This window comes from Fundidesulfovibrio soli, from assembly GCF_022808695.1.
In the GTDB taxonomy this organism is placed as follows: domain Bacteria; phylum Desulfobacterota; class Desulfovibrionia; order Desulfovibrionales; family Desulfovibrionaceae; genus Fundidesulfovibrio; species Fundidesulfovibrio soli.
The window spans coordinates 338,720-396,251 of sequence record NZ_JAKZKW010000001.1 but is presented as its reverse complement, the minus strand read 5'-3'; the positions used below and the strand labels follow the sequence as shown (position 1 = coordinate 396,251).

The following is a 57,532-nucleotide window of genomic DNA, read 5'->3' as shown; positions in this document are numbered from 1 at the left end:
CTTCAAAGCATAAAGGACCAGGCACTGCCCATGAATCAGGCCCCATTCGTCACCGGCGACGGCCAGTTGGTGGAAGCCAGCGTCATCCACTTCAACCAGGAGCTTTCCGCCCCCCAGTTGTTCGGCGTCATGCGCCTCAGCCACGTCAGCGACTCCCTGCGCGGCCTGGTGCGCGACATCGCCGAGCGGGCCAAGGCCCAGTCCCGCCCGCTGCAGGACTTCCTGGACCTGAGCGGGCGCAGCGGCCACTCCCGCATCGGCATCGACATCCACCTGGCCGAAGGCGACCCCCACATCTCGGACACGGGCAAGTACATCGAGATGCCCGTGGTGGTCACGGCCCTGAACGCCCACCTGGCCGAGTCCCTCTCCGACCTCAAGATACTCACCCAGCGCTCCCCGGTGGACATCGGCAGGCTCTTCGTGCCCATGGGGCCGCACCTCAGCCGCGACCAGGTGCTCGCAGCCCTGGATCAGGAGGAGCTGCTGCTGCCCGAGGTCCACGACATCGGCCCGGACGGGTTGATCGAGATACCGCTGGACAATGTGCGCTACATCCTCTCCCAGCGGCTGATCTCCATTCCGCACAACTTCGCGGAGATGATCATCAGGGGCAAGCACGGCCTGGCCATGTTCCAGCAGCCCGCGCCCTCGGGCCTGCCGGAGGCCATCGGCCCCAAGGAGTTCTTGGTCAGCGCCCTGCGCATCTCGCTCGGGCCGTACATGGCCTTCATCTCGCGCGAGCTCTCCAACCCGGCGGTGTTCCACCTGGCCTCGCGCCTGCTGGACGGCGTGCGCACCACGGGCATCGCCACCATGCGCCAGGCGGAGATCTTCAACCGGGGGGAGGAGCCCGTGCCCTGCCGGGACCTGCGGCTGCGCATCAAGCTCTACCCGGCGGAGGAGCGCGTCGCGGCCATCTCCAAGCGGGTGCTCAAGCCGGGCAAGGCCACGGCCATCCTGGCCCGGGGCGTGGATTTCGCCGAGATCACCGACATGTTCAACCCATCGGCCTGCGAGGCGCTCTTCGATGAGATCTCCGCCGCGCCGGGCCGGGGAGGGCTCTACGGGCGCATCATGATGCCCGGGCGCATCGTGAACATCGCCTGGGAGCAGGAGGACGGCCGCTGGATACCCGAGTTCCAGTGGCGCCTTGTCTACGAGTGCGCCCGGGGCAACGTGCCCGAGGCCGTGCTGGCCGAGGACGAGATACCCAAGCGCTTCCGCACCTTCCTGCAGGACCTCAAGTACGTTGGCGGGGAGCAGAGCCTCTCCAAGGTGTTCGTGGCCGACGCCCTGCCGCCGGTGGACACCCTGCGCGTGCTCAAGCGCAGCGGCGTGGGAGTGGTGCTCATCAAGAGCATCACCATGCGCGCGGGACGCAACGGGGCCAGGCCCGAATACTATCTGGACCAGTCCTCCTACGAGGAGATCGCCCGCCTCTGGCGCGAGGGCATGCGCTTCTACATGATCTTCGAGTGTTCGGACGGTTGCCACGTGCGCGAGTTCAAGAACGGCTTCTGGGTCAGCGCCGAAGGCAAGGACCGCATGGACCGCATCCACACCACCTTCGCTTTCTTCGGCTCCGTGGTGGACGAGCTCAAGCCGGTGCTGATGCCTCAGTTGGAGGACTTTTTCACCGCCCTGGCAGCGGACCAGCGCCTGGGCGACGGCTTGGCCGTGGCCCACGGCAGCGGCCCGGGCGTGATGAAGGCGGTGGACGACGCGGCGGCCCGCCACGGCATCTACCGCATCGGGGTGGGCATCGACGGCGAGAGGATCGGGCAGGAGACCAACTTCTCCCCCGAGGCGGTGGTCCAGTTCGTGAACATCGCCCTGAACACCCGGCAGGACATCCTGGACCGGCGCTCCATCTTCAAGGTGTTCAACATCGGCGGCTACGGCACCTGCTACGAGATCAACATGGCGCTCACGTTCATGAAGATCGGGCACTGCCTGCCCGCGCCCTACGTGTTCGTGGACCCCATCGGCCTGGACGGGCAGGGCGGACACCTGTGGCAACGAGCCATCGAGCAGTTCCAGGTGCTCTCCAGCGCGCACACCGTGGGCGGGCTGGACATCCCACCCCTGGGGCCCATGTGGGTGGTGAACTGCTGCCACCTGGTGCGCTCCTACCCGGAGGCGCTGCAGGTCATCACGGGCTTCCTGGACGACCCGGCGGCCTACTGGCGCAAGGCGGGCATCGACATCGCCAAGGCCGCTGCAGCGCGCGACAACCTGGCCAGGGCCGGGGTGGTCATTCCGCCCTACATCGAGGGGGCCTTGAGCGACTATCTGATGCAGAAATAGACGGGCGGCGCGTGTTGCGCCGCAAGAGGAAAGGGCGCGGCCTGTGGCTGCGCCCTTTTCTGTTTGGGGGTATGACTGTTTCGGGCTCAGTTGCCGAGCAGGAGCATGGCCTCGGGCGCGACCGTGGGAGAATTCACCCCCAGCGGGGCCCCGATGCCCACGGTCCAGTAGTTGACGCTATTCTGGCCCAACTGCACCGTGTTGACCAGGGGGCCGCTGCCGAACCTGTCGCTGTAGGGGACGCCGTACACCGTATTGTTGGATTCCTCGTATACGACGTTGGCGTAGGTGTTGTAGTAAGTGTTGCCAGGCTGGATGGTGGAGAAGCCCACCATGGGCACGATGGACCACCAGCTGTTGCTGGTCATGTTCTTCAACGGAGTCCCGTTGACCATGTAGTTGCTGTTGTAGAAGCCGCCTAGGATGCCGGTGGTGATTTCCCCGATGATCATGGCGACCGTAACATTGTAGGCGCCGAGGTCGTACAATGAAGGGTTGTCTGTCACGTTGTGAGGCAGATCCGAGTTTTTCAGCGTGTTTTTTGTATAATTCTCGAATGACGTCCAGGCCGATCCGGTCAGGCTTACAGCGCTGGTTTGCACTTGGCCGTAAATGGCGTTGTTGTAATCGTCCACGTTGGCGACGGAGAATGTCACGGTCGCGCCGGACCAGGAATGCAGGGTTGAACTGCCGGGTGTCGAGTAGGTGAGATCGCCTGTGACCGTGAGGTTGCCGTCCTTGTCGGCGGTGGCCTGCATGTCGGCTCCGAACATGTACGCGCCTTGCTGCGGGAAACCAAAGCCGTTGGACCTCTTTATGTGGGTGCTCTGGCCCGCCGCGTAGATCGATTTCAGGTACGGGACGAACGAGGGCCAGGGGTTCGCGCCGTTGTAGTTGCTGGGCCCGATATAGCGAACAACCCTGCCCGCCGCGTTCTTGATCACGGCCGAGGGGTTGCTGTTGGTCAGGGCCGCCATGCGCGCCCCGATCTTCCTGGCAGTGGCGGTGCCCCAGCCCGTCTGTTGCAGCACGGGGGCCGAGGGAGTGGTCTTGGGGTTCACGCTGTAGCTGCGGATGGAGAGCGGGGCGGTGAAGTAGTTGATGGCGGTCAGGTTGCCCTGGTCCCCGCTGTTGCCCGTCATGGTGACTTCAAAGGGCTGGAAGCGCTGGGTGGAGACCAGGTGGGCCGGGGCGGCAGTGCGCGAGTTGTTCGTGGGGTCGTCGTAAAAGATGAAAAACACCGCGCTGTTGGAGTAGGTGACGGTGAGCCCCCCCGGTCCGATGTCGGTGAGTTTGACGGGTGCGGACATCAGGTTTTTGCCCCCGTTGCCGTCATCGAAGCTGATGGAGGTGCCGGAGCCGTAGCTGGCTACGAAGTTGGTGCTCGTTGAAGCGTAATTCGGGTCCTGTATCTGGAGCCAGACCGGACCACTGTAACCGCTTTGCGTGAAGTAGATGGTAAAGGCCTGGGCGGTATCGGGGAGCCAGGCACTGCTCATAAGAATGATGCTGACGAGCAGCATCTTCAAGAAGGGCAGGGAAAGCCTCATGGAACTGTGCGGAATGTCTGTGGCAGGGGGCAGACGCATGACATCAACCTCGTGGTGTTTGCGTTGCTGACGGAGACTGAACGCAGCCGGTTCGGTTCTGGCGCAGTTGGGCTGAACCGGGCAATCACAGGAAATGAATGGGGCCCCGGCCATGCGCAACGCCATGCTGCGGCGATCCTGAGCAAGCATCAGCACAGGGGAGGGGGGATGTCCAGGGCAATCTTGGCGCGTCCGCCAGCGCACGGACGCTCGCTGGCGAAAGCCCGCAAACTGGGCGCATGCGGGCTTCCGCACAGGGATTCACATACCGGCCCTCGCCGAGGCGGAGCGGCCCAAGGATGATCTAGGGCAGCGTTCCGTCCGGTCTCCAGCCCCGCAGGCGGTAATAGTCGCCCAGCAGGCGTTCCATCTCGGCCTCGGTCAGGGTCCGGCCGTCCGGCAGGGCCTCGCGGTGCAGGCGGCCGGGCAGCCGGTCGTCCTTGATGGTCAGGCCTTCGCGCAGGTTGAACTCCCGGGTGAGGTTCAGCACGCGGGCCGCCTTGCGCCTGAGTTCCCCCTTGGAGGCATCCAGCCCCGTGACCAGGCCCACAGCCTTCTCCAACTCCTCCCAGGTGTACATGTCACGGTAGAAGCGGCAGAGGACAAGCGTGTCGAAGATGGTGAGGCGGTCCTCGTAGTCGGTGAGCATCTCGGCCTTGCCCTCGATGGCGTCCGGAGGGATGAAGCCGGCCAGCTCGGGCTTGTAGAACGTGGTGCGCAGGTGGCAGGCCCCCCTGGGGGAGGTGCCGTAGGCCAGGCCCATGCCCTTGAGCACCCGTGGGTCGTAGCCGGGGGGCTCCATGCCCTTGACGTGGATAGCCAGGTCTGAGAGGCCCCATTCCTCGGCCGTGGGCACGATGCCCTCGGCCATGAGTTCGCCTACTCCCCTGCGTTCCGCGATCTCGTGGATGAGCCTGCCCACTCCCTCGAAGTCGCCGTAGTCCAGGCCCAGGTTCAACTTCCCCCTTCGGCAGGCCTCGATGGCCAGGGCGCAGAGGTTCCCGGCGCTGATGGTGTCCATGCCGAGGCGGTCGCACAGGTCGTTGAGCCAGACGATCTCGTCCATCTCCTCGATCATGCACAGGCCGCCGAAGGCGTAGATGGTCTCGTATTCGGGGCCCTCCAGCACCAGCCCCTGGTGGCGGCCCTTGACCAGCTTGGCCATGCGCCCGCAGGCCATGAAACACTTGAGGCAGGCGTGGGGCGTGACCTCGTGCTCCTTGTGGAAGGTCTCCCCGCTGATCCTTGGCCAGTGGTCGCAGGTGCCCTGGCTCCAGTATTTGGCCGGGAAGGCCCCGGCGGTGTTCATCAGCGCCACCATCATGGTGGTCCCGTAGGCCTTGTAGGCCTTGACGCCCTTGTTCTCCTTGCCGGCCTTGGCGAACGCGGCGGCGTAGGCGCGCGCTCCCTTGGGGTCGGCCAGCTCCCGCTTGCGGTCGCCCTGGAAGACAACCGCCTTGAGCCGCTTGGAGCCCATGACCGCCCCCACCCCGGCCCTGCCCGCGCAGCGCCAGAAGTCGTTGGCGATGATGGCGTAGCGCACCAGGCGCTCCCCGGCCGGGCCGATGACCACGGCCCCGGGCGCGCCGAAACCGGGCTTGCCCACGCCCAGGGCGGAGCGGGCGGCGCGTTCGGCGTCGTAGGTCTCCAGGCCCCACATGTGGTCCGCCTCGTGGAAGGCGCACCCTTCAGGGTGGATGGACAGGGCCACGGGCCGTTCCGAGGCGCCCTCGATGACGATGGCGTCGAAACCCGTCTGGTCGATGGCTTCGGGGACTTTGCCGCCCGAATAGGATTCGGCGTAGAACCCGGTCAGGGGCGACTTGGTGAACACGCCGTAGCGGCTTCCGCCCCAGATTGGGCCGCCGCAGAAAGGCCCTGTGGCGAAGATCAGGCGGTTGTCCGGACCCAGGGGGTCCGCGCCGGCGGGGTTGCGCGAGGCGAGCAGGGCCGTGCCCAGCCCCTTGCCCCCAAGCAGGGACTCCAGCAGCCCCTGTTCGGGCGCGTCGATGGAGTAGGTCCTGCTGCCGAGATCCACCGTGAGTATCCTGCCGTAGAATCCGAACATGGGCTTTCCTTCTGGACGCCGGATTGGGCCGGTTGGGGGAGTGGCGCGCCCTTTGCCTCGCGGCAAGAATGCGCCGGGTCAAGCCGTCAAAACGCCAATGGGTCAGTGCTCAGAGTACGCAGCGGTAGATGCTTTCGGCGTCCTCCACGCGCAGCAGGCGCGGGTTGTTGGCCAGCAGGCGGGTGACCTTCATCACGCCCTTGGCCAGGCCGGGGATGTCCGCGTCCTTGACCCCGAAGGAGGAGAGTTTGGCGGGCACCTGCAAATCCTTTGAGAGCTGGCGCAGGCACTCCACCGCCTTGAGCGCGGCCTCCCTGGCGGAAAGGCCCGACACGTTCTCGCCCAGCACCTCGGCCAGGTGCGCGAACTTGGGGATGTTGCCCAGCAGGTTGAACTCCATGACGGGCACGAGCATGATGCTGTTGGCCACGCCGTGGGGGATGTGGTACTCGGCCCCGATGGGGTAGGCGAAGGCGTGCACCGCCGTGACCCCCGCGTTGGCGAAGGCCATGCCCGCCAGCATGCTGCCCTCCATCATCTTGGCGCGGGCCTCGATGTCGCCGCCGTTTGCGAAGGCGGTCCTGATGCTGCCGTGGACCAGTGTGATGGCCTGCAGCGCCAGCATGTCGGTCATGGGTGTGGCGTTCTTGGAAGTGTAGGCCTCCACGGCGTGGATCAGGGCGTCCATGCCCGTGGCCACGGTGATGTGCGGCGGCAGGCCCAGGGTCAGCTCCGGGTCGAGCAGGGCCACGCTGGGGAACAGGTGCGGGCTCACGATGCCCTTCTTGAGCTTCTCGTGGTGGTCGGAGAGGATGGCTATGGGCGTGACCTCGCTGCCCGTGCCCGCCGTGGTCGGGATCAGGATGAGCTTGAGCCCGGGCTTGGGGACGAGGTCGATGCCGAACATGGAGGAGACGTCCCCGGGGTTGGTGGCCAGGATGGAGGCGACCTTGGCCACGTCCTGCGCGGAGCCGCCGCCCAGGCCCAGGATGACGTTGGCCTTGAACTCCTTGACCTTTTCGCTGGCCCGCACCGCCGTCTCGTAGGAGGGGTCGGCCTCCACGTCGGAGAAGCGCGCGAAGGCGATCCGCTCCTGCTTCAGCAGGTTCTCCACCTTGTCCACCAGGCCGGTCCCGGCCAGGCCCGGGTCCGTCACCACCATCACCCGCTTGCCGCCCAGCCTGCGGACTTCCTCACCCAGCTTGGCTATCGATCCGGCGCCCATGACGATGCGCCGCGTGGTCTGAAACGTCGTAACGGTTCCCATGGCAGTACCCCTGCTTGGTTCGGCTCCGCCAGCGCGGGCCATTGTGCGGTGCGTGCCGTCTTCGGCTCAGGCCTGGCCGTCCGTTCAGAAACGCGGCTTCGCGCCGCGCCCCGCGGGCGGCCTCCGCTCAGACCGCGAGGTAGCGGCTTTGTATCTCGCCGTCGTTCCTGAACGAATCCACCGAGCCCGTGTAGACGGCCCGGCCCTTGTCCATGACGGCCACGCTGTCGGAGACGGCCAGGGCGAAGCGGATGTTCTGCTCCGAAAGCAGGATGGTCGTGCCTTCGCGCTTGAGCCGCAGCACAAGCTCCTTGAGCTCGCCCACGATCACCGGGGAGAGGCCCTCGGTGGGCTCGTCCAGGATGAGCACCTCGGGGTTGCCCATGAGGGCGCGTCCGATGGTGAGCATCTGCTGCTCGCCGCCGGAGAGCGAGCCGCCCATGCGGTCGAGCATCCGGCGCAGGGTGGGGAAGCACTCCAGAACGGTCTCCAGGTTCCAGCGCCCGGTGCGACCGGAGATGACGCCCATCTCCAGGTTCTCGCGCACGCTGAAGGGCCCGAGGATGCGCCTGTCCTCCGGGACGAAGCCCAGGCCCAGCCTGGCCATCTTGTAGGGGGGCAGGCCCGCGCACTCGCGCCCCATGAACTGCACCCGCCCCGACTTCGGCGGGGAGAGGTTCATGAGCGAGCGGAACGTGGTGGTCTTGCCCGCGCCGTTGCGGCCCACGAGGCAGACGGTCTCCCCCTTGCGGACCTCGAGGCCCATGTCGAAGAGGATGTGGCTGCGCCCGTAGAAGGTGTTGAGCCCGCCGGCCGAGAGAATGGGGTTCATGCGACCTCCTCGCCCAGGTAGGCGGTGATGACGTCCTGGTTTTTGCGGATGTCCTCGGGCGGGCCTTCGGCGAGCAGCCTCCCGCTCTGGAGGACGCGCACGTTCTGGGCCAGGCCGAAGACCGTGTCCATGTCGTGCTCGATGAAGATCAGGGTGAGGTTGAAGTCCTTCCAGAGCTTGCGCACCAGCTCGCGGGTGAGCTGGCGCTCCTCGGGGGACATGCCGGAGGTGGGCTCGTCGAGCAGCAGCAGCACCGGCTCCAGGGCCAGGGCGATGCCGATGTCCAGGAGCTTCTGGTCGCCGTGGGCCAGTTCGTGAGCCTGCCGGGCGGCGTAACGGGCCAGGCCCAGGCTGTCGAGGATCTCCATGGCCCGCTTGGTGGCGCGCTTGAACTCAGAGACGGGGCGCAGGGGCCTGCGCGTCTGGTCCAGCTTGGAGAGGCAGGCCACGCGGATGTTGTCCAGCACGGTCTCGCCCAGGAACAGCGAGGCCACCTGGAAGGCCCGGCCGACCCCTAGGGCCACGATCTGCTGGGTGGTCCTGCCCACCAAGTCCCGCCCCTGGAAGAGGATGCGGCCGCTGTCCGGGCGGAGATGCCCGGTGATCTGGTTGAACAGGGTGGTCTTGCCTGCGCCGTTGGGGCCGATGACCACGGATATCTCGCCCGGCATGACCTTGAAGCTCACGTCGTCGGTGACCTTGAGGCCGCCGAAGGCCTTTGAGAGGCCCACCAGTTCGAGGATCGGGGCTGTGGCTTCCATCTCAGTTGCCCTCCTCCCGGGTTGTCAGGGTGGGCTGCCTGCCGGGCAGGCGCGTCCAGAGCTGGCTGATCTCGCCCATCAGGCCGCGCGGTAGCCCGAGCACCATGACCAGCATGACCGTGCCGATGATCAGCGACCAGTACTCCGTGAAGGCGCCCACCACGTCCTCGATGGTCACGATGACCGCCGCGCCCACCAGGGGGCCGAAGAACTGGCCGATGCCGCCCAGGATGGACATGAGGATCACGTGGCCGGAGGTGGTCCAGTAGAACATGTCCGTGTGGATGGAGTAGTCCACGCCGCTCATGAGCCCGCCGGCCAGGGCCGTGAACAGGGAGGAGATCATGTAGATGCGCTGCTGGTTGCGGCGCACGCGCCTGCCCAGGAAGCGCACGCGCTCCGGGTTCTGGCGCACGCAGCGCAGGATGAGCCCCATGGGCGAGGCCGAGAGCCTGCCCAGGAACCAGATGGAAGCGCCCACCAGGGCCAGCACCAGGTAGTAGTAGACCACCTTGTTGGAGAATATGCCGGGCGGGATGATGTTCTGTACGCCGTCGTCGCCCCCGGTGAAGGAGTACCACTTGAACACCACCTGCCAGCCCAGTTGGCCGAAGGCCAGGGTCAGCATGGTGAAGAACACGCCGCTGACCCTGATGATCAGGTGTCCGAGCAGCCAGGCGGTCACGGCGGCCAGGACGATGCCGATGGCCATGCCCGGGAAGAACCAGGCCTGGCCGAGGTACTTCACGCTCAGTCCCGCGCCGTAGGCTCCCATGCCGTAGTAGAGGGCCTGCCCGAAGGAGAGCATGCCCGTCACCCCGAAGAGCATGTTGAAGGACACCGCGAACAGGCCCCACACGAGCACGTGCGCGGCAAGGAGCATCTGGTAGTTGGTGGTCTTGAGCACCGGGACCAAGCTGAACACCACAAGGAAGATCAGCAGGTACCAGGTGTTGGCGGTTTGCGGCTTGCTTGGCATCCTAGACCCTCCTGACCCTGCGCGGCGCGAACAGGCCTTCCGGCTTGAAGATCAGCGTCAGCGCCATGACCAGATAGCTGAACAGCGTGGCCCACTTGGGCACCAGGACGATGGCGAAGGAGTTGACCTCACCGATGAGCAGCGCGGCCAGCCACGCCCCCCAGAAGTTGCCCAGGCCGCCCAGCACCACCACGATGAGCGAATCGATGATGACCTCGATGCCTGCGCCCGGCGTCACGGAGCGCAGGGGCGCGGCCAGCACGCCGGTCATGCCGGAGAGGGCCGTGGCTATGCCGAACACCAGGGTCATGGTCATGGGCACGTTCACGCCCAGCACGGAGAGCATCTCCCGGTCCAGGGCGGAGGCGCGCGCGATGCGTCCGCCCCTGGTGTTGTTGAGCAGCCACCAGGCAGCCACAACCACGACCAGGCCGATGGCGATGACCGCCACGTTGTAGGTGGGCACCACGATGCCGCCCATGTTGATGGCCCCGGAGAGGGCGGGCGGTTTGGCCAGGGACTTGTATTCCGTGCCCCAGACCAGCTTCACCAGGTCGTCGAGGATGAGGATGAAGGAATACGTCAGCAGGATCTGGAACCCGCCCTCGTCGGCGCGGCCGTAGATCCTGCGAAGGAAGAAGTATTCCGCCACCATGCCCAGCAGCCCCGCGAAGAGGCCCCCGCAGACCAGGCTGAGCCAGAAGCTCTGGCCCCAGACAGACGAGAACTGGTAGCCAACGTAGGCCCCGATCATGAAGAACGAGCCGTGGGCGAAGTTGAAGACCTTGCCCACGCCGAAGATGAGCGTCAGGCCGCTGGCGATGAGGAAGAGAAACGTCGCCATGGTCAGGCCGCTGATGAGCTGTACGACGATGAATGAAAAGTCCATGAGCCGCTCCTGGTTGTCAGGTGCATTCCGGGCGCGGGAGGGCTCCCCGCGCCCGGATCAAAGGCCGCGAGGCGTTACTTCTTGTTCTTTTCGATCCACTCCTTGGGCGGGAGCAGCTCATCTGCCTTGTAGACCTTCCACTGCCCGAGCATGCGGGTGGCGGGCGGGAAGGCGGTGTTGGGCACGGTCACGCCGATGGCCTGCACCTGCACGATCTGATGCGAGGCGGGGTCGATGTAGGAGGTGAAGCCCTCGGGGTCCTCGGGCTGCTGGAACTTCAGGCCTTCCAGCGCCTTGACCAGGGCATCGGTGTCATTGGGGTTGCCGACCTTCTTCACCGCCTCGGCGATGGCGTACACGCCCACGTAGGCGCCTTCGGCGGCGTAGGTGGGGTAGCGGCCGGTCTTCTTGTGGAACTTGGACACGTAGTCCTTGTTCATGGCGGTGTCGGGCCAGTTGTTGTGGTGCCTGGCGGAGAGCACGAGGCCCAGGGGCAGGCTGTCGCCCATGGCGCTCAGCAGCTCGTAGTTGCCGCCCGCGTCGGGGTGGAAATAGAGGCTCTTCTCGAACAGGCCGTAGGGCGCGGCCTGCTTGATGAAGGCCACGGTGTCGCCGCCCCAGAAGCCGCTGACCAGGATGTCCGGCTTGGCCTGCATGATGGAGGTGATGTAGGAGGTGTAGTCGGATTCGAACAGTTTGGGCCAGTACTCGCCGACCATCTGGTACTTCACGCCGAAGCGGTCCAGGTTGAACTTCAGCTCCTCGATCTGGGCGTGGCCGTAGGCGTAGTCGGGGCCGATGTAGGCGATGGTCTTCCAGGGCTTGGTCTGGGCCAGCTCCTTGAGGTAGAGCGCCCCGGCGGCCATGGACTGGAAGGTGTTGTTGGAGACGCGGAAGTAGTAGGGCTGGAGGTTCTGCACCGTCAGCTCGGTGGCCGCGTGGTCGGTGCCGATGAAGATCTTCTTCTCCTGCTTGGAGACCTCGGTGAGGGCCAGGCCCACGGCGGAACTGACCACGCCGAAAAGGAAGTTGACCTTGTCGTCGGAGATGTAGCGCTTGGCCACGGTCACGGAGTAGTCGGGTTTGGCCTTGCTGTCCGTGTTGATGAACTGGATCTTGTACCCGGCCACGCCGCCCTTGGAGTTGATCTCCTCGGCGGCCATCTCGGCGGCGGCCACGGAGTCCATGCCGTAGATGCCGGACCTGCCCGTCATCGGGTACAGCGCCCCGATCTTGATGACTTTGTCCTGTGCCAATGCGGACGTGAGCATACTCGTCAATAACAGCGACAAACAAAGAGAAGCGATGCGTCTGATGGATGCCATCCGTCATTCCTCCTGTTGGGTGTTTGACTCGACTCGATGTCCGATTCGGCACGGAACCGGATGTGTCTTGCTGGCTTGGTCCTCCTGTGTCGCGCCGGACGGCGGTCCGGTGATGCGGCTCTGTAAGTGCTTTGCGTCGGCTGTACGGGGAATGATCCCGAAGCAGCGGATAGTGGCATGATCCGTCCGATGCGGAACTGCATCAGAAGTGGCGGGCGGATTCGGTGCGGATTGTACGGCGTGCGCCCGCGTCACACCGCAAATTAAAGACATGATCCAATGGAACGGTGCGCGGCAGTGTATAGCCAGAAGCGTGCCGGACACGCAAAAATGAGGATTGGTGCGGGTTGAGGGGGATGCAGTTTGGGGAGGCTTGGTGCGGAATTGCGAAATTAAACTTGGCTAATCAAACTAACAGCTCTCAATATTTATAATTCGCACAAATGCGACAAAATCAATTCTGCGACAAGCCCGTATGGCCGAACAGGCCGCGATCCTTGAGCAGGCCGTATTTGGCCGCCTTGCGGTAGGCGGTGGCCTTGTCGATGCCCAGTTCCAGCGCCGCCTTCTGCCAGTTGCCGTGTTTGTTGAAGGCCTTCTCCAGCAGGTAGGTCTCCACTTCGGCCACGGCCTCGCTCATCCTGGAGCCGCGCTTCGGAATGTAGACCGAACGGCGGATATGGCTGGGCAGGTGCTCCACGGTGATCTCGTTGTCGGCCGTGGTCACCATCAACCGCTCTATCATGCTCTCCAGTTCGCGCACGTTGCCGGGCCAGGGGTAGAGTTCGAGCACGTCCACCGCCCCCGGGCTGATGGTCTTGCGGTAGCCGAAGCGGCGGTTGAACTTGTCCATGAAGTGCATCGCCAGCAGGGGGATGTCCTCCTGGCGCTCGCGCAACAGCGGCAGGTGGATGGGCACCACCATGAGCCGGTAGTAAAGGTCCCGCCGGAACTCGCGCATCTCGACCATCTTCTGGATGTCGCGGTGGGTGGCGCCGATGATGCGCACGTTGACGTTGATGGGCTTGGTGCTGCCCAGGCGCATGATCTGCTTGTCGTTGATGGCCCGCAGCAGCTTGGCCTGCAGCAGCACGGGCATGTCCCCCACCTCGTCCAGGAAGAGGGTGCCGTTGTTGGCCAGCTCGAACAGGCCGGGTTTTCCCTCCCTGCGCGCCCCGGTGAAGGCCCCGCCCTCGTAGCCGAACAGCTCGGATTCCAGCAGCTGCTCCGGAAGGGCGGCGCAGTTGATGGCGATGAAGGGCTGCGTGGCCCCTTTGCCTTTCTTGTGGATCAGCTTGGCGATCAGTTCCTTGCCGGTGCCGGAATCACCGGTGATGAGCACGGTGGAGTCCACGTAGGCCACCTTGGTCGCCGTGACCAGAGCCTGGGCCATGGCCCTGCTGCGGAACACGATGTCGCTGGCTTCTATCTGCAGGGAGCGCAGGTAGGATATCTCGGATTCGTACTGCTTGGTTTTTTCCCTGGTCTTGTTCAGCTGGTCGCGCAGGCTGAACAGGTCGGTGATGTCGCGCACGTTGGTGACCACACGCACGAGCTTGCCCGAGTCGTCGAACACGGGACTGCCCGTGACCAGCAGCCTGCGCTTGCCCTTGATGGTCTGGTTGATGGTGGCGGCCCTGCCGGTCTCCATGACCAGCAGCGTGACGGACTGGTCGTAGTATTTCTCCTCCACCAACTGCTGCATGTTCTTGCCGAGCACCTCCTCGGCCTCGATGCCGGTCATGCGCTGGTAGGCTTCGTTGAGCAGCAGCACGTTGCCCGCGCCGTCCGTGATGAACATGCCGTCGTAGGAGGAGTTGATGATGGCGCTGAGTTCCTTGATGTGGTCCTTGACGTAGTGGAGCTCGCAGGAGGCGTTTTCCAGGATGGTGGTGTCCTGGAAGACGCTGATGACTCCCGAAAGCTGCCCGGAGTCGTAGAGCGGCGCGTGGTTGGCCATGAGCACCGCGTTGTCGAGCGCGAGCATCTGCCCGTAGACGGGCTTGCCCGTGGCCAGGACCTGTGTCGCCAGGGAGCTGGGCAGGACAAGGGAGAGGTTCTTGCCGGCCAGCCCTCCCTTGGGGGTTTCGAGGAATGCCTCGACCGGTTCGTTGGCGAAACGGATCAGCCCGAGTGCGTCCACGACCATGAGCCCGATGGGTGCGGCATCGAGGATCGTCTGGAACGACGCAGGATCGCAGACATGCGGATCGGACACGCTCTCGCCCTCTCTGTTTCGTCGCCTGAAAGGAATACTCCACGCAAGGGAAGCCGGTACGGATGGATAAGTTTCACCCTACGCAGTGCCGCTCCATGAGTAAAGCTCGCGGGAGGCGGGCCGCCCGATGCAACAAGGCTACAACCCGGCCGGGGAGCCGAATGGGGCCGGGCGCGACGGGAGGAGGGCGCCTGTGTCCACGGCGTTTTCCATTGGGCCACGGGGATACTGCTGTTCGGCGAGAGCGTGGGCGCGGTCAGGCTGACCAGAAACGAGGCGAGTGAGGGGGGCTGCGCCGGGCATTTGCATGGCCGGGCATGCGGGCCGGAAGGCAGCAAAGCAGCGAGTGATTCAATTGGAGGGGTCGTCGTCTGCGATGCAGCGGTTGATGGCCTCGATGACCTCGTCGCTCACATCACGGGAAAATATGAGGTGCCGCTTGTTCCCCGGGGGGATGTCGTCCAGGCACTTCAGAACGTAGTCGGCGGAGTTGAGCCTGCGTGTGATGACGAGGTTGTCGAATTCTTCGGGGGGCAGGAGGATGTAGTCGAACCTGCCGGCATCGAGCATCGCTATGATGTTCATCTGTTCGGCGTTCACACGGAAGACGTTTGTCGGGTTCATCCTGATGATGTCGTCGACAATCTTGCCTTCGGAGTGGCCTGCGACGACTCCAAGGACCAGCTTCGACTTCACGATCAGCTCAGACAGGCTTGTGAACGGTGCAAAGGCTTGTGCATTTTCTTTCTTGAATATCGCAGCCTGTGGCTTGTTTTGATAGATTGGAATGGAAAATTTGGCGAATGATTCCCGCTCCTGCGTTTTGAACCAGCCGATGGACATCGCGTTGTGTCCGAGCTTGACCCCGTCCAACGCACGGTTCGACGGCAGCTCGGTCAGCGTGAAGTCGATCTTGGCACAATTGATCGCCCTGATCGCCCTTTCCAGCAGGATGCCCTTCGGCTCCCCCTGGGCGCTGTAATAGTACGGCGGGTAGTCAATATAGAAAACATCCATCTGTTCCTTCGCATACCCGCATAACGGATGGAATGCGAAGAGGATGAGGACTTGAAGACAGAAAATGATTCTCATAGACTTGGTCTTGTTATGATTGACAACTTACTGTTCAATTTAAACAAAAAAATGGAGTCATGGCAACCATGGGCGTGGTTTCTATCGGTTAAGTTGCTTTTGACAACATCTCCCCATGCTGCAACCTGGCTTAATCGGATCGCAAGAATATTCACCGGGCACGTTTTTGAGCAGGTCCGTCGCACAACATCGTCCCGCCGAACATACCGCAACCCGCAGGGCATGACGGCAGGGGAAGGGCGGGTGGGAAGTCGTCCCGCTGTTAGCGATTCGGTCCACAATTGCCCACGCTCGCATCATGTTGGAGGAGTCCGTGTGGTCCGGGCTCCCGCATCAGGAGCGTCGCGAGACGCCTGGAAAACCTTAACGGGTGCTCAAGCGCGCCTCAGGCACGGCCCGCTTGAATCACGCTCCAAAGTTGTAGGCACCGTGTGTCTGCTCACAGTCGCTGGAGGTGCCTGTCAGACCCCGATTTGCCAGACATGCGCCCTGACACCTTGGCGGGCCTCGGCCACGGCGGGGCCTGCGCGGGTTCCAGGCAAAGCGTGGGCAATACACAGGCCGGAAGGTTTACATCGTGACGAATAAGGTGCATGTGGTTTACGAATAAAGACATTTCCTGCGACATGCCCGGTGGGGCATGACGCGGGACAAAGTCCTCCGCAATTCCGGTGCCTCCTTCTTCGCAGAGGGTTACCTCGTGATGGGAGAAAGCTTCACTCTCTTGGTGACCGGTGGCGAGTCCCTTGCCTCTGCCATCGCCTCAGCCTGTGAAGAAACATTGGAATGCGCTCCGCCATTTGTTGCGCAAAAATCGATGGATCCGCCGGCATGGCGTGTGATCGTGAGGGTTCGCCCGACCCTGTCAATTCCCGAGACGGACTGGATGGACGTGGCCAACGCCCTGGTTTCAGCATTTTCAAGCTACGACATGACCATTGAGCATCCTCAAGAACGTGAACTTCGCGAACGCCTCGATAGACTTTGGGACAGGGTCTGGGCTCTTTTGAAGGCTGTCCCCGGAGCGTCTGTTCACCTGGTCTTGCCAGACAGGAAACCGGTGCCCCTGAAGAAGGTGAAAAGCGCCGACCTCGCCTGGCGTTTGCTGGGTTAGGCCGGGCAAAGCACACCGGATATGATCGGAGAGGGTAACATCCGGATCAAACAGCCAGACTCTTGCCTCACTCCGCCTGGGGACACATACGTCCGGCAAGCGGAATGGCCACAGGAGACACCCCGCTGTTTCTCAACGGTTCTTTGATTTGCAGGGAACGCCCTGCGCCACCATGAAAGGAGGTTGCACGATGAATGTTCTTGTTGCTCACGACGGTTCTGTCCAAGCTGCCAAGGCCCTGGATGTCGCTATCCGGATTGCCGGTGGATTAGGCGGCAAAGTGGATATCGTCACCGTGGTGCCGGACTTGTGCCTAGCGACGGAAGAACTCTCCAACGAGGACTGCGACCTGGTCGCCAGCAGCCTGAACACTGAGGCCAGGGGCCTGATGAAGAAGGTTTCCGATGCGTTGGCCTCCAAAGGCATCAAGGCGGAGATCGTCATCAAGAACGGCCGCCCTGCCGAGGCCATCGTGGAAGCCGCCCGGGAGTTGAAGTCGGAGCTTATCGTGGTGGGCAGCCACGGCAAGCACGGCGCGGCGAAGATGTTTCTTGGCTCGGTATCTTCGCGGGTGGCGGGTTTGGCGGACGTGAACACTCTGATCGTGAAGTAGTTTGTGGAACGCAGGAAAGCAAAGGAGTGAAGAGCAATGGAAAATAAAGGTGCAGCCGGCGGTCTCTTGGGCATCGTGCCGGGCCTTGCCCTGATGGTAGGCACGTTCCTGTTTGCCAACTGGGCCGAGGAGGCGCTGAAGCCGGTCGACTTCTTAGGCTACAAGCAATTCTTCTCGCGCGTTCTCAACCTGAACTACATCATCATTTCCATCGTCATGGGCGTGTTGTACCGCAACGTCATTTTCAGGGGCACGATTCCCGCGTTCCTGGCCGATGGTTTCCGCACCACGCGCCTGTTCATCAAGACCGGCGTCATCATGCTGGGCTCCATCTACACCCTGGGCGGCCTGGCCAAACTGGGATTCCAGGCGGCGTTCCTGATCTCGGTGTTCGTGTTCGGCTCGGTGGTGCTGGTCATGTGGCTGGGCAAGCGCCTGAACATGGACCGCTCCCTCATCGGCGTCATGTGCGCTGCCTGCGGCGTGTGCGGCGTTTCGGCCGCGGTGGCCACCAGTCCCGGCGTCAAGGCCAAGCCGGCCGAGGTGGCTCTGGCCATCGCCACCATCCTTGGCTTCGGCGTGCTGACCATGTTCATCTCCCCCTACCTGGGCAACCTGTTCCACTTCTCCGACTACCAGTACGGCGTGTGGGTCGGCACGGGCATCCTGAACTCCGGCCAGGTGCTGGCCGCCTGTCTGGCCTTCAACCCGCTGGTGGCTCCCGGCACGGCCGTGGCTTACGGCGAGTTGTGGAACGTGATGCGCGTCATCATCATCCCCTTCGTGGTCTTCGTGATCACCGTCTGGTACTGGAGCGGCAACAAGGACGACGTAGAGGCCCAGAACGTGAGCTTGTGGCAGATTCTCAAATCCAAGTTCCCCATCTTCGTGCTGGGTTTCGTGGGCATGACCGTGCTGTCCTCCCTGGGTCTTCTGGGCCAGGAAGGCTCCGAGACCTCCCATCTGCTGCGCACCCTGATGCAGTGGATCTTCGGCATCGGAATGGTGGGCCTGGGCGCCTACATCGACTTCGGCGAGATCAAGGCCGCCGGAGGCAAGCCCCTGATCGTCGGCCTCACCGCCGGAACGATCAAGTACGTGCTGGCGCTCATCATGGTCCTGACCATCATCCCCAAGTCCGCCCCGTTCTAGCCTGTAGGAGGAACGTATGTCTCAAGCTGCTGCGAAGAGCGGAAAGCTCACCGTTTTCAAGACTGACCGTCACGAGGACTTCGGGGCCATCTGCTTCGCCGTCCTGGTGGCCGCCTCGGTGATGATCTACATGGCCTTTTTCCTGGACAAAGTGACCATCAAAGCCCCCGCGGACGGCAAGCTCGTCGAGATGAAGGTGGCCATGGGCGACACCATCAAGGAAGGACAGCCCCTGTACACCTATGAAACCGTGAAGAAGAAATTCGTCGAGGGCAAGCTGGAGGAGAGCAAGGCCACCGAGACTTTCAAGTCCAAGACTCCAGGCAAGGTTCTGGAACTCAAGAAGAAACCTGGCGACGCCTTCAAGAAGGGCAACGGCCTGCTGGTGGTGGAGCATGTAAAGGGGACGCTTCCCTAATGAGCATTCTGTTGGCTCTGGATGAATCCACCCAGGCCATGGACGAAGCCGTGAGGCTCTCCCGCGAACGGGGGGAGCCTCTCATGGCCTTGTTCGTGCTCGACGGCAACTGGAGCGACTACACCGGCCACGACTGGCTCTCCGGATCCACAGTACGCGGCAGCTACATCGAGTACGCCGGGCAGGAGGACGTGAAGGACTCCGAGAGGCTCACGGCTGAGTTGCGCTCCAGGGCCGAGGGCATCGAACTGGAGGTGAAGGTCGTCCAGGGCGTGGTGCGCGAGGAACTCCTCAAGGAGGCCCGGACAGGAGGCTACGGCCTGATGGTGATGGCCCACCCCTTCTGGCGCGGTACGGCGACAGTGCGCGACACCGCCAAAGACCTCCTGGGCAAGCTCCCATGTTCGCTGTTCCTGGTGAATACGCCCGTTCGCCAGATTTAAGCTTGTTTGGGGGCAGCTGGCCCAAGAGCGCCATGCAATCTGAAGCGGATAGGGCACTCGCCAGCCCGGCGGCCAGCAGGCTCTGCCAGGGCTGGCTTGCCTGAGTCACACCGGCTGCCCGGACATTCTCGTGTGGCGACGGACTCGATAACCTCGGTTGCTCTCTCCTGATATCTCCACGTAGATTTTGCCCCTCAATCCGAGACAGAAACACGATTGAATAAGAACCCCGGCTCGAGAGATCGCTCTCGGCCGGGGTCTGTGGGCTTTGGCGTTTCATGCCGGAGCCGCGTTGGGATGTCCTTGGGCCTCGCTAGTTGGTCAGTAGCAAACTGAGCGGCAGGGCGACCGGGCCCGTGGCCGCGTAGGAGTTCACCTCCACCGGCTGGCTGGGGGCGCCCTCGCCGGTGGCGTTCACCGCGGACACCGCATACAGGCGCACGCTGCGGCGCGGCATGGCATCCTTGTATGAGGTCCCCGTGACCGCTCCGGTGGGATTGAGCACCCGCCACCCGGTTTCCGGCGTCCATTTGTGGATGCGATACCCGGTGAGCCCCAGGTAGGCGGACGGATTCCAGCGGATGAGCGCCGAATTGCCGCTGAGGACCGCACTGACGGCCTCCGGGGCCGGCGGCGCGCTGGCCGCCAAGGTGAACGGCCCCTGGACGCTGGGTGTTCCGGAGTTTCCGTCACGGTCCACGGGAGTGAACTGGTAATAATAGGGCACGCCGGCCAGGGCCGCCTCATCAACGAAGGCGGCGCGGCCAAGCGTCCGGTCCTGGGGCAGGCAGGAGCTGAATGGCCCTTGCGCCGACGTGCCCCGACCCAGCCGGAACCCGATGGTCGTAGGGCCGGGTCGGGCAAAGCGCAGTTCCAGCCGCCCGTTGGTGTTCGTCGCGGAGACGCTGCCCACTTGGGACGGCGCCGGGGTGGAGCCCGCGAGCTTGGCGGCGCAGGCGGGAACGGACCATGCGCCGGTGGTGGAGCCGTTCTTCGCGGCCACCCGGTAGCAGCTCGTGCCGCCGGGAGCCTCCCCGTCCACCCATATGGGCTCGGGACTTTGCCCGATCTCGGTCCATGGGCCGGCTTCGCTGGACGCCCTGGCCACTTTGTATGCGTTCAGGTCATTCTCGGTGTTCGGCGTCCAGCGCAGGCTGATGGCGGCCTTACCCGGCAGAATCTCCAGGCCTTTGGGCATGGCTGGCCCACCCGTGGCCGTGAACGTCGATTTGGCTGTGAGCACCCGCCCGGCAAGCGTGACGACCCGGACTTCCAGCGTGTTGAGCCCCTCGTTCAGCTGGGCTTCAGGCCAGACCTTGTAGGTGTGCCCGCTCCAGCTCCCCTGGAGCGACGCGCTTACATCCCTGCCGTTCACCCACATCTGGCAGCCACTGGGGTCCACCATGTCGTTTCCGGAAATGGGATGGCTGACCCCTAGGGTGGGGCAGCGCGTGGTCAGCAGCGCCCCGTCGGCTGGCGAGAGGGTCAGGCCGGCGTTGAGCGTCCCTGAAGGCGCGGGAAGCGCCACCGCGGCCCCGGCTGTGGTGGAGCCGATCAGGTCAAGTGTGCGGCTTGTGCCGCCTGGAATCAGCTGCGAGTTGCCCGATGTGTCCGTCAGGGCGAGTGTTTGCCCCCTGTTTTCCACGCGAAGTTTGCCGTTGGCCAACAGTTCGATGGTGTGGCGGGAGCCCTGGCTCGCACTGGGCGGAGGGGCGGCGGCCACAGGAGCCAGGCCCTGGGGCGAATCCCGCTGGACGGAATTCGGGGGCAGGGGGCGCTGGTCCCAGTAGTCCCGCAGGGTGTGGACGCCGTATTTGGCGAGCTGCCCGACCGTTGTGCTTATCACGAAGCCGTATCCGCCGGTCAGCCCCTTGGCTATGGCCCCGGCCGCCGTGTCCACGACCGCGCCCACCAGCCGTCGGGGCTCGTAGAAGGCGTTGTAGTGCAGTTGGTTGAGCCAGATGTCCATTGTGCTCGGCTTTTTGCCGAGGATCGAGGCGCTGCCGTTGCCGATCTCCACCAGGACCTGGCCGCCGTTGTCGTCACAGAGGTCAAAATCCGTTGTGCCCATGCCGTTGCCGAAGGAGAGCGAGACGCTCGGGTAGACCGTGTTGTACGGGCTCACCTGGCGCTCCCCATAGATGTGCGCACCCGGGACGAGAGGCATGCCCGGCGACACCAACTGGGGTTCGGGGGTCAGGGGCTGGGTCATCCAGACGGTCCCGACGACGCTCTCGACCCAGCCGAAGGAGCGTTTGGCCGTGGTGGTCACGGTGTCCTTGCTGTCCACCTCCACAGTGAGGCCGATGGAGACCGTACCGTCGGAGATGTCGGCCGGTCTCGAGGACGATTTTGACGCGGCGGCGGAGGGCGCGGCGAACGCGCTCGGATCCACGAACAGTTCGAACACGGCGAGGCCCGAGGAGTTGGTGGTCTGTTGATCGGGGTTCACGCGTGCCGATCCCGGCAGGTTCTTCACGCTGACGCTGAGCCCTTCGGCCGGAACGGCCGTACCCGTGATGATGTTGCCGGTATCTTCCGTCACCACGTTGTCGACGGTCACCCAGACGGTGTCCGCTGCGGAGACGGTTATGCGCCGGTTTTTGAGTACGAATATGTAAGCGGTCGATTCTCCTGTTTTCTGGACCAGTCCCGAAGTAGTCTCCTCGCCAACGGTCTTGGTCCAATTGAACTGGAGCAGGACGTTGACGGAAAATTCGTAGCTGTTCTGGAGGCCATCACCCAGTTGCGGGCACAGGAATTCGGTGTGGACGTTGTCGAATGCCTGTGTCCACCCCGTGGAGCTATCCCTGAAAGACTTGAATGTCTGCAAGGATCCAGGAACAATGGAAGCCCCGTCCGGGACATGGCGGTTGATCTCGGACTCAGGCACGTCGATGGAAAGATCCAGCGCAATGGCTCCACTACCCTGATAAAACAGTACAATCGAGCCGGTATGGTCGGTAGTCTTCAGCAGCTTCGCTGGTGAACATTCGAAAGATATGGTCGGTTTGAGCTCGCCGGCAATGGAATCCGGCGCGATCGTCGCAGCCGAGGCGACGCAATGGACTGACAGCACCAACACCAGAAGGATTGCCGTGTATGCCTGGCGGAGCATAGTGCCACCTCGGACTGGTTTTACATCAAGTACTCCAACATAATTAGAGGCAAGGCAATCAGTCAACATCATATTTGTGGCCAAATCCGCAGAACTGTCTTTATTTTAAAGAGTTAGAATGTATGGGGGTTGCTGGAGAAATGGCGAAGAGCAAGCTGATGTAGGGCGTTGTTATGTGTTCACATCTTGAATTCAGCGATTGTTTTGTAGACAATATTATTATTTGATCAAGTATCCATATGCGGAGACGATATGCAGGCTTGTTTTGTTGCGCTATTGACTTGGCTTGTTCTGCCTGTTCCGAATGTTTCCATGGCGCAGTTGAATGTTTATGATGCAAACAACAAATTTCTTGGTGTGTTGACGATCGGTTTGGCGCCGTTATCATTCTATAATCAAGCAGTCGGAAAGTTTTTTGTCATTCACAATTTGACGGACGATATTGCAGAATGGAAATTTGTATATACGTCACCAGACTGCGCTGGACGGGAGTAAGTTAGTTTAAAATTGGTTGGCGCTGTGATTGCGAGCGGTGGCGTCCTTTACGAATCCCTTGCAATTTCAGAAAGTGTATATGAAAAGTTACAGCATGAATGGGACATGTAAGAATTGTACAAGTTCATATGCGCAAACGGCAACCAGGGTGGGTATATTTCATGGAGATGTTCCCTTAACGCGTCCTAAACAGCAGCCAGTGAGTTTCAAGGTGGACCAGACCGTTAGGACTGCTGTCGTGCCGATGCCTCAATGGCGTAGACTGGCGACCCTTCAAGCTGCTTGCTCATAACTTGCTCTTCAACGAAAAAGGGGTTTAGGTGTGTCACCTAAACCCCTTAAATTCTTGGTGGGCAGTACAGGATTCGAACCTGTGGCCTTTGGCTCCGGAGGCCAACGCTCTATCCATCTGAGCTAACTGCCCGAAGAGCAGATTCAACTATGCCCAGCCTGAGTGAAAGTCAACCTTGACGGACGAGTCCGACCACCTTTTTCTGGTCCTGCACGTTGGAGACGCAGACCATATTGCGACCGTTGGACTTGGCGAGGTAGAGCGCCTCGTCCGCCCTGCGGATCAGCTCGTCCTTGCGGGAGAGCGCGCCCGGCGTGAGCGTGGCCACGCCGATGGAGCAGGTCACCTGGAACTGCTTGTCGGCGTACAGGAAGCTCTTGTGCTCGATCTTGCGGCGCAGGCGCTCTGCCAGCACCCAGGCCTGGTCCTCGTTGGTCTGCGGCATGATGACCACGAACTCCTCGCCGCCGTAGCGGGCCGCGAAGTCGGTCTCCCGGCAGGATTCCTCCAGGATGGCTCCAATGTCCTTGAGCACCATGTCGCCCGCCTGGTGGCCCAGGGTGTCGTTGATGGACTTGAAGTGATCCAGGTCGACCAGCAGCAGGCTCAGGCTCTGCCGGTAGCGCTGGTGACGCTTGAGTTCTTCGGCGATCTTGTCGTCAAAGGATTGACGATTATGGATGAGGGTGAGCCCGTCGTGGTCCGCCTTGGTCTTGACCTCGCGGAAGAGCATGGCGTTGCGCAGGGCCAGGGCCAGATGGTTGGCGGCCGCGCTGAGCGAGGTGACATGGTCCTTGCCGAGGCGCAGGTCCTTGTCCTTGCTGATGGCCAGGCAGCCGAAGGCGCTCCCCGCCACCTTGAGGGGCAAAAGCACCGTGGTCTGCGGGGAGGGCAGGGTGAGGCAGTCCTCCGGAAGGGCCTGGTTCAGGTTTTCCACCGTGAAGCCGTCCACCGGGCCTCCGGCCAGCTTGGTGGAGCTGGCCAGAAGGTAGTCGATCCAGGTCTGTCTGCTCTGCTGGTCATGGCAGGGGGCCAGGAACAGCTCAGCCACAAGCCTGCCGTCGTCGCCGGGCTGCCAGAAAGCGCCCTGCAGGCCGTGCACGGGGAAGAGCAGGCTCAGGTCCTCCCGGGCGTTGGCCAGGATGACGCTCGGTTCCAGGGACTGGGAGGCCCTGGTGAGCACGGTGTTCAGAAAGATGATCTGGTCCGTCTTGCGTGCCAGAAGCTCGCGCTCGAGCATGATCTCGCGGGTCATGCTGAAGATGTCGTCGTAGAGGCCGCGAACTTCCTTGGCCCTGAACACCGCGTCGCGGATCTTGTTGGCCGAGACGGGCGGCGTGAGCGCGGTGAGGAAGCCCAGCTCCAGGATCTCTTCCACGTCTGGGCCTTCGTGGGGGCCGTCGAGGATCAGCACTCGCTGGGTGAGCTCCCAGTCGCGCAGGTGCCTGCGGGAGGAGGGCGGCAGGGCGTTCCACACGGACAAGGGAATCCAGACCGTCAAGGGGCTGGTCTTGTCCATGTCGCGCTTGGAGGGCAGCGCGTTCAGGGGCCAGTTGCGCATCTGGTAACCGGAGCCGAGCGCCTGCTCCAGTTCCTTCATGAATTCTTCGCTCAGGCCAAGGCCCCAGATGAGCTCGGTACGGTTGCCGCGTCGCATGTCTTTCCTCCGGTTGGTGCGTGGCTCCATTTCGCCAAACAACATGCAACTCACGGGCCAGCGCTGAAAAATTCACCCTTTCCGGACGAAGCATGGCATATCGGCACGCCTTGTGCTTCATTGGCGGCATGGGAACAAAGCGCATATGGGCCAGCCTGGACCCCTTCTTCGAACAGGGGCCGGTCATGGGCAGGACGCAGGCCAACGCCGCCTTTCTCGACGGCTTGCTGCGCCTGGACCCCTATGACGCCTACCGCTTCTATCTGCCCTCCCGGGCGGCCTGCGAGGCTCTGAGGGCGGAGCTGATGCGGCGGCACCCCTCGCTTGTCGAGGGGGGCCGCGTCGAGGTTGCCACCCGCCGGAGCCTGCCTGCCGCACTTGCCGCCGACGATCACCACGTGTTCCACCTCTCTGACTGCATCATGACGCCGGGTTTTCTGGCCGCGCTGCGCAACGCCCGCTCCGGGCAAATTTTTCCCATCACCTCGGTCACGCATTCCCTGAGCTACGCCCGCTACGGCCAGGATTTCCTCAAGCACTTGAGCCCATGCACCAGCCCCCGCGACGCGGTGGTGGCCACCTCCAGGGCCGGGGCCGAGGTGGTGCGCGGCTACTACCGCAGCCTGCGCGACGGCTACGGGCTGGACCCGGATCGCTTCCCCGAGCCGCGGGTGGAACACATACCTCTCGGCGTTGACCTGGGCGGCTATTCCCCGCCGGACGACGCGGCCCGCCAGGCCGCCCGTGTCGGGGCGGGCTACGGCGGGGAGACGGTGTTTCTGGTGCTTGCCAGGCTCTGTCACAGCTCCAAGATGGATTTCCTGCCCATTCTACGGGCCTTCCAGCGCGTGCTCAGGGACGGCGCGCCCCGGGAGGGCGTGCGCCTGGTGCTGGCCGGGTGGACCGATGAGGAGGACTGGGGGCGGCGCGCCCTGGAGGACATGGCCCGCAACATCGGCCTGCCCTTCACCGTGGAGGAGCGGCCCAGCCATGAGCGGAAGTTGCTGCTTTACGCGGCCGCCGACGTCTTCCTGTCGCCCTCGGACAATCTGCAGGAGACCTTCGGGCTGACGCTCTTGGAGGCCCAGGCCATGGGCCTGCCGGTGATCGCCTCCGATTTCGACGGCTACCGCGACCTGGTGCGCCATGAGGCTACCGGCCTTCTGGTGCCCACAACGGGTCTGGGCGTCACCAGCGAGGTGGACCTGCTGGCCCCGCTCAGCTTCGACAACCACACGCACCTGCTGCTGGCCCAGCGTCTGGCGGTGGACGTTCCCACCCTGGCCGAGGCCATCGCCCGCCTGGCCGGCGACGCCGGTCTCAGGCGGGAAATGGGCCTGCGGGCCAGAGCCGGAATGGCTGGATACTCCTGGGAGTCCATCGCCGCGCGCCATGTGGAGCTCTGGGAAAGGCTTCGGGAGCAGCCCGCGCCCAGGCGGGGTGCTCCCGCGCACCCCGTGGCCGTGCCGTATGCAGCGGTGTTCGGGAGCTATCCCTCGCACAGCCTGGAGACTTCGCCGCCGCTGGTGCTCAGCCGTTTGGGCAACGCCGTGTACAGGGGGCAGGATTTCCCTGTGGTGTACGAAGGGCTTGAGGGCGTGCTGCCCATGGAGTCCCTGCGTCCTCTTCTGGTGCTGGCCCGCAAGCCTCAGCCCGCGCTCGCGCTCTGCGAACGGCTGTGCGCGGCGGACCCGCTGGTCCGTGAGGAGCAGGCCCGGGCCCTGGTGCTCTGGTGCCTCAAGCACGATCTTCTGGAGCGCAGCCGTGGCTGACAATCCTGCCGTACACCACCACATGCTTCTGGAGCGGCGCGGAGGCGCGGCCGCCGTGGCCCGCTCTCTGGCGAAGGCCCAGCGCGACTCCTCCTGGGAGGTTAGCCTGAGTTGCGAAGCCCAGGAGCCGGCCTGCGAGGGGATCGCTCCCCGGGACAGCCTGCCCGCTGCGGTCGTGACCGAGCCAGGCAGGGTGGGCTTCGATGTTCCGGCGGGGGCATTGGTGCATGTGCATGCCACCACTGACTGGGCGGCCTTGCTGGAAGGGTTCCTGGCCGCAGGCAGAAGGCCCCTGCTCACCGTGCATGACTGTTCGCTGTTCACGGGCGGATGCGTCTATCCGTTGGATTGCCCCCTGCTGGAACAGGGCTGCCCCGACCCCTGCCCCAGGGGCTTCGCCGATTCCGGCATGACGCGGGCGGTGAAACTGGAGCTGGTGCGCAGGCTCAACCCGGTGCTGGTCTCCCCATCCGCCTGGCTTGCGCGGCAGCTGCGGCAGGTGTGGCCGGATTGCCGGGTCAAGGTGGTGCCCAACGGCGTGCGCGTGCCCCTGGAATTGGAGGATAGACGCGCCGCGCGGGCGGCCTTCGGCATCGCGCCCCAGGCCAGGACGGCGCTCTTCCTGGCTCACGGCGGCTTTCGCGCGGCCTACAAGGGCGGGGGGCGCATCGAGACCATTATTTCAATGGTCAGGGAACTGGCTCCCGGCACCCTGGGCATCGTCGCCGGCGGAGACGAGAGCCGCATGGCCGAGGGACTTGCGGTAATCCCTTATCTTGAGGGTGACAGGCTGCGCTCGCTCATGCGCGCCGCGGACGTGCTGGTGTACCCCACGCTGGCGGACAACCACCCGCTGGTGGTTCTTGAGGCCATGGCCCATGGCGTGCCCGTGGCCGCATATGGAGTGGGGGGCTTGCCCGAGCAGCTGGCGGACGGCGTGGAGGGATTCGTGATCCGGCCGGGTGACGAGCCCGCTCTGGCCGGTGTGTGCGCGCGGCTGCTCAGCGACCCGAACCTTGCCCGGGGCATGGGCCGGGAGGCCCGCGCCAAGGCGTTGCGCCACTTCACGACTGAGCGCATGGCCTTGGATTACTGGCGCATAGCAGAAAAAATGGCGGCGGAAGCCCCCTGAACAGGGCATCCGCCGCACCATGCCGGGTGAACCCAGCCCGGAATCAGCTTCAAGGGCGGCAAACCGCCGCGAGGTCAGGGCTGGGCGGCCCAGGCGATCTCGACCTTCAGAGAGCCTTTGCAGCCGCCTTCCTTGGTCTTGAGCTTGCCCTTGCACTCCACCTTGACTTCGTTGCCCACAGCCACGCAGCCGCCCTCGGCGGGGAACCCGCCCTGAGCCAGGGCGTCGGCCATCTGGCGCATCAGCACGGCGGCGTCGTAGCGCAGCATTGTATCCTCGATGTTCAAGAAAACGGTCTTTTCAGACATGATGTCCTCCTGTGCGACGTAATGTTCTCAGAGCTAGCCCATCCTGCCACAGCTTGCATGACATTTGGAAGAAGTTTGCGCCGGAAGCGTCATGAAGATTCGATCTCCAGGCTGCAAACCCAGCGAACCACGGGGAAGGACCCCAAAGTGCCGAAGTTCTGACGATCCTGGAGCGAAAGGCCATTCGCAGTTCTGAGGAACCGTATAGGGTGGATATTTTTGCCCGCATGACGCTCGTCCGGGCTCGTGGCTGTCCGAGCGGAGTTGGCAAACCCCATTTCCCCGAGAGTTAAGGAAAATAGTTTTCAACCCACATCAATCGAAGTCTCTTTGGCAAATACTAACGATTCCTGATTGCTACCGAATCCAGCTGGGCCGAGGTGCGAAACGCAAGCGCCGGTCGAAGCTGTCTTGACCTGATTATCCACTGGGCATTGCACGGCATTTGCAAGATGTCGGCAAACGCTCCCCGGCGGGACCGTTCCCCTTCACCATACCGTCGCAGTCGCCTGCGGACCTATCAGCTCCGCAAGCCAGCCCAATCCATCGCCGCCTCATCCCGCCGGAACGGAGGGAGTCCAGCCGCGTTGCTGTCGCGTCCGTCCGCATGGAAAAATCACGATGAGGGGGAGTTATGATTCCCAAGTGCACGTTGCTGCTGGTAGCTGCCGCCCTGGCCGTCGCCGGGCCGGGCTGCGTCCGTGACACCGCCATGAACGGCCGGGTCGCCGCCCCGAAGGCCGGAATCTCGTCCGGGTCTGAGATCGCCCCAAGCCACAGGCCGGTGCAGGCGAAGAGCGCGCAACAGCTTGGCAGAAACTTCGCCGAAGTCGATGACGACCTCCAGACCGGCGTTCTCGCCGGCATCCTCCGTTATGTGCGGAGGGCGGGCGGAGCCAGGCGGAGCGTGCAAGCCCAGGGAGGAGCGGCACGCGCCGAGCTCGCCGGTTCCGCCGTCATGCTGGAATCTGCCGCCCTCTCTGATGCTGGGTCCACGGTGCGCTTCGCACCTGCCGACAGCGGGCGCCCAGCGCTGGACGTCCACATCAAGCGGGCTGACCGAGCGGGCGCCGTCCTGGCCCCGGGGCGGGGCGGGCGAAATTATACCCCATTGGATCCATTGGACAGAAACTCTTGAAGCGTGCAAAATAATGGCATCGTCCTCAACAAATAAGCCTCTGCAAGGGAGAATTATGCGCAAGATTGCTTCAGTTCTCGTCGCAGTGTTCCTGTTGGCCGGATTCGCCGCCGCCAACGCCTCCGCCCAGGGCTCGGCCCCGGCGGACACCCGCAAGCACACCACCCTCGGCAAGTACTGCAACGCCATGGAAGCCTACATCATGTACAGGGGCAAGCCCAAAGAGGTAGCCATCCTGGACGTGCGCACCCCCGAGGAGTATGATTTCGTGGGCCACGCCGAGATGGCCGTGAACATCCCCGTGAAGCTCTGCACCACCAAGTTCGACGCCGAAAAGAAGCACTACACCCTGGCCGACAACCCTGAATTCGTTGCCCAGGTCTCCAAGCGCTACGGCAAGAACGACACCATCCTGGTGTTGTGCCGCAGCGGGCAGCGCGCGGCCGTGGCCGTCAACCTGCTGGCCCAGGCCGGTTTCACCAACGTGTACAACGTGGTGGACGGCTTCGAAGGCGACGCAGTGAACGACCCCGAGAGCGTCTTCAACGGCAAGCGCATGCGCAACGGCTGGAAGAACTACGGCCTGCCCTGGACCAACGCGCTCAATCCCGAGCTGGTCTGGTCGAAGTAGTCCCGTCAGTCATACCCGCAAGGCAAGGGCCGCCGCTCCCTCGGGAGCGGCGGCCCTTTTCGCTGCAGTCCAATCTCGATCCGGTCAGGGCTTGCGGGCGATCACCTCGATCTCAACAAGCACGTCCCTGGGCAGCCTGGCCACCTCCACGCCGGAGCGGGCGGGGTAGGGCGGTTTGAAATAACTGGCGTAGACTTCGTTCACGGCCTGGAAGTCCTCCATGTTCTTGAAGAACACCGTGGCCTTGACCACCGAGTCAAGGCCCAGCCCCGCGGCTTCCAGCACGGCGCAGATGTTGTCGAGCACCTGTCGGGCCTGGTCGGCCGCGCTGCCGACCACGATCTGGCCGGTGGCCGGGTCTATGGGTATCTGGCCGGAACAGAACAGCAGATCGCCCGCCCAGACGGCCTGGGAATAAGGGCCGATGGCGGCGGGGGCCTTGTCCGTGCAGACGGCTCGCTTCTCGCTCATGGCTTTGAACCTCCGTTTTCTTCCCATGATAGCCCATAGCGAGGTCAAGGCCAAGCTCCCTGGCCGCCGCGTCGACCGGCGCATTTACGCCACGCCCGATTTATGAAAAAAGAGCGCCTCGGACGCACAAGGAATCCCTCATGAAAGACATCCTCCTGGTACATATATTCGGCGCGGACAAAACAGGCATCCTCTCCAGCTTCTCAAGCCTCCTGGCGGAATACGGGGTGGACATCCTCGACGTGGGCCAGGCCGTCATCCACGACGACCTGTCCCTGGGCATGCTCATCCGCATCCCGGAGGACGCCCAGTCCGCCGCCGTGGTCAAGGATCTGCTCTACGCCGCCCACGAGATGGGCATCAGCTGCAAGTTCACCCCGGTAAGCGCCGAGGATTACAGCAACTGGGTGGACTCGGCGGGCAAGCCGCGCTGGATCGTCTCCCTGCTGGGGCGCACCATCAGCGCGGAGCAGGTGGCGGCCGTGACCAGCGTGATCTCCCTGAACGGTTTGAACATCCAGTCCATCAACCGGCTCACCGGGCGTCCCACCCTTACGGAGACGGACCCCCAGCGCCCGGCCTGCATCGAGTTCTCCGTTCGCGGCGAACCAGTGGATGTGCCCGCCATGCGCAAGGCCTTCCTGGCCATCGCGGCCCGGCTTGGGGTGGACATCGCCCTGCAGGAGGACAACGCCTTCCGCCGCAACAGACGGCTGGTGGCCTTCGATATGGATTCCACGCTCATCCGCGTGGAGGTCATCGACGAGCTGGCCAAGGCCTGGGGAGTGGGCGAGCAGGTGGCGGCCATCACCGAATCGGCCATGCGCGGCGAGCTGGACTTCAAGCAGAGCCTGCGCAGACGGCTCAGCCTGCTCAAGGGCATGCCCGCCTCCATGCTGGAGTCCGTGGCCGCGGGCATCCCCCTCAACGACGGGGCCGAGAAACTGGTGAAGAACCTCAAGCGCTTCGGCTACAAAACCGCGATCATTTCCGGCGGCTTCACCTATTTCGGAGAACTGCTGCAGTCGCGCCTTGGCATCGACTACGTCCACGCCAACAAGCTGGAGATCATCGACGGCCTGCTCACTGGCAACGTGGAGGGCGAGATCGTGGACGCCCAGCGCAAGGCGTCCTGCCTGCGCGAGATCGTCGCCAAGGAGAACATCTCCCTCTTGCAGACCATTGCCGTGGGCGACGGCGCCAACGACCTGCCCATGCTCAACCTGGCGGGCCTGGGTATCGCCTTCAGGGCCAAGCCCGTGGTCAAGGAGGGCGCCGGGCACGCCATCACCACCCTTGGGCTTGACGCTGTGCTGTATCTGCTCGGCTTCCGCGACCGGGACATGGCCTGAAGCAATAGCCGCCTGCCAGCTTAGTCACGGGGGGCAGGGTCCAGCCTGTTCCTCCGCCTCCTCTGTTTGGGAATGACCTCATCCCCCTTGTGATTTCATACATTTTTGCCTTGCTATAATTTTCACAAGATGTCATAGGGCCATCTCCGTTTGGATATGACTCTGGCCACTCCGATATATCGGATCGCCGTTGTCGCAATTGACGCATATGCTCCTATGCGTTTGCTGTGTATCGCAACAACCACCCGGTTTGTGTCTGCTCTCAACCGATGTGTCTGCATGTATAGTTGTTCCATTGCAGTGTAGAAGTTGGTATAGACTCTACCTTGTCGAGGTGTTTATGAATCGACTGGTTGTTGTTTTGTTCGTGTCTCTTTTCTTTTTCCCTTCCTTGGCCGATGCTCAGGCTGTATATGTTGGCAGTAAGGCCTGCGGGCAGTGTCATACCACACAGTTCGAGAGTTTCTCGAAGTATTCCAAGAAGTCTCATTCCTGGAACTCCATTGCCGTCATGATCCCCAAGCTAACGCAGGAGGAGATCAACGGCTGCTATGAGTGCCACACCACGGGCTACAAGAAGCCTGGCGGCTTCGTGAGCAAGGACAAGACCCCCGACCTGTCGTACGTGGGCTGCGAGACCTGCCACGGCCCCGGCTCCGCGCATGCCGCAAACGGCGACCCCAAGCTGATTCAAGCCAAGCCCAAGCTGTCCGACTGCGTAGTCTGCCATAACCCGCAGCGCGTGGCTGACTTCAAGTTCAAGCCTCTCGTAGCGTCCGGGGCGCATTAGCCGACCACGGACGCCCGGGTGACGGCCATTACCGCACGGGCGGATCGTACCGGGGGCGCTTGTTCCACATCCAGATCATGGGCCGGGGCAGCCAGTTGTGCAGTGTCCCATGCGGAGTCCCTATGTTTATCATGAAATCGATTAACGCCAAGATCGCAATTCTCGTGGCCTCCATATCGCTGGCCGTGTTCGGCGTCATCATCGTCTTCAACGCGGCCTCGCAAAAGAGCATGCTGCGGCAATCCATCGAGTCCGCCTCCGAGGAACTGGCTGATCTTGTCTATATGGATATCGCCAAGCCCATGGTCGTGGGCGACAATGCCGCCACCACGGGGGAGTTCACCGAGATACGCGAGAAATTTCCCCGGATCGCGGCCTACATGACCAACTTCCAGGGCAACGTGACCTACGCCACCGACAGCTCCGCCGTCCGCAAGGATATCGGGACCGTGCTCACGGACGCTGAGCTGCTCGCGGAGGTCAAGCGCGCCCTCGCTTCCCCGGTCAAAACCTCGCTCATGGCGGACGAAGGCGGCAAACGCAGGAGCGCCAGGATCATCAGCATCCCCAACGCCGAACGCTGCCACCACTGCCATGGGGCGAGCCAGCCCATACTGGGCCAGATCGTGCTGCTCAACGATGTTTCTGACGATTGGAAGGAGGCCGACTCCCACATCATGACGACTGCCCTGGTGGGCTTGGCCGGCCTGGTGCTGCTGGTAGGCACCTGCATCTATGCCATCAGGAGGCTGCTGGTCTCCAAGGTGACCGCCATCGCGCAAGGCTGCTCGCGGGTGGCCGATGGCGATTTCTCAGTGAATTTTTCGGTCACCGGGCAGGACGAACTGGCTACCCTCGGCCAGAGCCTGGCCAAAATGGTTGCGGACCTCAAAAACAAGCTCGGCTTTTCGGGCGGCGTGCTCAAAGCCATCCCGACCCCGTGCGTGCTGGTGGGCCCGGACCACAAGGTCCTGTGGCTAAACACCCTGATCTGCGACCTGCTCGAAAAGGAAGGCACACCCGAAACCTACATCGGGCAGAGGCCCGGCGTCTTCTTCTGGAACGACGAGAACCGCTTTACCATCGCTGACCAGGCCATCGAGGAGCGCCGGGAATTCCGCGGCAAGCGGGAGCGGGTCTGCCCGTCGGGCAAGGTGGTCCACGCCAACGTGGTGACCACCCCGTTCTTCGATATGGACGGCGAGATCCTCGGCTCCATCATGTTCTGGGAGGACATCACAGAGTTGCACCTGCAGCAGGAGCGCATCAAGCAACAGCACGAAACCCTGGCCCACGCCGCGCTGCGCGCAGACCAGATCGCCATCGGGCTGACGTCGTCCGCGCGGCTGCTCTCGGAACAGATCGAGGAGGCCAGCGTCGGTTCCGGCATGCAGCGCGAGCGCATCCAGGAAACGGCCACGGCCGTGGAGGAGATGAACGCCTCGATCCTGGAGGTGGCGCGCAACTCCGGGGACGCCTCCGGCAGCGCCGACAGCGCGAGGCAGAAAGCCGAGGAAGGCCAGGCCATCGCCAAGGCGTCCATTAATTCGATCATGGGCGTCCGGGAGCAGGCCGACGCCATTCGTCACAGCCTTCATGCCCTGGGCGATCAGGTGAGCAGTGTGGGCAGCGTGATGAACATCATCAACGATATCGCCGACCAGACCAACCTGCTGGCCTTGAACGCCGCCATCGAGGCGGCCCGCGCGGGCGAGGCCGGGCGCGGATTCGCCGTGGTGGCCGACGAGGTGCGCAAGCTGGCGGAAAAGACCATGCACGCCACGGGCGAGGTCAACGCCGCCATCGTGGGCATTCAGGACGCCACCCGCCTGAACATCGACATGATGGAGGCGGCGGGCCGCGAAATCGAAACCGGCGCGGATATGGTCAACAAGGCGGGTGAAGCCCTGGCGAGCATTGTGGCTGTATCCGTGAGCACCGCCGACATGATCCGCTCCATAGCCACAGCGGCGGAGCAGCAGTCATCCGCCTCTGAGGAGATCACCCGCTCGGTGGACGACGTGAACCGCATCGCGGACGAAAACAGCTCCATCATGCGCCAACTGGCCCGGGCCACGGAGGACGTGGCGGAGCTGGCAAGATCCATCGAATCGGTGATCCGCGAGATGCAAGGCTGAGCTTGCCCCTCCGCCGGACGCTGGCAAGCCCCTTTCAAGGACCGTCCGCCGGACATGGGGGCGGCCCCGCCGTTTGAGAGGGGTTCTGAGGCTTGTCAGGCCAACTCTTTCAATGCGGCGCGAACGCGCCCTTCAAGCCTGTCGTAATAGTGGGCGCTGTTGATCGAGTCGTCCCGGCAGGTGAGTTCGTCGTTCAGCCTGCTCACAAGCAGTCCATAGACCTCCCACACATCCCTGGCCATGGACAGGAACACCTCTGGCGAACGGACCGCCGGTTGTTCCTGTTGGCCCAGCAGTTCGAGCAACTGGGCGACGGGCGCGAGCTTGCCCAGATATGAGATGTCCTTGTCCGTGATCATGTCCAACCCTGCCATATGTGCAATGCTTCTGTGCATCGCCCTATGGGAGGCTATAATATTTAATACTATATTCGTCAAGTATATAAAAATTCATGCATTCAACTGCTTGGCGGGAGAAATGAAAAAGGCCCGGTTGCCCGGGCCTTGGCTGTGTTCTGAAGCGGTTGTAGAGGCTACATGCCGATGGCGGCGGGAGACCCGCCATTTCGCATGCCCGCGATGACACGCTGCAGCTTGCCGGCCTGGTTCGCCAGATCGGCCACCGCATCGGCCGAATGCGACATGGTCTGGGCCGTTTCTTCGGAGATGCGGTTTATGTCCGCCACGGACGTGTTGATCTCGCCGCTGGCGGCGGACTGCTGCTCCGCTGCCGTCGCGATGTTGTGGACTTCGAGCGACGTGGAGTCCGCCAAATGCACGATCTCTTCCAGGGAGTCTCCGGAGGTCTCCGCCAGCCTGGTCACCTTTTCGATGAACTGGGCGGTTGTGTCCACGCTGGCCATGTTCTCCTTGGCTTCGTTCTGAATGCCGGAGATGGAGGACTCCACTTCGTGGGTTGCCGCCATGGTCTTCTCGGCCAGTTTGCGGACCTCGTCAGCCACCACAGCGAAGCCGCGCCCGGCCTCGCCCGCGCGGGCAGCCTCGATGGCGGCGTTCAAGGCCAGCAGGTTGGTCTGGTCGGCGATGTCGGTGATCACGTTCAGGATGCGCCCGATGCTCAGGGCCCGCTCCTCCAGGGAGGACATGCGGTCCTTGAGGGTGAGGGCCTGAGAGCGCACCTGCTCCATGGAGGTGATTACCTCCTTGACCACGCCCATGCCCTCCTGGGCCTTTGTCCTGGCCGCGTCGGAGCGCTGGGCCGCGGCCTGGGCGTTGCGGGCCACCTCGGTCACGGTGGCGTTCATCTCCTCCATGGCGGTAGCCGTCTCGGCTGCCCGGCCGCGCTGCAAGTCCGCACCGCGCGAGGCCTGCTCCACCTGGGCGGAGAGCTCCTCGCTGGCGGAGGAGACGGCCTCGGCCACCAGCTCCGCGTCGGAGGCCGTCTTGAGGAGCTGCTCCTGCTGGCTGGCGATCAGCTGCTCCTGCTCCTTGATGGCGGTGAGGTCCATCCAGACGGAGATGGTCCCCAGGGTGTTGCCCTGGTCGTCGGAGAAAGGAGCGGAGGAGATGCGGGCGAATCGCTTCGACCCCTTGTGTGTGGTGAACTCCATCTCGGTGGAGAGGGTGCGCCCTTCGCGCAGGGCCTTGGTGGAGAGGGTCTCGCGCTTGGGGTCGCCCCAGATGTAGCCGCCGGAAGTCTGCCCGGTGTAGTCCTCCGGTTTGCCCCCGCGTTCGATCAGGTCCACCATGAGCTGGTTGGTGAAGAGCGTGGTGTCCTCCTTGGAGAAGACGGAGCAGGGCACCGTGAAGCCCTTGAGCACGCCTTTGGCGAAGGACATCTCCTCCTTGATCTTGCACAGCATGTCCATGATGGATTTCTGCAGCTTGCCGAGCTCGTCCTGGCTGTCGACTTCCACACAGGCGTCGAGGTTGCCCGCCGCTACGCTTTCGGCCAGCTCCTGGGTGGCGCGCAACCTCCTGGTGATGCGCCGGGGCAGCAGCAGGGCCGCACCCAGGCCCAGGAAGATGACAATGCCGGAGAGGACGAGCACCTTGAGTTCACCCTTTTCGGCGTCAGCCACCACCTTGGAACTGTTCTGCAGCCCGTGGGTCTGGGTCAACTCCGTGAGCTTGTCCAGGTTGTCCATGGCTTCGTTGAAGCGCTTGGAGGAATCGCCTGCCATCAGCAGCGATGCCTCCTCCTTCTTGCCGGAGGTCGCAAGCTGGACCACCTTTTCGCTTACGGGAAGGAACTCCCTCCACTTGGTGGAGAACTGGCGCAGCATGTCCGTGCAGTCCTTCGTGAGGGCCAGTTTGCCGAGCTTGGCCTCCGCGGCCTCCAGGGCCTGCCGGGCCTTGGTGATCCTGCCCATGGCCTTGGAACGTTCGGCCTCGCTGTCGGAGAGGATGTAGCGGAATTCGGCGCGCCTGAAATCGTTGGCGGCTTTGTTCATGTCGGCGCTCACCGCCATGGCCGGAGACCACACGGCCGCCACCTCGCCTGAATCCGCGCTGATTCCCGAGAGCACGAAGTGGCTGCTGACCACGATGACGAGAGTAAGAGCCACGAGGCTGAGAAAGCCCATTGCGAGTTTGAAGAAAATGCTCAGGTCACGGAATAGATTCATATCCCCCCCATTCGGCAAAACCCTACAGTTAGAAGCAGCCCCCCCAGGCCGTCCGCATCTCCTATCGAGGGTCGGAGATGAAAACAAGTGAAATAATTCACTGGGTTCGATTCACCGGGATGATCCCCTTCAAGAGAATGCCGTGGTGATGTGGGTGGGAAAATGCTTGATGCTTCGTAGTGTTTCCATTGTCGTGTGCTGGTTTTTTTAGAGTGCAAAGTGGATAGGTCACATGCTGTAAGTCGTTATCTGATCTCCTCGGCCTGGGCGGTGCATGGGGTTTTGTACGTAGGGTGCGAAACAAAAAGACCGGCAGGTTTGATCCTGCCGGTCCTGTAGTTTCACAATGAGGATTATGCGCCGGATTACCCGGCCAGACGGATGATTCTCTAGACCTCGAAGAGCATCTCCAGGTCGTTTCTGGTCAGGCTCTTCCAGGCGTCCTGACCGGGGATGATGGCCTCGGCCACCCCCTTCTTCATCTCCTGGAGCTTCAATATCTTCTCTTCCACCGTGTTGGAGCAGATGAGCTTGTAGGCGAACACCTGCCGCTTCTGGCCGATGCGGTGGGTACGGTCGGTGGCCTGGTTCTCCACGGCGGGGTTCCACCAGGGGTCGTAGTGGATCACGTAGTCCGCGCTGGTCAGGTTCAGGCCGGTGCCGCCCGCCTTGAGCGAGATGAGGAAGATGGGGATCTCCGGCGTGTTGTTGAAGCGGTCCACCTGCTCGAAGCGGTCCTTGCTGGAGCCGTCCAGGTAGGCGAAAGGCGTCTGGTTGATCTGCAGCCAGCTGCGGATGATGTGCAGCATCTGCACGAACTGCGAGAACACCAGGACCTTGTGGCCTTCCTCCACGATATCGGTGACCAGGTCCTTGAAGGTGTCGAACTTGCCGGAGGGCAGGTTGGTGTTCACGCCGGGCATGTCCAGCTTGAGGAGCCTGGGGTGGCAGCAGATCTGGCGCAGCTTGAGCAGGGCGTCCAGGATGGACATCTGGGACTTGGCCATGCCCTTCTCGTCCACGTCCCTGAGCACCTGGTCGCGCAGCTTCTTGGCCAGGGCGGAGTAGAGTTCGGCCTGCTCCTCGATGAGGGCGCAGTACTGGACGTTCTCCACCTTGGGCGGCAGGTCCTTGGCCACCTCGGACTTGGTCCTGCGCAGGATGAAAGGCTTCACTCGGCCGCGCAGGTAATCCAGGGTCTCCTCGTCGCCGTCCTTGATGGGTTTGACGATGCCGCGCTGGAAGGAGTTCTGGCTGCCCAGGAAGCCCGGCATCAGGAACTCGAAGAGGCTCCAGAGCTCGAAGAGGTTGTTCTCGATGGGCGTGCCCGAGAGGCACAGGCGCATCTTGCCGTTGAGCCGGCGCACGGAGCGGGCGGTGATGGTGTTGGGGTTCTTGATGTTCTGGGCTTCGTCCAGGATGATGGAGTTGAACTCGAAGTTGAGCAGCTCGTCCAGGTCGCGGCGCAGCAGGGCGTAGGTGGTTATCACCAGGTCCGACTCGGCGATCTTCTTGAACATGCCCTCGCGTTTGGCTCCGTAGACGATGAGCCGCTTGAGCTGCGGCACGAACTTCTCGGCCTCGCGGTCCCAGTTGGGGAGCACCGAGGTGGGCACCACGATCAGGTTGGGCGCCTGATGACCGCGGGTGGCCATGTGCAGGATGAAGGTGAGGGTCTGCACGGTCTTGCCCAGGCCCATTTCGTCCGCCAGGATGCCGCCGAAACCGTAGTCGCGCAGGAAGTTGAGGTAGGAGAGGCCCTGAACCTGGTAGGGGCGCAGCTGTGCGTTGAGGCCCTTGGGCACATTGACGGCCGCGATCTCCTCGAAGCTGTGGATCTTCTCGCGCAGGGAATTCCAGAAGGAGTCCGTGTGGGCCTCGGGCAGATCCTCAAGGATCTTGTCCAGCACAGGGGCTTCGAACTGCTTGAAGCGCGTCTGGGGCGGCTTGTCCGGATCGTAGCCCAGGGCCCTCAGCTTGTGCCCGATGCGCTTGAGCCAGCTTTCGGGCAGGCTGGTGTAGGAGCCGTCCTTGAGCTGGACGTAGCGCTTGCCCTGGGTCCAGGCCTTCCAGATCTTGTCGATGGGCACGCGCTGGTCGTCGTACTGGACGGCCAGATCCAGGTCGAACCACTTCTCCTTCTCGTCGGACTCCACCTCGGCCACGATCACCGGCTGCGTGAGGCGCACCTTGTAGCGGGTGAGGTTCTTCTCGCCGAAGACGCGATATTTTTCCACCAGCCTGGGGTAGGCGTCCAGGAGGAAGACGATGGCCTCTTCCGGCTCCAGGAACCAGTTGGCGTTGTTGCGCGGCTGGAAGTTCATCTCCTGCAACTGCGTGATCAGGGCCGCCTCGGCGTCCTGGTCGCGGGCCATGAGGTAGCTCTTGCCCTCGAAAGTGTAGGAGCCCGTCTGCAACTCGGGGTTGGGTCCTTCCTGGAAAATCTCGCCGTGTTCGGTCTCGTAGACGTTCTGCACCTGGAGGGTGAGCAGGCTGCCTTCCTCGTCCAGAAACAGCTTGGGGCTGTAATTGGCGGGCAGGAAGCTGGGCTGCATCCGCTCCAGGAATTCCTTCTGGCCGTGCAGGTCTGAGGCGGGGAACTTGGTCCAGACACGGTCGAGAAATTCGGAAACGTCGACGTTGGGGATAGTGGGCTGGTTCTCCACCATGTCGCGAATGAACTGGGGGGGCAGGCCGGTCTGCACCGGGAAGAATCCCTTGTTCCAGCATACCCAGAGGGGAAGCTGCCCGTAGAAGAGGGCCTCCTGACCTTGGATGGCGAAGGGCGCCTTGCCAGGCCGGGCCAGGTAGATATCGAAGTGCAGGCCTTCTTCCTCGTCGAGGATGGGGCGCAATTGCAGGCGCATGGTGGAAGACTCGATGCGCACGGGCTGGTCGGTGTCCTGCCAGTAAAGATAGTATTCCTTGCTGATGGCCCACAGGAACCAGGAGATCAGGCCCGGCGGAATGTCCACGCGGTGGCCGCGGTAGTCGAGGTAGTGGCCGATCTGCTCCGCCACCAGGGGCAGGCTGGGAGCGGTTTCGCACCAGTCCGGGTTCTGGATGATCTGTTCCAGGGTGATTTCGGTGTGCACCTGGGAGAGGCCGGACTTGTTCTGGCGGCCCCGGAAGAACGCCACCTGCAGGCGGCCCAGCTCGGGGTAGAAGCGATAGATGATATAGTGCTTACCCGGCTCCGGCTCGAAGGCTGTGGCGAAGAAGCTGCGGAAGCTCTGGCGCCATTCGGTCTTGGGCTTGGAGTCCCCAGCGGCGACCTGGTGTTTGCTGGTTTCGAGCGACTTTATGTATTTGAGGGCAGTGGCGCCAACGTGGCGGCAGACGCCCGAGAAGGAGTCGGGACAATTGCAGAAGAATGTGACAGTCTCGTCTTCGAGGTTGAGGCCAAGTTCCGAAGTGTAGACCTGGAAATCTTCCCCCTGGACTTGCCCCTCCACATCCCAGTATTGCTCTCTTTTCTTGACGTCGATTTTTTGGACGCCGTCCTGCGCGACGATTGAATGCGAACCGTCGATGATATATTCGGGAATCGTCTCCCGGACAAACTCCTGGAGGAGCCGCTTGGCTTTGCTCTCCTCGCTGGTAAGGGCCATGTCGCGCGTTACTCCGTTTCAGACTATTGCGTGATTCATCTCAACCTGAGTGCCATTGCCTAACACGATACTCTATGGATTTTTTCTCGCAAATCAAGCCTTTCTCCCCCTCGGCGGGGTTTTTGGGCCTCCTCCCGCGCATCCACTCGCTTGTGTTGGCCTTTCTGGTCGCCCTGGCGGCCCCGGCATGGGCCCAGATCGAGGGAAAAGGGCTGTCGGGCGAGGTCCCGACACCGGGAGGGCGCATCGTCATGGCCACCATCGGCGAGCCCACCAACCTGATACCGCCCCTGGCCACGGACTCGTCCTCCCATGCGGTCTCTTCACTACTCTACGTTTCGCCGCTTCGCTACGACAAGAACATCCGCATCGAGCCCTACGCTGCCGAATCCTTCGAAGTGCTCGACGGGGGCAGGCACTTCCGCTTCAAGCTGCGCGAGAACATCCGCTGGACCGACGGCCAGCCCCTGACCGCTGAGGACGTGGAGTTCACCTACAAGCTCATGGTGGACCCCAAAACCCCCACGGCCTACGCGGGCGACTTCCTGGCCATCAAGGAGTTCAGGCTCACCGGCCGCTTCACCTTCGAGGTCTTCTACGAGAAGCCCTTCGCCAGGGCCGTCTCCACATGGGCCTCGGACATCCTGCCCAAGCACCTCCTGGCTGGCGAGGACCTCACGAACACCAGGTTCGCCCGCACCCCCGTGGGAGCCGGGCCGTACATCCTCAAGCAGTGGGTCGAGAACCAGCGAGTGGTGCTTGAGGCCAACCCCGACTACTTCGAGGGTCCGCCCTTCATCAAGGAAGTGGTCTACCGCTCCGTGCCTGACCAGACCACCCAGTTCCTGGAACTCAAGGCCGGCAACCTGGACACCATCGACCTGACCCCGCCCCAGTACCTGTTCCAGACGGGCGGGCCCAAGTGGGAGGCCGGCTGGCGCAAGTACCGCTACCTGGCCTCGGCCTACACCTACCTGGGGTACAACCTCTCCCACCCCTTGTTCCGCGACAAGGCGGTACGCCAGGCCCTGGCCCACGCCATCGACAAGCGCGAGATCATCAAAGGCGCGCTCATGGGACTGGGTGAACCAACCATCGGGCATTTCAAGCCCGACTCCTGGGCCTATGACCACGACATCAAGGATTATCCCTACGACCAGGGCCAGGCGCTCATGATGCTGGCCCAGCTGGGCTGGAAGCGCGAGAGCCCCACAGGGCCGCTCATGAAGGACGGCCGCCCCTTCGCCTTCGCCATCTTCACCAACCAGGGCAACGAGCAGCGCATCAAGGCCAGCGCCATCATCCAGAACCAGCTGGCGCGCATCGGCATCCAGGTGAAGGTGCGCACCATCGAGTGGGCCACGTTCATCAAGGAATTCGTTGACCAGCGCCGCTTCGAGGCGGTGCTCCTGGGCTGGTCCATCCCGCAGGACCCGGACGCCTTCGACGTCTGGCACTCCTCAAAGACCACGAAGCCCGGGCTCAATTTCGTGGGCTACGCCAACCCGGAGGCCGACTCCCTGCTGGAGGAGGGCCGAAACATGATCGATCCGGCCCTGCGCAAGCCCGTGTACGATCGCTTTCAGGAGATCCTCCACGAGGACCAGCCCTACTGTTTCCTGTACACTCCCTACGCCCTGCCCATCATCTCCGCGCGGGTGCACGGCGTGGAGCCCGCCCCGGCGGGCATTTCCTGGAACTTCATCCGCTGGTGGATACCCACCGCACAACAAGGCGTGGCATACTCTCAATGATCCGCATCAATGAAATCATGGATAAGGTCGCGCCGTACATGTCCCAGGCCGACCAGGACCTCATTACCAAGGCCTATGTCTATTCGGCCACTGCCCACGCCGGGCAGGTGCGCCTTTCTGGCGAGCCCTACCTCTCGCATCCGCTGGAGGTGGCCAACATCCTGGCCGAGATGCGCCTGGACGCCCCCAGCGTGGCCGCGGGGCTGCTCCACGACACCGTGGAGGACACGATCGCCACCATCGACGAGATCGAGGAGCAGTTCGGCGAGGAAGTGGCCGACATCGTGGACGGCGTGACCAAGATCAGCCTGATGACCTTCGAGAGCAAGGAGGAAGCCCAGGCCGAGAACATCCGCAAGATGGTCCTGGCCATGGCCGAGGATATCCGGGTCATACTGGTCAAACTGGCGGACAGGCTGCACAACATGCGCACCCTGGGCTTCCAGAAGCTCATGAAGCAGCAGCTCATCAGCCAGGAGACCATGGACATCTACGCCCCGCTGGCCAACAGGCTGGGCCTGCACAGACTTAAAGTGGAGCTTGAGGATCTCTCGTTCAAGTACCTCAAGCCCGACGTCTACGACCAGCTCTACCAGGGCGTCTTCCAGCACGAAGTGCTCAACGACGACTACATCGCCAAGGTCATCGACATCATCCGCAAGCTCATGGATGAGAACGCCATCAAGGTCCGCGTGCACGGCCGCAAGAAGCACCTCTGGTCCATCCACAACAAGATGAAGGCCCAGGGACTCGACCTGGAGCAGGTGCACGACATCGTGGCCTTCCGCATCATCGTTTCGAGCCTCAAGGACTGCTACGCCGCCCTCGGTCTGGTGCACTCCCTCTGGAAGCCGGTGCACGGCAGGTTCAAGGACTACATCTCCATGCCCAAGGCCAACATGTACCAGAGCCTGCACACCACCGTGATCGGGCCGGACGGCGAGCGCATCGAGATACAGATCCGCACCGAGGAGATGAACCAGCTGGCCGAATACGGCGTGGCTGCCCACTGGGCCTACAAGGAGCGCAGCAAGGCAGGCAAGATGGCCGCCAAGGACGCCGAGCGCTTCACCTGGCTGCGCCAGATCATGGACTGGCAGCGCGAGGCCACGGACTCCAAGGAGTTCATGCATTCCTTGCGCTACGACCTCTTCCAGGAGGAGGTCTACGTCTTCACGCCCAAGGGCGAGGTCAAGGAGATGCCCGAGGGCGCCACCCCCGTGGACTTCGCCTACGCCATCCACACCGAGGTGGGCAGCCACTGCACCGGGGCCAAGGTCAACGGCAAGCTGGTGCCCCTTTCCTCCACGCTGCACAACGGCGACACCGTGGAGATCATCACCGACAAGCACCGCCACCCCAGCAAGGACTGGCTCAAGTTCGTCAAGACCGCCAAGGCCCGCACCCGCATCAAACACTGGGTCAAGACCCAGGAGCGCTCCGAGGCCATCTCCCTGGGCCGCGAACTGTTGGAGAAGGACGGGCGCAAGATGGGCGTCAACGTGCAGAAGGTCCTCAAGGAGAACGGTTTCGCCCCCGTCTGCGCGGAATACAACTTCCCCAGCGTGGAAGAGCTGTTCGTGGCCATCGGCTACGCCAAGCTCACGCCCCGCAAGGTGCTGCGCGCCTTCCTGCCCAAGCCCGACGTTTCGGCCAAGCCCGACGCGGCCGAGGAGCATGCAGCCGCCCAGGAGGCGGCCAAGGCCAAAGGCGGCGGCGAATCCATCAAGATCAAGGGCGTGGACAACCTGCTGGTGAACTTCGCGGGCTGCTGCAACCCGCTTCCTGGAGATCCGGTGGTGGGCTACATCAGCCGGGGCAGGGGCGTCATCGTGCACACCCACGACTGCCCGAACCTGATGCGCCTGGAGCCGGAGCGGCTCATGCAGGTCTCCTGGGAGGGGCACGAGGACAAGCCCTATCCGGCCAAGATCGTCATCCTGGCCCACAACAAGAAGGGCGTGCTGGCCAAGATCACGGCCATCCTCACCGACCAGGGCGTGAACATCGACGCCGGCTCCTTCACCTCCATGGTGGACGGCCGCACGGAAATAGCCTTGACCGTGGAAGTCAAGGATTCTTCGCACCTCTACCGCACCATCGACCTGCTGCGCAGGCTGCACGAAGTGGTCGAGGTCAAGCGTACGGTGGAGGACAGGGCCGGGAGCCTCCAGGAGTGAGCAGGACCGCATGAGCCCCACCAAACCCATTTCCGGAACCGACAAGGCATGAAAATCGACCGAAGGCGTGACAAGATGAACCTGCCGTGCCCCATGGCCTCGCCAGAGCGGGCCAGCGAACTGAAGGCCCATTCCGTGGGCTTCCCGTCCGTTTCTCTTTCCGTCCAGGCCCTCGGCGACCTGGAGATGATCCTGAGCGGGGCTTACGCCCCTCTCAAGGGCTTTCTCTCCAGGGCCGACTACGAGGGTGTGCTTGAGGAAATGCGGCTGTCCGACGGGCGCTTCTGGCCCATGCCCGTCTGCCTGGAAGTTGAGAGCGGGCAGGGGGCCGGACTCAAGCCCGGCGACAGCCTGGCCCTGCGGGACGGAGAGGGGTTCATGCTGGCCGTGATGCACCTGGAGGAGGCCTGGAAGCCGGACCTGGCCCGCGAAGCGCGCGCGGTCTTCGGAACGGACGATCCGGCCCTGCACCCGGGCGTGCGCAGACTGTTGGAGCGGCCTGACGTGACCTACCTCTCGGGCCGCCTCGAGGGGCTGCACCTCCCCCATCACGTTGATTTCGCCGATCTGCGCCACCAGCCCGCGGACGTGTTGCGCGCGGCCGGCGCTTCAGGCTGGGTGCGGGTGCTGGGGGTGACGCTGGACTGCGACCTGCACGGAGGCTGGCGGGAGAGTCTGATGCTCGCCGCCCGGCGCATAGGGGGCAGCATCCTGGCGCTTTCCAGCGTCAACCGCGACGTGCTGGGCTGGGACGACCACTTCACCACGGTGCGCTGCATGAGCGCCTTTGCCGACACCTTCCCCCGCAACATGTTGCGCCTCGGCCTCACCCCCATGTGCGAACGCCCGGCAGGCCCAAGGCAGGCCCTGCTGGAGGCCTGCGTGTTCGGCAACTTCGGCTGCACGCACATGCTGGTGCGCAATACCCACGCGGACCCGGCCCCCGCCGGGCAGGCTCCGTTCTATCCAGGCGGGGAGGCACAACGGCTGGTGGCGTTGCACGCCGGTGATACCGGGGTTCAGTGCGTGATTCCTGAGGAAATGGTCTATCTGGAGAGCCGCGCGCAGTTCGTTCCGATCGATTCGGTGCTCTCTGGCGATCCCGGAGTACGATCCGTCGATCCCGTCGAGCTTCGGCGCAGGCTGGAGTTCGGGCTGGAGATACCGCCCTGGTGCTGCCCGCCGGGTGTCGTGCAGGAGCTTCGCCAGGCCTTTCCGCCCAGGAGCGAGCAGGGTTTCACCATCTTCATCACGGGGTATTCCGGGGCGGGCAAGTCCACCCTGGCCAAAATCCTCTACGTGAAGCTCATGGAGATGCGCCAGAGGCCGGTGACCTTGCTGGACGGCGACATCGTGCGCAAGATGCTCTCCAGCGAACTCGGTTTCTCCCGCGAGCACAGGATGCTCAACATCAGGCGCATGGGCTATGTGGCCAGCGAGATCACCAAGAACAGGGGCGTGGCGATCTGTTCGCCCATCGCTCCCTACGCTGAGGCCCGCTGCGACGCCCGGACCATGGTCGAGAAGTACGGCGGCTTCATCGAGGTACACCTGTGCACACCCATCGAAGTGTGCATCCAGCGCGATCGAAAGGGCATCTACGCCAAGGCCAGGGCGGGATTGATCAAGGGCGTCACCGGCATAGACGACCCCTATGAAACGCCTGTAACGCCCGAACTGCGGTTCGACACCACCAGCATGAGCTCGACGGAGACCGCTCACGAGGTGCTCCTGTTCCTCGAACAGGGCGGCTACATCAAATAGCGGGCGCGCCGGGCTTGGTCTACTCGCTGATGCCCACTGCCAGGCTCAGCTCGGCGTTGAGCCCGCCGTCACCCGTCTTGGTCAGGATCAGGCTGCGCACCCGCACGCCCGCGGGGTCGTCCTCGATGTCCTTGAGGAAGGCCAGCAGGTTCTTGAGATCCACCGCGTTCATCTTCACGTCCAGTTGCGATTCCTTCTTGTTGCCGGGCAGCTGCTTGGTGGTGGGCTGCATGGACGTGATGTTGGCCTTGAGCTCATGGGTGGTGGCCAGGGCGTCCACGCGCCCGAAGAGGGAGAAATCCGCAGGCTGGGCAGGCTTCTGCTGAAATTCCGAAGCATTGCCGAGTCTGTTCTGGAGCGCACGCGCCTGGGCGAGCTGTTGCGTGGCCTCGGCAAGCTGCCTGTCCAGCCGGGAGGAACGCTCCGAATAGGGTTGAATCACCCAAGCCCAGAGCGCGACGACAACGGCCAACCCTCCCCCGGCGTAGAGTGCGTGCTGTCTTGTGAAGTTCATTGCGCACCTGCCGCGCCGGGCCGCTGGGCCACGTTCATATCCATGCGGAATTCGACGCCTGTCTTGTCCTGCGTGGGTTTGACGCCCTTGATGTCCACTTCCTTGAACACCTTGGAGGCGATGAGCTTGCGCTTGATCTCCTCGACGGCGTTGAAGTCCTTGGCCTGGGCGTCGATGGAGATGTGGCCGTCGTCGAACGACAGGCGCATCAGCTTGACGCCCAGGTTGGCCGGTATGTTCCTGTGCAGGGCCGCGAGCACCGGCAGGGCCACGGAGGCCTTTCCGGCGGCAAAATTCAGCTCCTCCTGTTCGCGCTCGTTGGCCATGCGGCGCATGATGGAGAGCTTCTGGTCGACGCCCAGGTTGGCAGGCGCTTCGGGCAGGGCGGACGAGATGATGGAGTTGGTCTGGGCCCGCAGGTCATTCAGGGCGTCCGCCTTGCGCGACTGTCCCAGCACGGCGGTCAGGATGGCGCTGAAAGCCAGCAGGGCCGCCGCCCCCCCTACGAGGGTGAGCATCCGCTTGAGGCTCTTGCGCCCTATGGCCGGGCGCGATCCCGGGTGCAGGAAATCCATGCCGGGGCACAGCCCCAGGGCCATGCGCCCCACGCCGTAGAGGCCAAGGGCCTTGCAGCCGAGTTCCCTGAGCGCCGGATTTTCGTGGAAAGCCTTGGGGAAGGTGATCCTGTGGGGCTCCAGCCCATCGAGCGCCAGCCTGACCGCACGCAGACAGCACTCGGGGGGCTCCTCGCCGTGCGGGCGGCCCACCGAGGCCGTCTCAACGGCGTCATAGCCGGAGGCAACCACGGTCAGGGCGCCGAGCCTGATCTCTTCGGCCAGGGTGCGGGCGGTGTCCTCGGGGGAGCAGTCCTCCACGGGCACGCGCCGCCAGAAAAGGGGCTGGCCATCGCAGCGCAGGAGGATGTCCACGTACCTGCCGAACGGCAGCAGCGTCAGCCCGGGGGGGTGGGCCTGCGGGGCGTCCTCCGACAGGGCGGCGTCCTCCCCGGCGATGTCCAGGCTGACCAGGGTGGTCTCGAAGCCTTCCTCCAGGAGGGAGGCCACCAGATCCTCGACGAAATCGCGGTCGATGGCGGCAGCGATCACGGTCTTTCCGGGGCCGTGCAGGGGGGTCTCGGTGAAGGTGGTGAGCTGGGTGTCGGCTGGGTCGGGCAGCCCGGACTCCATCAGGTGCCCAAGCACAGAGCCGATCTTGGCCCGCTGCGTGAATGGCAGATAGAGTCTGCGGAACACCGCCCTAGAGGCATCCAACGCCAGGGCCAGCGTTTCCTGCAACATGCCGTTGGTCTGCGCCAATTGGTGAATGGCCCGGGCTATCTCAGCCGGGCCGGCGTCGTCGGGCAGCTCGGCCTGAGCGTAGCCCCCGAACTCCAGGCCGCGCGGATGGCGGGAGAGCCGCAGCAGGGCGACGTGATCCGGGGCCACGAGGGCGACGAGGGCGGTGACGTGCATAGGAAGTATCTCTATCCTACTGTACCTGCAGGTACAACACCGCGATGGGCTGAAGTTTGTTCATGTTGAGCTGCCGTTTGAAGACGGCGTGCGCCCTGGCGGTGACGGAACCGGACGAACATTCGAGATCCGCGGAGAAATAAAGGCTGCGGGTGGTGAACATGCCCAGGGGCAGCGCCTCCTTGCCCTGTTCCTGAGCAAGGGTCGCGAGCCAGTCCGTGCCTTCGAGCCGGGGGCGGTTGGAGGGCGTCCGCCGGAAGGTGTCCACCGATCTGGCGAAATCCTCCGATTTGGCCTGGTCCAGCCCAACGGCCATGGCCGCCAGCACGGGCAGGGGGGCGGTGTTCACGTTGACCAGGCCGCTGGACCAGATGGTCACCAGGTCTTTCAGGCCCACTTCCCCGGGGCGGCCGAAATACAGCTCGTCGCTTACGCCCTGCACCAGCCTCAGCTCCGCCACGGTGTCCAGCGCGCCGCCCTTCACCCGGTAGGGCAGCCCCGCGTTCAGGTAAGGCTCGTCCGCCTGGACCAGGTCGGCTGTCTTGGCCGGCGAGGTCATCCATGACTCCAGCGCCGAGGCGATGGCCTCCGCCCGGGCGGAATCCACCAGGAAGGGGCGCCCGCGCAGCAGGCGCAGGAAGGCTTCACGATAGGTCTGGTGCCCCTTCATGTCCGGGTGGATGGAGTTGATGGGCAGCTTGCCCGTTTCGTCCACAATCCGGCCCTTGAGCTTGTCCCCGAAAAACCACCCGCCCGGGACGTTCTCTCCGGCGGGAAATATGTCCCAGCTTTCGCCGGGATAGTCCGATGTGGTCAGGGCTGCGTCGCGCATGATGACCTTGGCCGCGCTCAGAACGGCCGACTCCGCCATGAGCCGCGCCTGCACGCGGCTGAGCGCGGCCTGGGCTCCGAACACCTCGGCCTCCGCGCTGGAGATGATGCGCACGGCCAGCGACGCCAGAAGGCCCGTGAGGATGAGCACGTAGATAAGGGCCGCGCCGCCCTGTCCTGATCCGGCCTTGCCGGTCGCGGGCGTCATCTCAGCGCTCCCTGCGGTCCGGGGGGGACGGCGCGCACCGGCAGGTTGGCCACCAGCTCCAGGGGGAAGACCCTTTTTTCCTTGCCGCGCACCCGCGCGGTCAGCCGCACCTGCACCGGTATCTGCCACTCGCCCGAGAGCATCCGGGAGCGGTTCTCCCAGGAGTTGGTGGCCTCGCCCGTGCTGGAGAAGAACATGATCGAGGGTTCGGTGACGCGCCGCACGATCTCCACGTCAGTCACCGGGCGGTCCTTGCCGGCGCGCCAAGGCATCTCGGCGTAGGGCCATTCCCGCCTGCACAGGGTGAATTCGCCTGGGTTTTCGGGGTCGTCGCGAAGAAGATACTCCACTCTGACGATGCTCATCGAGGGGAAGGTGCCGCGAAAATCAAGGCCGGAGGCGGCGGCGAAGGCCAAGATCACATCCTCGTCGGAAGGCGTGTCGATATCCCTGGGCCTGCCGCGCCCGCCCACGAAGGAGAGGAAGGTGGTGGCCGCGTTGCGGTTGGAGTCGGAGTAGAGCACGGAGCCGAGGTCGTTCTTGAAGAACCAGGAGCTGATCCGCAGCTGCTGGCCCATCTGGAGCCTCTCCTCCACGTCGGCGGCTGTCTCCGTGACGCGGGAGAGCACGGCGTAGCTGCCCATGAAGATCATGCCTGTTATCAGCAGGGCGATCATGACCTCCACCAGGGTGAAGCCCTGTTCGGTGGCGCGGGTGGTCATGGGCGCACCAGAAGCCTGCTGAGGGTGACCTGGTTGATCTCCTTCGTCCCCCAGGTGACCTTCACGGTGAGCAGCGGAAGGTCCGGGTCGGCAGGGCCGTTCTTGACCTCCAGCGACCACTGCATGTCCTGGTCTGGCTCGGGGAACTGGCCCGTGCCCCCGGGCAGGTTGTCGGGGCCCTTGAGCTCCGCTTCGGCGACGATGCGCGCGGCCAGCACCGAGGCACGCTCGATCTGGGACGCGCGGATGCGCTGGTCCTGCAGTTTGGCCAGCGACGCCAGGAGGCTGACCATGACGATGGAGACGATGGCAACCGCCACCAGGGATTCGAGGATGGTCAGGCCGGACTGGCGGGAACCGGAGCGGGCGTCCATTGGCCTATTGGTCCTTGGTTTCGGAGGTGGTGACGCTGGCCCAAGGGGTAAGAAGCGGGCGGTAGCGTTTGCGGAAGGCCTCGATCTCCTGCGATTCGCTGCGTGTGCCGAAGCGCAGGGAGGAGCCAACGGCCTCCATTACGGCGACCTTCTTGCCGCCAGCGGCTGACTTCTCCGGGAACACGAGGAGGAAAGGCTCGACAAGCCCCACGGGATACACGGCGATCCGTACGGGCTTGCCCTCCTCCTTGGACTGTCCGGAGGGCGTAAGCCAAGCCTCTGGGCGGAACGCCTCGGGCAGGGGAAGACGCTCGGCCTTGATGCTGCGTTGGATGGGAGCGCCCTTGCGGACCATCACGGCCATGGACTTTGCCGGGTCGATGGAGAGTTCCCATACCTCGCCGGAGATGATGGCGTCGGTCATGCCCCTGTGGACCAGCCCGGTGATGCGCCGAAGCGTGGCCCGGTCGCTCTCGCTGCCCATGACCGCGTTGATGGTGGGCAGGGCCAAGCCCACGGCAAGGCCCATGATCATCATCACGAAGGCAAGCTCCAGCAGGGTGAACCCTGCCTGGCCTCCCGGCCGCGCCTTTCGGAGCGCGCCCGGGGGCTGGTGGCCGGTCCTGCCGGGAGGCGGGGTGAGGCGCATGTGTGCGTCCGGGGCTAGTTGATTTCCCAGCTCTTGATGTCCGCGTTGGGGCCTTCGCCGCCGGGCTGGGCGTCCGCTCCGAGGCTGACGATCTCGAAGTCGTTGTGCTCGCCGGGCGAGATGTAAATGAACTCGTTGTTCCAGGGGTCCTTGGGCAGGGGGCCGTCCAGGTAGCCGCGAGGCGGGTAGTTCTGGGGCACGCGGCCCATGGTGGGCTTCTCCTTGAGCGACTTCAGGCCCTGCTCGGTGGTGGGGTAGACCCCGTTGTCCAGCTTGTACTGCTTGATGGCCATGGAGAGGCTCTCGATCTGCGCCTTGGCCTTGACCACCTTGGCCTTGTCAGGCTGGTCGATGAAGCGCGGCACCACAAGCCCGGCGAGAACTCCGAGAATGACGATGACGACCATCATTTCGATAAGCGTGAAGCCTGACTGCGAACGGCGGAAAAGCGCCGGAATGCGATTGTTGGTCGGGTTGGAATGCATGGATACTCCTTTGGCGAATTGGGAAGCTCAGCCTATGAGGCTGCTCATTTCGAAAATCGGAAGCATGACGGCCACCACCATGAAGGCGACCACCGCGCCCATGGCCAGGATCAGGGCGGGCTCCACCACGGAACTGGCCGCCGTGACCCGGTTCTCCACCTCGGCCTCCAGCATCCTGGCCACGGTGAGCAGCATGGAGTCCAGCTGGCCGCTCTGTTCGCCCGCCGCCGCCAGCTGGAGTACGATGGGCGAGAACACACCCGTGGCCCGCATGGGCTCGGTAATGCCCGCGCCCTGCTGGGCTTTCTCGCGCACCGCGGCCATGGCTTCGGCGAACACGGTGTTGCCCGCCACTGCCGCGCCGATGTCCACTGCGTCCAGCAGCGTCACGCCCTGCTTGAGGCAGGTGCCGAGCGAGCGCGTCAAGCGGGCCATGGCCGCCTCGTGCACGATGGGGCCGATCACCGGCACGTACAGCAGGATTCTGTCCAGCACGCGGCGCACCGCCGGGATGCGGGCCACCCTGAGCATCGTCAGGAACAGCCCCACCATGCCGCCGAGCATCAATGGCCAGTAGGAGCGCATGAAATCGGTGACCGCGATCAGGATCACCGTGGGCACCGGGAGATCCCGCTTCAGGTCGACGAAAATGCGCGTCACCTCCGGGATCACGTAGAGCAGCAGGATGGAGATGACCAGCGCGCCGAAGACCAGGATGAAGCACGGGTAGATCATGGCCGCCTGGAGCTTGCGCTTCAGGGCGTACTGCCTCTCCAGGTAGGTGGAGAGGTTGGACATGACGATCTGCAGCGTGCCTGAGGATTCGCCCGCCCGGACCATGTGGATGTACGTGTCCGGGAAGACGCGCGGATGCTCGGCCAGGGCTGCGGAGAGCTCCCAGCCCTCCTTCACGCGCTCCAGAATATGCGAGAAGACCCGCTGCGCAGGCGCCGTCGGCATGTGTTCGATAAGACCGGAAAGGGCCTTGTCCAGGGGCAGGCCCGCCTCCAGCAGGGTGGCCAGAACCTGTGTGGCGCCCGTGAGCTGTTGGCGCGTCACCCCGGAGAAGAGCACGGGCATCTGCCACCCGGCTTTGGCCGGGGTCTTATCCGCCACGGCGTCCGCTTGGGCGGCGCGGAGGCTTTTGACGAAGAGTTTGCGCTGCAGCAGGGCGTGCCGCGCGGAAGCGGCGCTATCCGCCGCGAGGATGCCCTTGCAGTTCTTGCCCAGGGCGTCGATGGCCACGTATTCGAAAACTGGCATGGTGTCGCCGTTTACGGTTTTTTCTTGAGGATTTCCTGCTGGCCCTGCCGCAGCAGCACCATGTGGTCCTCCTCGATGGAAAGCACCACCGCCTCACCAAGGGCCTGCCCCACTGAGACGCTCTTCGGCGCCCTGTTGGACTTGTCCACCAGAAAGGCCATGCTCCACTGGGGATCGGTATGCACCGCGGTGCCGATGAGGTCGTAGGCGACGGAGGAGTCGGGCAGGGCGGCCTCTTCGCGCGGGGCTTCCGCGGCTTCCTTGCGGGTGGCGCTGAAGAGATTCCGGCTGACTATGGCATCCACGTCGCCGCCAATGGAGAGGTCGCCCTTCGGGGCTCCCGCGCCCCCTTGTGCGGCCGGAGCCGAAGCTTCGATACCCGCCTTGCCGGGCAAGGGAGCAGGCGATGTGAAGAGCCCCTTGGCGACGACCATGGCGGATATCACGCACAGCAGCGCGGTGAGCGCGTAGCTCAAGGCCTTGAGGGAGAATTCCGACATTATGGCCTCCAGCGGGCGGCCCGCCCGGTTTCAGCCCGGCGGTGCCTCATGGCCTGGCTCCAGATATGATCGCCGTGATGCCAGGCCGCCTCAATTGCAGAGACCCAGTTTCTTGGTTTCGTCATAGCGTTCGCACAGTCCGAGCATACAGGCGACGCTCAAGTCCTCGCAGCCCTTGTTCGGGTTGTTGGTGCGCATGAGCAGCAGGCCGCGATTGTAGTATGCCGCGGCAAAATTGGATTTGAGGGACAGAGCCTGCCCGTAGTCCTGCAGGGCGCCCTGTACGTCGTTGAGCTGCTCGAGGATGATGGCCCGGTTGAAATAGAGGTCGGGATCGCGCGGGGATGATTTCACGGCCAGATCGAGCGCTTTGCGGGCTTCAGGAAAACGTTTGATGGTCCAGTAGATTTCCGCCTTGTTGGCCAAAGCCGGGGCGAAATCCATCTGCATGGAGAGCAGCTTGTCGTAGTCGGCCAGGGCCCTGTCGAAATCCTTGGTGCGCTGGTAGGCGATGGCCCTGTTGAAGAGGGCCTCGAAGTTGCGGTTTTCGCTCAGGCGCAGGGCCATGTTGAAATCGTTGAGGGCCTTTTCGTTCTGGCCAAGGCTGAGATATGCGAGCCCCCTGTTGTTGTAGGCCTTGAGCATGGACCCGTCCAGGGAGATGGCCTGGGTGAAGTAGTCCACGGCGCGGTCTTCCTTGTTGAGCTTGAAGGCGGCCGTGCCCAGGTTGAACCAGGCTGTGGCGGAACGGGAATTCCTCTGGGTCACCTGCTCGAAATCCTTGTAGGCCAGGTCGTACTGGTAGAGCTGGAAATAGGCCTGCCCTCGCAACTGATAATCGGCGGCGGACTGTTGCGAACCGCTCAGGTGCATGGTGGTCTGCTGGACGATCTTTTCCGGATCGTCGACGCGCATGGAGTCGGCCTCGCGGGTGGCCGGCGGTTGCTTGCCCGCCTGATTGCACCCCCCCAGCAGCGCGAGGACGACGAGTCCCATCAGCAGGAGCCGCAGAGGTCTCCGGGCGGAAGGACGTAGAACGGCTTCGGAAATGGCGGCCTCGGGGAGCTTGTAATTATTGGTATGCAACACGTGGACCTTTTTTGATATGTTTTGTCTCACGGGCGCTGCGATGTCAACGTGCGTTCCACCCCAAGTGCACCGTTTCAGGACGCAGTCGGGTGGAAATACCCTGATTCGGGGTCGCCGCCGCGATCGCCTGGCTCACAGGGGTGCGTAACTCAATGGCAGGCTCAGGAAGAAGGGCCACTGCGACCCGAGCGCCGTCTGCACCGGGGCGAAGCCAATAGTGGGGGAGACCGTGGTGGTCGTCTGCCCGGTGGTGGTCGTGGTGGTTGTCGTTGTTGTCGGCAGGGTCGTGGAGTTTACCACGGCGTTGCCCGCCACCGCCTGGAGGCTGGCGGCCTTGCTGCGGTCGTTGGCGGCGTCAGTGTTCAGGCTGCTCTGGAGCCCCGTGTCAGAGGTGGAGGCGGCCATATCCGATTCGATGGCGGCGCGAAGGGTGTAGAGCCCGGCGTATTCAGGCGAGAGGTTGATGGCCTTGGTGGCTTGGGTCAAGGCGTTCTGCAGCAGCACCTGGTTGCCGGGGTTGGAAGGGGAGGCCGTGCCTGTCTGGATCTTCCACTGGGCGTAATAGGTAAGCGAGATGTCGCCCACGATGTCGGCGTTGTTGGGGGCGATGCTGAGCGCCTGGTTCAGGTCGTTCAGGGCGTTCTGATAGTTGAGGGTCTGCAGCCAGTAGATGCCGCGCGCCGTGAGGGCGAAGTCGGAGCCCGGGGACTGGGCCACGGTCTGGTTGAGCTGCGAAAGAGCCAGCGTGGAGCCGGCCTGGCCCGCATAGGCCAGCCCGAGGCCTGCCTGGGCGACAACGTTCTGGGCGTCCAGGGAGAGGGCCTGGGAGAACGTGGCGTCGGCCGCCGTGAACTGGGCCGTGCGGAGGTTGGCGAGGCCCTGCTCCAGCCAGGAGGGGACGATCTTGCTCTTGTTGCCCTTCTGCACTGCGGTGCAGGTGGCCAGTGGCAGAATGGTCTGGGCGATCATCTGGTTCTGCTGCTGTTGGGCGGCGTCCTCCGCGGCTTCCTTCTGGTCCAGGTTTTCCGAGACAGGCAGCTTGATGGAGCTGCCGGAGGAGCCCATAGCGGAAATGGTGCCCGAGGATGAGGTCGAGGTGGTGCCGGTGGTGCCGTTAGTCCCGGTGGTGCCAGTGGTTCCGGTGGTGCCAGTGGAATAGGTCGTTCCTGTCCGGCTCAGGGAGGACTGGGTCGTGGTGGTGCCAGTTGTGCCGGTGGTGGTGCCGTTGGTGCTGGTGGCCGTTGTCGTCCCCGGATAGAGGTACGAAGAGCCGAGGGTCAGGGCGGAGTAGAGGTATGGCGTGTAGCCAGCGTCGTAATAATAGTTGTTTGTGGTGCCCAGGGCGTCCTGCAGGGTGTTGTTGAGGAGATATTGGTCGCAGAGGGTGGAATTGCGGTAAAGCTCACCCGCGCGGCGTGCATCCGACCTGGCCTGGCTGTATGAGCCGAGGTAGAATTCGGCCATGGAGCGCAGCAGATAAGCGTCGGGGTTTTCGTTGTTGCTCAGGCGCAAGGCCTTGTTGCTGGCGATAAGGGAGTTGGAGTACTGCCCGCTGATCAGGCTTTCTCTCGCTATGGCCAGCAGGGCGTTCACGTCGGTGGCGGCGATCACGGCTGATGAGGCGTCCTGCGCCGAGGACGGCGCGGGCGCGGCGAGGCAGATCGACAACAGAACCGGCAAGGCGTATGCGCTGGCCCGGACGATGCGGGTCAGGCGGTGACGGATGTCCGTGCGTATCGGCATGGCGGACCTCTATGAAATCATGGTTGTTGGAAGCTTACAAAAGTTAATGCCCCGGCAGTGAATTGTCAATCTGACTCCCCCTCCGCCAGGTGCTCCTTGTCAGCCAGGGGGATAGTGTGTATCGCCCTGGCTTCGGAACGCGGTTGCACATGACTCTGCCCTATTTTTTCGGATAAAACCAGCGCATGAATAATAATTCATCCTCCCCCATCGGCATTTTCGACTCCGGAGTGGGCGGCCTCACCGTGGCCCGCGCCGTCATGGAGCGCCTGCCGCGCGAGAGCGTGCTCTATTTCGGAGATACCGCCCGTGTGCCCTATGGAGTGAAATCCCAGGACATCATTTCTCGTTACGCCGTGGAGATCGCCAAATTCCTGCTGGAGAAGCGGGTGAAGATGCTCATCATCGCCTGCAACACCATGGCCGCCGTGGCCTACGACGCCGTCCGCGCCCTCTCCGGCGTGCCCGTGCTGGAGGTCATAGACGCGGGGGCGCGCACCGCCGTGGCCCACACCCGCAACCATCGCATCGGCATAATCGCCACGCCTTCCACCACGTCCAGCGGGGCCTACCTCCAGGCGATCCAGCGTTACGAGCACGACGGCATGTTCATCACCACCCAGGCCTGCCCGCTTTTCGTCCCACTGGTGGAGGAAGGCTGGACCGACCACCCCGTAACCCGGCTCACGGCGTTCGAGTATCTTACCCCGCTGCTGGCGCAGAACATCGACACTCTGGTCCTGGGGTGCACGCATTACCCGCTGCTCAAGCCCATGCTCCAGTCCGTGATGGGGCCGGGGGTGCAGTTGGTGGACTCGGCCGAGGCGATCTCCTTGCGCGCCGAGGCCCTGCTGCGCGAGATGGACCTTGAAAACGCATCCGGCGAGCCGCCGCGCCACGTGTTCCACGTGACGGACGTGCCACACCGCTTTCAGGAGGTAGGGGAGCGTTTTCTGGGCAGGCCGCTCGACCAGGTGGAACTGGTGAGCCTGTAGCCCGGCCCGGCGCCCTCAACCCCCTGCCAGCTTGACCGTGTAGCCCAGCTTCTTCAACTCCTGGGCCAAGGCTTCCCTGTGGTCGCCCTGTATTTCGATCACGCCGTCCTTGATCGCTCCCCCCGCCCCGCAGCGTTGTTTCAGCTGTTTCGCCAGCTTCTCCAGGGCCTCGCCTCGGAGGGGCAAACCGGTGATGAGGCTGACGCCCTTGCCTTTGCGCCCTTTGGTCTGGCGCATGATCCTGACGATGCCGTCTCCGGCTGCGGAGGCCTTGCGCTTGGCGCAGTCGCACCCCGCCGCGGGCTTCCCGCAGGCCGGGCACATGCTGCCGTGTTCGGTTGAGTAGACCGGGCCGGAGTTGTTCCTGTCGCGTTGGCTCATGCTTTGCTCTTCGATGTTCGGATTCGCCGGGGAGGGGGATGCCCGC

Annotated in this window: 45 protein-coding genes and 1 tRNA gene; 16 read left to right on the top strand and 30 right to left on the bottom strand. The window is 63.5% G+C overall.

The window, feature by feature from the left end:
• The first annotated feature begins 30 nt into the window (after positions 1-30).
• A complete protein-coding gene (locus tag MLE18_RS01865; RefSeq protein ID WP_243366828.1) occupies positions 31-2,310 on the top strand; it encodes a Rossmann fold nucleotide-binding protein in 2,280 nt (759 codons plus the stop codon).
• Between the two features lie 86 nt (positions 2,311-2,396).
• On the opposite strand, the gene MLE18_RS01860 is transcribed toward MLE18_RS01865, so the two are convergent.
• The 10 genes from MLE18_RS01860 to MLE18_RS01815 all read right to left on the bottom strand — a co-directional run bounded on the left by MLE18_RS01860 (position 2,397) and on the right by MLE18_RS01815 (position 15,255).
• On the bottom strand, positions 2,397-3,860 hold the full coding sequence (locus MLE18_RS01860) for a hypothetical protein (protein WP_243366826.1): 1,464 nt from the start codon (positions 3,858-3,860) through the stop codon (positions 2,397-2,399).
• A 343-nt stretch (positions 3,861-4,203) separates the two neighbouring features.
• Positions 4,204-5,967 carry an aldehyde ferredoxin oxidoreductase family protein gene (locus MLE18_RS01855; protein ID WP_243366824.1) on the bottom strand — a complete coding sequence of 588 codons (1,764 nt, stop codon included), beginning with the start codon at positions 5,965-5,967 and terminating at the stop codon, positions 4,204-4,206.
• A gap of 109 nt (positions 5,968-6,076) precedes the next feature.
• On the bottom strand, positions 6,077-7,234 hold the full coding sequence (locus tag MLE18_RS01850) for an iron-containing alcohol dehydrogenase (protein WP_243366822.1): 1,158 nt from the start codon (positions 7,232-7,234) through the stop codon (positions 6,077-6,079).
• 127 nt (positions 7,235-7,361) lie between these two features.
• Positions 7,362-8,066 carry an ABC transporter ATP-binding protein gene (locus MLE18_RS01845; RefSeq protein ID WP_243366820.1) on the bottom strand — a complete coding sequence of 235 codons (705 nt, stop codon included), beginning with the start codon at positions 8,064-8,066 and terminating at the stop codon, positions 7,362-7,364.
• Positions 8,063-8,827: an ABC transporter ATP-binding protein gene (locus MLE18_RS01840; protein WP_243366817.1), complete on the bottom strand. Its 765-nt coding sequence runs from the start codon at positions 8,825-8,827 to the stop codon at positions 8,063-8,065. Before MLE18_RS01840 ends, MLE18_RS01845 begins: the two co-directional genes overlap by 4 nt.
• A 1-nt stretch (position 8,828) precedes the next feature.
• Positions 8,829-9,806 carry a branched-chain amino acid ABC transporter permease gene (locus tag MLE18_RS01835; protein WP_243366815.1) on the bottom strand — a complete coding sequence of 326 codons (978 nt, stop codon included), beginning with the start codon at positions 9,804-9,806 and terminating at the stop codon, positions 8,829-8,831.
• A gap of 1 nt (position 9,807) precedes the next feature.
• A complete protein-coding gene (locus MLE18_RS01830; RefSeq protein WP_243366811.1) occupies positions 9,808-10,695 on the bottom strand; it encodes a branched-chain amino acid ABC transporter permease in 888 nt (295 codons plus the stop codon).
• 74 nt (positions 10,696-10,769) lie between these two features.
• On the bottom strand, positions 10,770-11,966 hold the full coding sequence (locus tag MLE18_RS01825) for an ABC transporter substrate-binding protein (RefSeq protein WP_243366809.1): 1,197 nt from the start codon (positions 11,964-11,966) through the stop codon (positions 10,770-10,772).
• A 508-nt stretch (positions 11,967-12,474) separates the two neighbouring features.
• Positions 12,475-14,238 (bottom strand): sigma 54-interacting transcriptional regulator, encoded by a 1,764-nt coding sequence (locus tag MLE18_RS01820; protein WP_243366807.1) that lies wholly within the window; start codon positions 14,236-14,238, stop codon positions 12,475-12,477.
• A 351-nt stretch (positions 14,239-14,589) separates the two neighbouring features.
• On the bottom strand, positions 14,590-15,255 hold the full coding sequence (locus tag MLE18_RS01815) for a substrate-binding periplasmic protein (RefSeq protein WP_243366805.1): 666 nt from the start codon (positions 15,253-15,255) through the stop codon (positions 14,590-14,592).
• A gap of 715 nt (positions 15,256-15,970) precedes the next feature.
• Between MLE18_RS01815 and MLE18_RS01810 the strand changes: the two genes are divergently transcribed.
• The 5 genes from MLE18_RS01810 to MLE18_RS01790 all read left to right on the top strand — a co-directional run bounded on the left by MLE18_RS01810 (position 15,971) and on the right by MLE18_RS01790 (position 19,070).
• Positions 15,971-16,444 (top strand): hypothetical protein, encoded by a 474-nt coding sequence (locus tag MLE18_RS01810; RefSeq protein ID WP_243366803.1) that lies wholly within the window; start codon positions 15,971-15,973, stop codon positions 16,442-16,444.
• A gap of 172 nt (positions 16,445-16,616) precedes the next feature.
• Positions 16,617-17,057, top strand: a complete 441-nt coding sequence (locus tag MLE18_RS01805; RefSeq protein WP_336605551.1) for a universal stress protein — start codon at positions 16,617-16,619, stop codon at positions 17,055-17,057.
• A gap of 36 nt (positions 17,058-17,093) precedes the next feature.
• Positions 17,094-18,209 carry a YeiH family protein gene (locus MLE18_RS01800; RefSeq protein WP_243366799.1) on the top strand — a complete coding sequence of 372 codons (1,116 nt, stop codon included), beginning with the start codon at positions 17,094-17,096 and terminating at the stop codon, positions 18,207-18,209.
• Between the two features lie 16 nt (positions 18,210-18,225).
• On the top strand, positions 18,226-18,627 hold the full coding sequence (locus tag MLE18_RS01795) for a biotin/lipoyl-binding protein (protein WP_243366797.1): 402 nt from the start codon (positions 18,226-18,228) through the stop codon (positions 18,625-18,627).
• Positions 18,627-19,070, top strand: a complete 444-nt coding sequence (locus tag MLE18_RS01790) for a universal stress protein (RefSeq protein WP_243366795.1) — start codon at positions 18,627-18,629, stop codon at positions 19,068-19,070. Before MLE18_RS01795 ends, MLE18_RS01790 begins: the two co-directional genes overlap by 1 nt.
• A gap of 313 nt (positions 19,071-19,383) precedes the next feature.
• On the opposite strand, the gene MLE18_RS01785 is transcribed toward MLE18_RS01790, so the two are convergent.
• From MLE18_RS01785 to MLE18_RS01775, 3 genes are all read right to left on the bottom strand, one after another.
• A complete protein-coding gene (locus MLE18_RS01785) occupies positions 19,384-21,903 on the bottom strand; it encodes a fibronectin type III domain-containing protein (protein WP_243366793.1) in 2,520 nt (839 codons plus the stop codon).
• 1,127 nt (positions 21,904-23,030) lie between these two features.
• A tRNA-Arg gene (locus tag MLE18_RS01780) sits at positions 23,031-23,107 on the bottom strand.
• A gap of 37 nt (positions 23,108-23,144) precedes the next feature.
• Positions 23,145-24,632: a GGDEF domain-containing protein gene (locus MLE18_RS01775; RefSeq protein ID WP_243366790.1), complete on the bottom strand. Its 1,488-nt coding sequence runs from the start codon at positions 24,630-24,632 to the stop codon at positions 23,145-23,147.
• Between the two features lie 92 nt (positions 24,633-24,724).
• On the opposite strand from MLE18_RS01775, the gene MLE18_RS01770 reads away from it, so the two are divergent.
• A complete protein-coding gene (locus tag MLE18_RS01770) occupies positions 24,725-26,404 on the top strand; it encodes a glycosyltransferase family 4 protein (RefSeq protein ID WP_243366787.1) in 1,680 nt (559 codons plus the stop codon).
• Positions 26,397-27,536: a glycosyltransferase gene (locus MLE18_RS18055; protein ID WP_243366784.1), complete on the top strand. Its 1,140-nt coding sequence runs from the start codon at positions 26,397-26,399 to the stop codon at positions 27,534-27,536. Before MLE18_RS01770 ends, MLE18_RS18055 begins: the two co-directional genes overlap by 8 nt.
• A gap of 74 nt (positions 27,537-27,610) precedes the next feature.
• Here MLE18_RS18055 and MLE18_RS01760 read toward each other — a convergent pair whose 3' ends face one another.
• Positions 27,611-27,844 carry an amphi-Trp domain-containing protein gene (locus MLE18_RS01760; protein ID WP_243366781.1) on the bottom strand — a complete coding sequence of 78 codons (234 nt, stop codon included), beginning with the start codon at positions 27,842-27,844 and terminating at the stop codon, positions 27,611-27,613.
• Between the two features lie 1,193 nt (positions 27,845-29,037).
• On the opposite strand from MLE18_RS01760, the gene MLE18_RS01755 reads away from it, so the two are divergent.
• Positions 29,038-29,613, top strand: a complete 576-nt coding sequence (locus MLE18_RS01755; protein ID WP_243366778.1) for a rhodanese-like domain-containing protein — start codon at positions 29,038-29,040, stop codon at positions 29,611-29,613.
• Positions 29,614-29,697: 84 nt separating this feature from the next.
• On the opposite strand, the gene MLE18_RS01750 is transcribed toward MLE18_RS01755, so the two are convergent.
• Complete coding sequence (locus tag MLE18_RS01750) at positions 29,698-30,084, bottom strand: RidA family protein (RefSeq protein WP_243366776.1); 387 nt, start codon at positions 30,082-30,084, stop codon at positions 29,698-29,700.
• A 140-nt stretch (positions 30,085-30,224) separates the two neighbouring features.
• Between MLE18_RS01750 and serB the strand changes: the two genes are divergently transcribed.
• From serB to MLE18_RS01735, 3 genes are all read left to right on the top strand, one after another.
• Positions 30,225-31,436, top strand: a complete 1,212-nt coding sequence (gene serB / locus MLE18_RS01745; RefSeq protein ID WP_243366774.1) for a phosphoserine phosphatase SerB — start codon at positions 30,225-30,227, stop codon at positions 31,434-31,436.
• A gap of 208 nt (positions 31,437-31,644) precedes the next feature.
• Entirely contained in the window at positions 31,645-32,226 is a 582-nt protein-coding gene (locus MLE18_RS01740; RefSeq protein WP_336605556.1) for a cytochrome c family protein, read from the top strand.
• Positions 32,227-32,357: 131 nt separating this feature from the next.
• On the top strand, positions 32,358-34,364 hold the full coding sequence (locus MLE18_RS01735; RefSeq protein WP_243366770.1) for a methyl-accepting chemotaxis protein: 2,007 nt from the start codon (positions 32,358-32,360) through the stop codon (positions 34,362-34,364).
• 95 nt (positions 34,365-34,459) lie between these two features.
• Here the strand turns inward: MLE18_RS01735 and MLE18_RS01730 are convergent, their stop codons facing one another.
• From MLE18_RS01730 to MLE18_RS01720, 3 genes are all read right to left on the bottom strand, one after another.
• Complete coding sequence (locus MLE18_RS01730) at positions 34,460-34,738, bottom strand: hypothetical protein (protein WP_243366768.1); 279 nt, start codon at positions 34,736-34,738, stop codon at positions 34,460-34,462.
• A gap of 158 nt (positions 34,739-34,896) precedes the next feature.
• Positions 34,897-36,951: a methyl-accepting chemotaxis protein gene (locus MLE18_RS01725; RefSeq protein WP_243366766.1), complete on the bottom strand. Its 2,055-nt coding sequence runs from the start codon at positions 36,949-36,951 to the stop codon at positions 34,897-34,899.
• 389 nt (positions 36,952-37,340) lie between these two features.
• A complete protein-coding gene (locus tag MLE18_RS01720; protein ID WP_243366764.1) occupies positions 37,341-40,562 on the bottom strand; it encodes a DEAD/DEAH box helicase in 3,222 nt (1,073 codons plus the stop codon).
• A gap of 74 nt (positions 40,563-40,636) precedes the next feature.
• Between MLE18_RS01720 and MLE18_RS01715 the strand changes: the two genes are divergently transcribed.
• Genes MLE18_RS01715 through MLE18_RS01705 form a run of 3 tightly spaced genes read left to right on the top strand, consistent with a single transcriptional unit; the run spans position 40,637 to position 46,260 of the window.
• The gene (locus MLE18_RS01715) at positions 40,637-42,316 is read left to right on the top strand and encodes a peptide-binding protein (RefSeq protein ID WP_243366762.1); all 1,680 of its coding nucleotides are present in this window, start codon (positions 40,637-40,639) and stop codon (positions 42,314-42,316) included.
• Positions 42,313-44,496: a RelA/SpoT family protein gene (locus MLE18_RS01710; RefSeq protein ID WP_243366760.1), complete on the top strand. Its 2,184-nt coding sequence runs from the start codon at positions 42,313-42,315 to the stop codon at positions 44,494-44,496. Before MLE18_RS01715 ends, MLE18_RS01710 begins: the two co-directional genes overlap by 4 nt.
• 48 nt (positions 44,497-44,544) lie before the next feature.
• Positions 44,545-46,260 carry a bifunctional sulfate adenylyltransferase/adenylylsulfate kinase gene (locus MLE18_RS01705; protein ID WP_243366758.1) on the top strand — a complete coding sequence of 572 codons (1,716 nt, stop codon included), beginning with the start codon at positions 44,545-44,547 and terminating at the stop codon, positions 46,258-46,260.
• A gap of 19 nt (positions 46,261-46,279) precedes the next feature.
• On the opposite strand, the gene gspM is transcribed toward MLE18_RS01705, so the two are convergent.
• The 11 genes from gspM to MLE18_RS01650 form a co-directional block, all read right to left on the bottom strand.
• Positions 46,280-46,774 (bottom strand): type II secretion system protein GspM, encoded by a 495-nt coding sequence (gene gspM / locus MLE18_RS01700; RefSeq protein ID WP_243366756.1) that lies wholly within the window; start codon positions 46,772-46,774, stop codon positions 46,280-46,282.
• Entirely contained in the window at positions 46,771-48,246 is a 1,476-nt protein-coding gene (locus tag MLE18_RS01695) for a PilN domain-containing protein (protein ID WP_243366754.1), read from the bottom strand. Before MLE18_RS01695 ends, gspM begins: the two co-directional genes overlap by 4 nt.
• Positions 48,247-48,262: 16 nt before the next feature.
• The gene (locus MLE18_RS01690; RefSeq protein WP_243366752.1) at positions 48,263-49,285 is read right to left on the bottom strand and encodes a type II secretion system minor pseudopilin; all 1,023 of its coding nucleotides are present in this window, start codon (positions 49,283-49,285) and stop codon (positions 48,263-48,265) included.
• Entirely contained in the window at positions 49,282-50,007 is a 726-nt protein-coding gene (locus MLE18_RS01685) for a PulJ/GspJ family protein (protein WP_243366750.1), read from the bottom strand. The genes MLE18_RS01690 and MLE18_RS01685 overlap by 4 nt, the downstream gene beginning before the upstream one ends.
• A complete protein-coding gene (locus tag MLE18_RS01680; protein ID WP_243366748.1) occupies positions 50,004-50,381 on the bottom strand; it encodes a type IV pilus modification PilV family protein in 378 nt (125 codons plus the stop codon). Before MLE18_RS01680 ends, MLE18_RS01685 begins: the two co-directional genes overlap by 4 nt.
• 4 nt (positions 50,382-50,385) lie before the next feature.
• Complete coding sequence (locus MLE18_RS01675; protein ID WP_243366746.1) at positions 50,386-51,030, bottom strand: pilus assembly FimT family protein; 645 nt, start codon at positions 51,028-51,030, stop codon at positions 50,386-50,388.
• 14 nt (positions 51,031-51,044) lie between these two features.
• Positions 51,045-51,515, bottom strand: a complete 471-nt coding sequence (gene gspG / locus MLE18_RS01670; protein ID WP_243366744.1) for a type II secretion system major pseudopilin GspG — start codon at positions 51,513-51,515, stop codon at positions 51,045-51,047.
• A 27-nt stretch (positions 51,516-51,542) separates the two neighbouring features.
• Positions 51,543-52,778: a type II secretion system F family protein gene (locus MLE18_RS01665; RefSeq protein WP_243366742.1), complete on the bottom strand. Its 1,236-nt coding sequence runs from the start codon at positions 52,776-52,778 to the stop codon at positions 51,543-51,545.
• 11 nt (positions 52,779-52,789) lie between these two features.
• The gene (locus MLE18_RS01660; protein ID WP_243366740.1) at positions 52,790-53,278 is read right to left on the bottom strand and encodes a type II secretion system protein N; all 489 of its coding nucleotides are present in this window, start codon (positions 53,276-53,278) and stop codon (positions 52,790-52,792) included.
• A 90-nt stretch (positions 53,279-53,368) separates the two neighbouring features.
• The gene (locus tag MLE18_RS01655) at positions 53,369-54,274 is read right to left on the bottom strand and encodes a tetratricopeptide repeat protein (RefSeq protein WP_243366738.1); all 906 of its coding nucleotides are present in this window, start codon (positions 54,272-54,274) and stop codon (positions 53,369-53,371) included.
• Between the two features lie 225 nt (positions 54,275-54,499).
• Positions 54,500-56,110, bottom strand: a complete 1,611-nt coding sequence (locus MLE18_RS01650; RefSeq protein WP_243366736.1) for a tetratricopeptide repeat protein — start codon at positions 56,108-56,110, stop codon at positions 54,500-54,502.
• Positions 56,111-56,295: 185 nt separating this feature from the next.
• Between MLE18_RS01650 and murI the strand changes: the two genes are divergently transcribed.
• Positions 56,296-57,105 carry a glutamate racemase gene (gene murI / locus MLE18_RS01645; RefSeq protein ID WP_243366734.1) on the top strand — a complete coding sequence of 270 codons (810 nt, stop codon included), beginning with the start codon at positions 56,296-56,298 and terminating at the stop codon, positions 57,103-57,105.
• A 15-nt stretch (positions 57,106-57,120) separates the two neighbouring features.
• Here murI and MLE18_RS01640 read toward each other — a convergent pair whose 3' ends face one another.
• Positions 57,121-57,486, bottom strand: coding sequence for a translation initiation factor Sui1 (locus MLE18_RS01640; protein ID WP_243366732.1), 366 nt, complete (start codon positions 57,484-57,486; stop codon positions 57,121-57,123).
• Positions 57,487-57,532 lie beyond the last annotated feature (46 nt).

Excerpts from the sequence above, each read along its gene's own strand:
- MLE18_RS01865 (WP_243366828.1), top strand. The coding sequence starts at position 31 with ATGAATCAGGCCCCATTCGTCACCGGCGACGGCCAGTTGGTGGAAGCC.
- MLE18_RS01860 (WP_243366826.1), bottom strand. The coding sequence starts at position 3,860 with ATGAGGCTTTCCCTGCCCTTCTTGAAGATGCTGCTCGTCAGCATCATT.
- MLE18_RS01855 (WP_243366824.1), bottom strand. The coding sequence starts at position 5,967 with ATGTTCGGATTCTACGGCAGGATACTCACGGTGGATCTCGGCAGCAGG.
- MLE18_RS01850 (WP_243366822.1), bottom strand. The coding sequence starts at position 7,234 with ATGGGAACCGTTACGACGTTTCAGACCACGCGGCGCATCGTCATGGGC.
- MLE18_RS01845 (WP_243366820.1), bottom strand. The coding sequence starts at position 8,066 with ATGAACCCCATTCTCTCGGCCGGCGGGCTCAACACCTTCTACGGGCGC.
- MLE18_RS01840 (WP_243366817.1), bottom strand. The coding sequence starts at position 8,827 with ATGGAAGCCACAGCCCCGATCCTCGAACTGGTGGGCCTCTCAAAGGCC.
- MLE18_RS01835 (WP_243366815.1), bottom strand. The coding sequence starts at position 9,806 with ATGCCAAGCAAGCCGCAAACCGCCAACACCTGGTACCTGCTGATCTTC.
- MLE18_RS01830 (WP_243366811.1), bottom strand. The coding sequence starts at position 10,695 with ATGGACTTTTCATTCATCGTCGTACAGCTCATCAGCGGCCTGACCATG.
- MLE18_RS01825 (WP_243366809.1), bottom strand. The coding sequence starts at position 11,966 with ATGCTCACGTCCGCATTGGCACAGGACAAAGTCATCAAGATCGGGGCG.
- MLE18_RS01815 (WP_243366805.1), bottom strand. The coding sequence starts at position 15,255 with ATGGATGTTTTCTATATTGACTACCCGCCGTACTATTACAGCGCCCAG.
- MLE18_RS01810 (WP_243366803.1), top strand. The coding sequence starts at position 15,971 with ATGACGCGGGACAAAGTCCTCCGCAATTCCGGTGCCTCCTTCTTCGCA.
- MLE18_RS01805 (WP_336605551.1), top strand. The coding sequence starts at position 16,617 with ATGAAAGGAGGTTGCACGATGAATGTTCTTGTTGCTCACGACGGTTCT.
- MLE18_RS01800 (WP_243366799.1), top strand. The coding sequence starts at position 17,094 with ATGGAAAATAAAGGTGCAGCCGGCGGTCTCTTGGGCATCGTGCCGGGC.
- MLE18_RS01795 (WP_243366797.1), top strand. The coding sequence starts at position 18,226 with ATGTCTCAAGCTGCTGCGAAGAGCGGAAAGCTCACCGTTTTCAAGACT.
- MLE18_RS01790 (WP_243366795.1), top strand. The coding sequence starts at position 18,627 with ATGAGCATTCTGTTGGCTCTGGATGAATCCACCCAGGCCATGGACGAA.
- MLE18_RS01775 (WP_243366790.1), bottom strand. The coding sequence starts at position 24,632 with ATGCGACGCGGCAACCGTACCGAGCTCATCTGGGGCCTTGGCCTGAGC.
- MLE18_RS01770 (WP_243366787.1), top strand. The coding sequence starts at position 24,725 with ATGGCATATCGGCACGCCTTGTGCTTCATTGGCGGCATGGGAACAAAG.
- MLE18_RS01760 (WP_243366781.1), bottom strand. The coding sequence starts at position 27,844 with ATGTCTGAAAAGACCGTTTTCTTGAACATCGAGGATACAATGCTGCGC.
- MLE18_RS01755 (WP_243366778.1), top strand. The coding sequence starts at position 29,038 with ATGCGCAAGATTGCTTCAGTTCTCGTCGCAGTGTTCCTGTTGGCCGGA.
- MLE18_RS01750 (WP_243366776.1), bottom strand. The coding sequence starts at position 30,084 with ATGAGCGAGAAGCGAGCCGTCTGCACGGACAAGGCCCCCGCCGCCATC.
- serB (WP_243366774.1), top strand. The coding sequence starts at position 30,225 with ATGAAAGACATCCTCCTGGTACATATATTCGGCGCGGACAAAACAGGC.
- MLE18_RS01740 (WP_336605556.1), top strand. The coding sequence starts at position 31,645 with ATGCTCCTATGCGTTTGCTGTGTATCGCAACAACCACCCGGTTTGTGT.
- MLE18_RS01735 (WP_243366770.1), top strand. The coding sequence starts at position 32,358 with ATGAAATCGATTAACGCCAAGATCGCAATTCTCGTGGCCTCCATATCG.
- MLE18_RS01730 (WP_243366768.1), bottom strand. The coding sequence starts at position 34,738 with ATGGCAGGGTTGGACATGATCACGGACAAGGACATCTCATATCTGGGC.
- MLE18_RS01725 (WP_243366766.1), bottom strand. The coding sequence starts at position 36,951 with ATGAATCTATTCCGTGACCTGAGCATTTTCTTCAAACTCGCAATGGGC.
- MLE18_RS01720 (WP_243366764.1), bottom strand. The coding sequence starts at position 40,562 with ATGGCCCTTACCAGCGAGGAGAGCAAAGCCAAGCGGCTCCTCCAGGAG.
- MLE18_RS01715 (WP_243366762.1), top strand. The coding sequence starts at position 40,637 with ATGGATTTTTTCTCGCAAATCAAGCCTTTCTCCCCCTCGGCGGGGTTT.
- MLE18_RS01710 (WP_243366760.1), top strand. The coding sequence starts at position 42,313 with ATGATCCGCATCAATGAAATCATGGATAAGGTCGCGCCGTACATGTCC.
- MLE18_RS01705 (WP_243366758.1), top strand. The coding sequence starts at position 44,545 with ATGAAAATCGACCGAAGGCGTGACAAGATGAACCTGCCGTGCCCCATG.
- gspM (WP_243366756.1), bottom strand. The coding sequence starts at position 46,774 with ATGAACTTCACAAGACAGCACGCACTCTACGCCGGGGGAGGGTTGGCC.
- MLE18_RS01695 (WP_243366754.1), bottom strand. The coding sequence starts at position 48,246 with ATGCACGTCACCGCCCTCGTCGCCCTCGTGGCCCCGGATCACGTCGCC.
- MLE18_RS01690 (WP_243366752.1), bottom strand. The coding sequence starts at position 49,285 with ATGACGCCCGCGACCGGCAAGGCCGGATCAGGACAGGGCGGCGCGGCC.
- MLE18_RS01685 (WP_243366750.1), bottom strand. The coding sequence starts at position 50,007 with ATGACCACCCGCGCCACCGAACAGGGCTTCACCCTGGTGGAGGTCATG.
- MLE18_RS01680 (WP_243366748.1), bottom strand. The coding sequence starts at position 50,381 with ATGGACGCCCGCTCCGGTTCCCGCCAGTCCGGCCTGACCATCCTCGAA.
- MLE18_RS01675 (WP_243366746.1), bottom strand. The coding sequence starts at position 51,030 with ATGCGCCTCACCCCGCCTCCCGGCAGGACCGGCCACCAGCCCCCGGGC.
- gspG (WP_243366744.1), bottom strand. The coding sequence starts at position 51,515 with ATGCATTCCAACCCGACCAACAATCGCATTCCGGCGCTTTTCCGCCGT.
- MLE18_RS01665 (WP_243366742.1), bottom strand. The coding sequence starts at position 52,778 with ATGCCAGTTTTCGAATACGTGGCCATCGACGCCCTGGGCAAGAACTGC.
- MLE18_RS01660 (WP_243366740.1), bottom strand. The coding sequence starts at position 53,278 with ATGTCGGAATTCTCCCTCAAGGCCTTGAGCTACGCGCTCACCGCGCTG.
- MLE18_RS01655 (WP_243366738.1), bottom strand. The coding sequence starts at position 54,274 with ATGGGACTCGTCGTCCTCGCGCTGCTGGGGGGGTGCAATCAGGCGGGC.
- MLE18_RS01650 (WP_243366736.1), bottom strand. The coding sequence starts at position 56,110 with ATGCCGATACGCACGGACATCCGTCACCGCCTGACCCGCATCGTCCGG.
- murI (WP_243366734.1), top strand. The coding sequence starts at position 56,296 with ATGAATAATAATTCATCCTCCCCCATCGGCATTTTCGACTCCGGAGTG.
- MLE18_RS01640 (WP_243366732.1), bottom strand. The coding sequence starts at position 57,486 with ATGAGCCAACGCGACAGGAACAACTCCGGCCCGGTCTACTCAACCGAA.